Genomic DNA, 40,440 nt, shown 5'->3' on the forward strand with positions numbered 1-40,440 from the left:
TTGAGACGTCAGACACCTCGATCAACAGCACGGGGGCCTCGCTCGTTGCGCTTCACGGACCGTCACCCGATCGGTGGCCACATCGAAGAAGCTCAATGACTACAGTTACGATCCGGAGAGTATCTGGGAGGGCGCAGAGCTTCTCCTCAATCGCTGCGAGTATGTCACCGAGATCTTCGGGATCCTGTGGGCCGAGTTGTACAACGACGTCGAGGGCTGGAAGGGGCAGAGCGCTCACGCCTTCTCGGAAGCCTGTAAATCCGCCCAGGAAAAGGTGGAAGTCGTCAACGACTGGCTCATCAGCGCAGCGCGCCACCTCATGCTGATCGGCTTCGAGGTTCGTGACGACGACGATGCCATAGCCAGGATGTTCAACAAGTAGGCCACGGCGGATCCCTCACGGGTGGTCGGCGTTCGCCCGCGACAGAGCGGTTGTTCCACCATCGAGCGGGGGATCTCGACGGTGGAACAACCGCTTTTTCCGAGCCAGGGAGGTGGCCGGCTCGGGCCTCCGCGCGGAACGAGGGAATTCCGGCCGCGGGGCTCACTCAAAGGCACGGACATCTCAGGCCGACGGTTCACGGCGATACGACGAATCCGCCGCGTCCGTACGGCGGGGGTCATCGGGGCGCGGGGTGCACCCCGGACCGGTACTTGGGAATGCGAACGGTGACCTTCATGCCCGCGCCCACTCCCGTTTCGATGACCAGTCCGTGCTCGTCCCCGTACACCTGGCGGAGCCGGTCGTCGACGTTGCACAGACCGATGCCGCTCGACGGGCCTCCGTCGCCGTGAAGGATGCGGCGGAGGCGGTCGGGGTCCATGCCGATGCCGTTGTCCTCGATGACGACGCGCGCGAAGGAGCCCTCGTCCTCCGCGGTCAAGGCGATGTGGCTGCCTCTGGCAGAGCCCTCGAGACCGTGCTTGACGGCGTTCTCGACGAGTGGCTGGAGGCAGAGGAACGGCAGCGCCACGGGCAGCACTTCGGGAGCGATCTGCAGGGTCACCTCAAGACGTGTGCCGAACCTGGCGCGTTCCAGCTCCAGGTATTGCTCGATGGAGCGCAACTCTTCGGCCAGCGTGGTGAAGTCGCCGTGGCGCCGAAAGGAGTAGCGGGTGAATTCCGCGAACTCCAGCAGGAGTCCACGAGCGCGTTCCGGGTCGGTGCGGACGAAGGACGCGATCGCGGCGAGCGAGTTGTAGATGAAGTGGGGGGAGATCTGAGCCCGCAGAGCGCGGAGCTCTGCTTCGATGAGAGAGGTGCGGGCCCGGTCGAGCTCGGCGAGTTCGAGCTGTACGGAGACCCACCGGGCGACCTCTTCCGTGGCCCGGGCCAGGGCGTCGGACTTCTCGGGCCCGAAGGCGGCCAGGGTTCCGCGGAGGTCCTGGTCGACGCTGAGGGGCACGACCACGCCCGCGCGGACCGGGCAGTCCTCCTGGGCGCAGTCCACGGTGAAGACGCCGGCGCGGCCCGATCCGAGAACGTCCCGTGCGTGTTGCATGACCTCGTCGGTGTGGTGTTCGCCGGAGCCGCCCCAGGCGAGCACCCGGTCGGTGTCGGTGAGGAGCAGGGCGCTGCTGCCGAGCAGGGGTCGAAGCCTGCGCACGGCCTTGCGCGCGGTGTCGGGCGTGAGGCCCGCACGCAGCGGCGGCGCGGCGAGGGAGGCGGTGTGCAGAGTACGGAACGTGGCTTTCTCGACGCTGTCCCCGACGCCGCCCACGGCGACGCGGCGGCGGGCCAGGACCGCGCCGGCGAGGAGCCCGGCGGCGGCTCCGCACAGGACCAGCAGGACTGTGCCTGTGGGGGAGACAGCGAGGGCGAGGGTGTTCATGGGCCGGTCCTCCGTCGTCGGTGTCACGGGGCGGGCGACCCCGCGGTCGGATCCTCATCGGTGGTGAGGCGGCGCCCGCGCGCCGCGGGGCTGTGGTTCGCGGGCGGTTCCGGGAGGTGGAGGCGCGCCATGATGGCGTCGGTGTGGAGGGGCGCGCCGCGCCGGTCTGCCAGCGAAACGAGGATCATCGTGAGGAAGGCGAGTGGCACGGACCACACGGCCGGCCAGGCCGACAGGGTGCGCGGCCAGCCCGTGCCTACGCTTTCGGTCATCGTCAGGGCGACCGCGGTCAGCGCCGCTCCGCCGCCGGTGAGGAGCCCGGCGGACGCTCCGGCCGCGGTGAGTCCGCGCCACCAGATGCCGAGCACGAGCAGCGGGCAGAACGACGAGGCGGAGACCGCGAAGGCGAGGCCGACCGCTTTCGCCACCGGGATGCCGGGGACGAGCGTGTAGACGGCGAGGGGTACGGCGACGGCGATGAGGCTGGCGAGCCGGAAGTACCCGGTGCGCGGGGACGGCAGGACGTCCTGGCTGAGCACTCCCGCGACGGCCATGGTGAGTCCGGAGGCGGTGGAGAGGAAGGCGGCGCAGGCTCCGGCGGCGACGAGTGCGCCGAGCAGGTCGCCGGCCACGCCGCCGATGAGCCGCTCAGGCAGCAGGAGCACGACGGCATCGGTGTTTCCGGTGAGCAGCAGTTCGGGCGTGTAGATCCGGCCGAGGACCCCGTACAGCGGTGGGAGGAGGTAGAAGGCGCCGACGAGTCCGAGGACGACGACCGTGGTGCGTCGGGCGGCCCGGCCGTCGGGGCTCGTGTAGAAGCGCACGACGACATGCGGCAGGCCCATGGTGCCGAGGAAGGTGGCGAGGATCAGCCCGTACGTGGCGTACAGCGAGTGTCCCTTGTCCTCACGTGGGGAGGCGTCGCTCCCACGTGATCCGCGGGCGGGGGCCGTCGTGTCCTCGCTGCGTCCGGCCACGCGGGCCCGGACGGGGAAGTGCAGGGTCGTGCCGGTGTCGACGCGGTGGACGCCGGGCTGAAGGAGGAGGACGGAGGCCTGGTGGGCGCGTCCGTCGACGGTTCCATCGACGGTGACCCGCAGTTGTTCGTGAACCCTGACGCGGACGGTGTCGTCGACGCGGACCCGCGTGTGGTCGCGGAACGCCGGCGGCTCGTCGAGGGCGGTGCGGGCGCTCGGGTCACCCTGCCAGGCCAGGAGCAGGAAGAGAGCGGGCACCAGCAGCGCGGTGAGTTTGAGCCAGTACTGGAACGCCTGGACGAAGGTGATGCTGCGCATCCCGCCGGCGGCGACCGACAGGGCCACGACGATGGCGACGATCAGCGCGCCGGTCCACCCCGGCGCTCCGGTGACCAGCCCGAGGGTGAGTCCCGCGCCCTGGAGCTGCGGTACGAGGTAGAGCCAGCCGACCACCACCACGAGGATGCTCGTGATGCGGCGCACGACGGTCGACTCGAGCCGTGCCTCGGCGAAGTCGGGGAGGGTGTAGGCGCCGGAGCGGCGCAGCGGGGCGGCGACCAGGGCGAGGAGCACGAGGTAACCGGCGGTGTAGCCGACGGGTACCCAGAGCATGTCGACACCCTGGGAGAGGACCAGGCCCGCGATGCCGAGGAACGAGGCCGCGGAGAGGTACTCCCCGCTGATGGCGGCGGCATTGAGACGGGGCGGCACGCTCCGGGAGGCCACGTAGAAGTCGGAGGTGGTGCGGGATATCCGCAGTCCCAGGGCCCCGATGAGACCGGATGCCACGACCACGGAGGTGACCGCGACGACGCCGTAAGCCTGGTTCACCCGGCGGTTCCGGAGCCGTCGCGGGCGCGCGTTCCCGCGTCGTTGAATCGGCGCTCGGTGAGCTCGGCACGGCGTACGTACCAGCGGCCGAGCAGGACGAACAGCGGGTAGACGACCACGCCGAGTACGGCCCAGACCACTACTGGCCGACCGTCGCCACCGAGCTGGGGCACCGAGCGGAAGGCGAGGGGCAGGGGGCCTAGGAGGGCGGCGAGCAGTCCTACGACGGCGAGTCCTGTGCGCAGTTGGCCGTGGACGAGGGCGCGTACGGTCTCCGGGTCCCGCTCCGGCTCCCCGCCCGGCGGGATCGGCACCCGGGCGGGCCGGGCGGCAGGCCCGGGTCCGGTCGGGCGGCGCGTGACCACGGCGCGTGCGGGGGCTGGCTCCTCGGTCATCCGCGCCCCTCGCTGTGGTGACGATCGCATGTGCGAGGGAGTGTACGCACAGGGCCAGGCCCACGCCGGCCTCGATACATCATGGTACGTGCCCCCCGCTCCGTCGCGAGCCCGTGCTCTGCCCGTCCCTGGCCTGCCTGACGAGGAGATCGCGCAGTTCCCGGGCGTTGCGTCGGCTGATGGTGAGTACGTTCGCCCCCACACGAGCCGTCATGATGCCGGCGTCCAGGCGGAGTTCGTCGATGGAGGCGAGCGAGACGAGATGGCGGCGGTGGATCCGAACGAATCCCCTGGCCCGCCAGCGTTCCTCGAGCTGTGAGAGCGGAATCCGGATGAGATGGGTGGTGCCGTTGCGGGTGTGCAGACGGGCGTAGTCGCCCTGAGCCTCGGCGAAGGTGATCTCGGCGATCGGGAGGAAACGGGTGGATCCGGCGAGCTCGACGGCAACGCGGTCGGACGGGACGGGGGGACCGGTATCGGTGTCCTCCGGCGCGCTCCATCGGTCTGATGTGTCCGTGGCGGACGGGACGTGCCGGACCGCCGGAGCGGGCGGCCGGCGCTCGACCAGCTCGGTCACTCTGCGCAGGGCCTCGGCGAGCCGCTCCTTGCGCAGGGGCTTGAGGAGGTAGTCCACGGCGTGCAGTTCGAAGGCCTGTACCGCGAAGTCCTCGTGGGCCGTGACGAAGACGATGTGCGGAGGCGAGCTGAAACCCGCCAGGAGCCGGGCCACGTCCAGACCGCTCAGCCCCGGCATGCCGACATCGAGAAGGACGACGTCGATGCCCTCCTCGGACTCCGGGGCACAGTCCATGGCCTGGCCCAGGAGACGCAGCGCCTCGGTCGCCTCAAGGACGCCTGACGCGTGGCCCACCCGCGCGTCCGCGCGCAGCAGGTAGAGCAGCTCCTCCAGCGCCGGCTCCTCGTCGTCGACCGCCAGTACGCGCAGCATCGGCCAGCACCTTTCGCGATGTGGTTCACGTCGTCACCGGGGACGCCGACGGGCCCTCCCCGTCGGCCTCGCCGCCCCCGGACGGCCTCTTTCCCGCGGCGAGATCGGCCTCGTCGATCAAGGTGAGCAAGTTCGCCGCCTCCGAGAGATCGAGATAGTCGGCGGTGCACCGGTCGCAGGCCCGCAGATGCTCGGCCACCAGCCGGTCACCCTCCTCGGTCAGAGCGCCCAGCACGTAGGCCCCCAGGGACATCCGACCCATGTCTGTCCGCCACGCCTCACTTTCAGTCATCCGGATCCGGCGACCACCACTCGGGGATGAGCGGCACTCCCGACCACGGAACCGTACACGTGATGGTTCGGCCCGTTCCGCCCCGAACATCCGGACCACCTCGCGGTGTCATCACCCGTGAACCAGAACCGGCTCCTTCACGTGCCGCTCAGCACAGGGCCGGCAGACCGACACGCCGGCCGGCGAGGAGGGGACGATGAACGGAGGGCGACACGTCATGGGACCGCTCACCACGGTCGGCCGAGGCCAGGACCGACACAGCCCGGGGCGCCGCGCGCGTGGTCTCCTGCCGCCGGACGCGCGCCGGACCCATTTCTCGGGAGCCTGACCATGCCACACGAAACCGAGCACGCTGTCCCGCCGTTCCTGTCCCGGGTGGGTGTGCGCGTCCCCTGCACCCGGCACCCCTGGCTCTTCCACCCACCGGACGAGGGCTACGACGACCGGGGGCGTCGCGGCCGCCAGCGGTCCGAGGAGGCCGTGGCCCTGTGCCAGACCTGCCCGGTCATACAGGCGTGCCGTCAATGGGCGCGAGACCAGGGCGAGTACGGGATCTGGGGCGGCGAGACCGACGGGCAGCGCATGGCGGTCGGCAGCCGCTCACGGGTCCGGGGCGGCTGTCCGGAGTCCTGGGAGGCGGCGGCCCTGGACGCCGCCATGGTGGAGGAGCGGCCCGGGGGTGCGCGCAGGGTGCCCGTACGCGCGCAGAGCCCGGCCCTCACCCCGGTCGAGGAGCAGATCCTGGTGGCGCTGCACGAGGGCATCGACGCGGGCGCCCTCCACGACGAACTGGGGCGCAGCCACGCCGCCGTCACCAGGGCGCTGATGGGCCTGCAACGCAAGCTGGGTACAGGCATGGACGGACTCGTCGACGCGGCGCGGGACGCGGGACTGCTCCAGTCGCGCGTCGACGCGGCGCGGGACGAGGGATTGCTCCGGCCGCCGTACATACCGGCGGCCTGACGGTCCCGCTCTCCTCCGTATCGCGCGAAAGAACTGTGAAACCGCTGTGGTCCTTCCCTGGCTGATCCTCACGATCCTCGTCCTCGCCACCGTGACGGCGTGGCGCCTGCCGACGGTCGTCCGGCTCCGTGAGGCCCGGAGGCCCGCCCGACCGCCTGCCGTCCGCGGCTCGCGGCGGACGGGCCCCTGTTCCGCGCTGATCCTGTACGGCGAGGGGGGTGACGAGCTCGTCCACGCGCTGGCGGCCCGCGGCGTGCGGACGGTCCTGCGCTCGGCCGACCATCTCACCGTCGACATCCTGGGGAACGTCGCTTGCATCCGTGAGCAGGTCACCCAGCGCGATCTCGCCGACTTCGGGCTGGTCCACATCAGGGACCATCGCCTGCCCCCCGGCCTGCTCAGTACGATCAGCTGCTACCTGTCCGCCCATCGGCGCACTCTCGTCAATGGCGACAGCCTGGGCGGTGCGCGCTCGGGGCTCGCCGCGCCTTCGCGGCTCCATCAGTACGTGAAACTCGCCCTGTTCGGCGAGAACGTGCCCGATACGGCGCACCTGCCGGCTTCCCGGCTGAGTCCCTCGTTCGACATGCTCGCCGCCCGCTTCGGCACCCCTTTCGTACTCAAGCCCATGTACGCCTGCGCGGGCGAGCTCACCCGACTGATCGGCGAGGACGCGGAGCTGGCGGAGACCCTGCGGGACCGCCGCCACCGTGGGCTGTTGTTCCTCGCCCAGCGGTACGTTCCCAACAACGGGACGTTCCTGATCTGGGTCCTCGGCGCCGAGGTCCGCCTCGTCATCCACCGGTGCAGCACCGACGGGAGTCAGATCACCAGCCGGGCAGGGGCGTCCCACGCCACGCTGTTCGAGCCGGACGGCTTCGACGACGACGTCAAGCGGACGGCCGTGCGCTGTGCCGATCTGTTCGGTTACGACATCGCGGCCGTGACCGTCGTCCAGGACCGCGTCACACGCCTCTGGTACGTCCTGGGCGTGAACGGCAGTCCGGCCATCGGCGAGGGCCCGTTCAGCACCGAGGTCAGCCGCGTCTACGCGGACTTCGCGGCCCGCAGACTGCGGGCCGACGTGCCGTCCGTCACGCGGGAAGGCCGACAGGCATGACCGGTCCGGGCTGGGACCCGCTGCTCAGCCGGCTTCCTCTGGCCTGGTGGGAGACGGACGACGAGTTACGTGTCAAGCGGTACGGCGGAGGTGCGGCGGCACACGCGCTCGGCACGCATGAACAGGGCCCCTCGGCGCCGCCCGCACCGGAACGGCGCGAAGGCCCGCCGGCACGCGACACCGTCGCTCAGGCCCGCGCTCTCGCCGGGGAGACGGTGCGTTGGCGGGCACGCAGCGGCGGACGGCTCCTCGACGTGGTGGCCGGCCCCCGCCGGGCCCACGACGGGACACCGGACGACCCGGTGAACGGAGTACGGGCCGTCGCCGTCGACGTGTCGGCAGGCGCCGACGAGCGGGAGCGGTCCCTGGCCTTCAGCGCGTACTTCCCGGGCGCGGCGTTCATCCGGAGCGCGTCAGGTCGTTACCTCTGGGTCAACGCCGCCTATGCCCATCTGCACGGGACGGTGCCCGAAGAGCTGGTCGGGCGCACCCTGGACCAGGTGCTGCCGCCCCGGGACGTCGCCCCCGCGCGCCGCCTCGACGAGCAGGTCCTCGTGGGAGACCGCCCCATGCGGCACGTGCTGACGTTCGCCGGGGACCGCGGCGTGCCCGTGCGGGTGACGGGCCACCGCTTCCCGCTGGAGACCGCGGCCGGCCGGTGCGTCGGCGGCATCTACCTCGACGTGACCGGCCATATGCGGGCGCTGGACGAGAAGGAGGCCGCCGAAGAGGAGTTACGGGCCCTGCGCGACCGTACGGGAGCGGCCGCGGTGAGGTTCTCACCGGACGGGCGCATCGCCCGGGCGACGCCCGGCGCGGCCGAACTGCTCCACACCACGGTCGCCCGGCTGGAGGGCCGGCTCGTGCGCGAGTTCGTGAGCGCCTCCGAGGACGTGGAGCGGCTGCTGCCGAAATGGCGGGACCTGGTCAGCGGCCGCGCGCTGCGCTGCAGCGTACGTCTGGTGTGCCGTACCGGGCGGGGAGGCCGGCGGCTGGTGCGCGCCGACCTGGCCGTGCTCCGCGCGGGAGGCCGGCCGGCGGGAGTGCTGGCACTGCTGATCGCCCTGGGTGTGGAGCACATACGCACCGTCCAGTTGTCGCCCATTCAGGAGCAGGTGCTGCTGCGGCTGGCGCGGGGGCAGTCCAACACGCGTATCGCCCGGGATGTGGGGATGTCCCGGCAGGCGTTGGACTACCACCTGCGCCGGCTGCGGGACGAACTGGACGCCCCGTCGCGGCCGGCGATCGTGGCGCGCGGCTACGCCCTGGGGTTGCTCGACGGCACGGTCTGGCCGCCCGAACTCTCCTGCGAAGCAGGGTCCTTCGGCACCTGAGGCCCCCGGGTGCCCCGGCGAGCCCACGCCAGCGCGGCGGCGACGGTCGTCAGCAGGGCGCAGGTGGCGAGCGCCGCGTGGACGAGCAGGCTGTCGATGCGGCCGGCGCCGAGATAGGCACCGGTGGCCAGCGCCGCCAGGGCGCAGACACCGCGGTCGACGATGGACTCCACGGACAGCAGGGTCGCCCGGTACGGGGTGGCCGGGATGGCCCCGTTGATCAGCTGGCGCTGGACCGGGTAGCAGAATCCGGCCGCCGCGGCGAAGAGGCACAGCAGGACGGCGGTGACCGCTCCGTTCGCCCACGCGGCGGCCGCGAGGGCGCCCGCCATCACCACCGTCAGCGAGAAGACGGCCGCCGAGTCGCCCATGCGGCGCCGGACCAGGCCCGGTCGGGCGGCGGCGACCGCCTCGGCCAGGGTCATGGCCGACAGCACCAGACCGTGGTCGGCCACAGGGACGTCCTTGTCGATCAGCAGGGGCTGGAAGAGGTTGACCTGGCAGATGCGGGCGAGCGTGAAGACGGCGACGCCCTGGAGCATCAGGGGGCCGAGCGCGCGGCTGCCCGCGAAGACCCGGGCCGCGCCCCGCAGTACGGCGAACGGGCCTTCGCGGTTCACGGGATCCTTGCCACCCGGCGCCCCGGGGTGGGGCAGCGGCGGAAGAGCGAGGACGCAGACCAGGGACACGCCGGCGCTGAGCGCGGTGAGCCAGTACGGTGCGCTGGTCGCCACCGCGGAGACCAGGCCGACGAAGGGCCAGCAGACGATCTTCGCGGCGAGACCGAGCGCGCGTGCGGTGCCCTCGGCCTGCGCGTAGCGTTCCCGCGCCCCGTGGCCGTCGAGTGCCTCGTACAGGTAGGCGCTACCGGCGCCGGAGACCAGGGAACGGGCCGCGGCGAGCAGCAGGAAGTGGACCAGGAATCCCGTGTGGTCCGGGCGTACCGCCGGCAGGACGTTGGCCACGATCATGACCGCGGCGCCCAGCCGGAGGCAGCGGCGCGCCCCGACACGGTCGGCGACCAGGCCGGTGGGTACTTCCAGGAAGCAGAACGCCAGGTAGTAGAGGCTCTGGATGCGGAAGATCTCGGCGTCACCGAGTCCACTGCGGCGCTGGTAGTCGTAGAAGACCGGCATCCACCACAGCAGGTTGAAACTCAGCTGGAAGGCGTTGTTGAGTCGGATGACCCGACGCGCGGCCGGGGGCAGGAGAGACTCCGTGGACATGAGCCCTCAGACCGCGTAAGGCCGTACCTGGACGACGCGGAGACGACCCTCCGGGTCCAGCAGCCATTCGATGTCCAGAGGGGTGGCGTACTCCGGCGGCCCGCCGAAATGACCCTGCAGCAGCCTGCCCGCGAAGGCGAGCTGCGCCAGGCGCTCCCTGGCCGGCGTGGGGAGGTCCTCGGCGGCGTCGCCGAGGCTGAGGGTGCGACCGCCGCCCTCGACGGTGTTGAAGAGGTACTGGATGGGCGGCGCGGCTCCCGCCACGACGGCTTCGGCGGATCCGGCCGCGCAGTTCACGCTCACGGTGCGGAAGTCGTCCCGGCGGGTCGGGTCGCAGGTGACCATCACGCCCCCGTAGGCGGCAGTCTGACGGCGCTGCACGATGACGCCCATGTAGGTGTCCTCCAGCGGGATGCCGGCCTGGTGGCGCAGCCGCACCGCACGGGCGGTGAAGAGCGAGGCCCAGACCTGCTTGACGGCCGCGGCCAGGTGGCGTGGACCGGTGACGTGGGCGACCGATTCGTAGAGTCCGGCGGCGGAGAATCCAGGGAGATCCTCTGCGTTGGAGGACGAGCGGACGACGAGTGACCCGGCGTCGGGGACATGGCGGACGAGCTGGGCCATGACCTCGTCGAGAACGCGGTCGGGCAGCGCGGTCGCACGCACCAGGTCCTGCAGCTCGGCGCACAGGGCGTCCGTCTCGTCCTCGGAGCCGAGCTTGAGCGCCATCTTGAGCATGCCGATGCGCTGCTGGACTGCCGGGGCCGCGGCGAGGAACTCCTGCTGGACGGCGAAGGGGATGGCGATGCCCTCCGGCACCGAGAGGGTGTCGCGCAGGAACAGTGCCGCGTGTTCCGCCAGTTGACCGGCGGTGGCGTCGCGGGGCGCGTCGAGCCGCTCGGCCAGCCTGCCCAGCAGGTCGGGTCGCGGGGGACGGGGGACGGCGTAGAAGCCGCTGAGGTCGGGGGATCCACAGCGCAGGACGTGAAGCAGTTCGCCGAGATTGGCCGCCTTGGTGCCGTAGGCGTGCCTGTCGTCGGCGAGCAGACCGGACAGCGGAAGGACGGGCAGCGATTCCGTGCGCGGTGTGCCGACGGCGACGGTCCTGACGCGCCGCTCCGGGTGGGTGAGGGCGTCGAGGCCGACGGGCTTCTCGGCCGGTTCCAGGACGATGCCGTCGGCGGTCACGGCATAACGGACCCAGGTGCCGTCGAGATCGCCGTCGACGGGGGAGAGGTGGGCGGTGAGCTCGCGGACGACCGCGTTGGGGATGCCCCAACCCGCCGCCAGCACGTTGGTGTGGGACAGCGGCGTGGTCGGGCGGGTGCTGATGAGGCCGGCGACCCGGGGAATGTCGTCGGGGACGACCGGCAGGGCGAGGATGTCGTACCAGGCGATGTCGCCCCGCTCCTGGGCCAGGCGGTAGTCCTCGGCATGCACGAAATGGCGCAGCCTGCCGTGGGCCTCGCCGGGGTTGAGGGCCGTGAACTCGGCGGTGCCGTACAGCTCGTGGGCGGCGATGCACGGCAGCCGCTGCCCCTCGGGCATTTCGTCGACGGCGGCTTCCTGGATGTGGTTGGCGGGCTTGAGGAGCAGGGGAAGCCTGGGATCGAGGCGGGCGCGTACGGTGCCGTGGAACTCGGCCAGGAGCGCGGCGCCCATGGTGTCGACCTCCACGGTCTCCAGGACCATGAACGGCTGCGACGTGTCGTCGTCACCGTCCGGTTGCAGGTGGTGAAGGGACAGCACGCCGAGCAGGAAGCGGCGGTCCGGGTCCTCGTACACGCTGTGGTTGAACGTGTCGATGCCGTTGTACAGCGTCTTCCTGTCCATGCCGAGAATCCGGTCGGCGATGTAGTGGGCATGGAAGGTGTGCTCGGCGTGGTCGAGGATGTGCCAGCCGTCGAGTTCGCGGTCCACCACCACCTTGACGTAGGGCTGTCCGGCGAGGGTGCCGGCCAGTTCGGCGAACAGGTCGAGGTCCAGCAGGCCTTCGCCGTCGACGCCTTGGCGCGGTACGGGCGGCAGGGCCGCGGGCAGCGCCTTGACGATGCGCCGGCAGTCCTCGACGACGGTGCTCGCGTCCGGGCCGTTGACGAAGCAGACGGCGGCGCGGGAGAGGCCGCCTTCCCCCGAGGCGTACGGGGTGACGGGAGTGCCGTTCGCGTGCGAGAGCTCCGGCACCAGCTGTATGACGCTGTCCGGGGAGAGGAGGGACCTCCAGTCGACGCGGGTGAAGTCCCACAGCACATCACGCCGCCAGGTGTTTCCGGCCTCGTCGACAGGGAGCACGACGAAGGAGGCGGCGGCGCCTCGTCCTTCGGTGAGCATGCGCGAGGGGTACTCGACGGGCCGGCGGAGCAGCTGACGGACGAGCATGCCGATCATGTCGAGCCCGTGGGCGTCCTCCGCCTGACGGGTGATCAGCACACCCCCGAAGCGTGCGGCGGTCTCGATCGCCCACATCTGCCCGTCCGCGCCGAGCTTGATCTCCGTGTGGGTGGCGCAGGTGTCCAGACCGAGTGCGTCGACGGCGATCCGGACGACGTCCTCGATCCGGTGCTGCAGCTCCGCGGGCAGGGCGACCGGGGTGACGCTTCCCCGTTCGGTGAAGGGCGGCACGGTGGGCAGCCGCCCGCTGATGCACAGCGGGTGATGGACGCCGTCGGCGACGATGCCCTCGACGCTCACGTAGTCACCCCAGCCCGGCTCGGTGAACCAGCCCTCCGCGCTGCCCGTGACGAGCTCCTCCAGAAGGAAGTCGCCATGCGTGCCGGCGACATGGAGCTCGCCGTAGCCCTCGTTGGCCGTGGCACGCATCAGTGCGCTCGTGTCCCGCCAGGCCTGGACGGCCTCGTCGGGAGTGGTGACCGTGACCTGACCGGTGGAGCCGGCCCCCCAGGCGGACTTCAGCAGCAGCGGGGGGCGGAGGAAGCCGAAGGCCTCCTCGATGCCGTGCTCGTCGAGGACCGGCGCGAAGCCGGGCACCGGGACGCCGGCCCGCTGCCAGACGCGTCTCATCTCACGCTTGTCGCGCGCGGCCACGACGTTCGGTCCGGCCCCCGCGAGGCCCAGCGCCTCACAGGCCAGCGCCACGGCGACGACCGCGAACTCCGACAGGGTCAGCACGGCATCCGCCCCGACCTCACGTGCCCGCCGCTCGATGAGCTCGACGAGTTCCGGTCCGTCCCCGGCCGCGCCGGTGCGGGGCGACTCGACGACCGAGGCACACAGCGGCCGCCACAATCCCCGGCGCGCGCCGGGGAGCGGAGTGAGCGCGAGGACGTGTACCTCGGCATGGGCGGCCACCTTCGGCAGCGCGTACTCCAGCGGCGGACCGCCCACCCCGTGTACCAGCAGCACGCAGCTCATCGACAACTCCCATGTGTGAACAGGAAAAAGGAAAAGGAAGATGAATGCCCGAACGGGCCATGTGCCCAGCGAATCACGGCCGAGTCGCCGGTTCTCCTCTCGATGCCGGCCCTTCGTTGGGCAAACGCCAAACCGTCCGACGGAGCGCACGTCCGCTTCTGAACCTTCCTTTCCGCATCGCCGTGCCTGCCCGTGAAAACGCGGTGGGAGACCTCACGGGAGGCGAGGACGATGGCGAAGAAGCGCGGACGCCGGACACGCGGTACAGGCAAGCCGGCCACGCCGCGGCCACGCCGTCCAGCCGTCACCGACAAGCCCGCCGCGGCGCGTCCCCAGCTGCCGAGCCTCCTCGACGAGGAGGAAGGCCCGGCCGGCGGCTGGTCGCCTGCCGCGCCCGCACGGCGGGCAGTGTCACCGGCCCCCTCTCCCACGTCGGCGTTCGGCACCGAGGGCAGCACCGCCGAGCGACGGCGGCGTCGTACGGAGGACGATGTGACGGTGCTGGTCAACGAGCGGCGCCGAGTGGCGGGGCTGCCCCCGTTGCGCATCGACGAAAGACTGCGGCAGTCGTCCCGGGCGCACAGCGAGGACATGGCCGCGCGGGACTTCTTCTCGCACGAGGACCCCGCCGGAGTCAGCCCGGCGGACCGAATGAGCGCGGCGGGGTATCCGGCGCCGGCCGCCGAGAACATCGCGCGGGGACAGCCTGGTCCTGCGGCCGCGATGCGCGCCTGGATGAACAGCCCCGGTCACCGTCGCAACATCCTTCGCGTGGGCGTCACCACGATCGGTGTGGGGGTGCATTTCGGCCCGGGCGGCCCGTGGTGGACCCAGAACTTCGGCTACGAGCCCTGATCCCGGACCGCGCGGCCGGGGGCGCCGCACACGGTCGGAAGGCCCTCCGCGAGGGCGGCTGAGAACCGTGGACGCAGCGGGCCGGCCGGCGCCCTCAGCGCCGCAGCGTACGCGCGCTGGGGGCCGACCGGATGTCGCTGACCGTGGAGGTGGCTCGGCGCTGGGCCTCGCACAGTACGGGGTCAGCGCATTCGTGCGCGTCCAGCTCGAACCACACCTGTGAACCCACGCCGTCGGGGTCCCGACCCACGCCCCAGCGGGCGGCGCACATGTCGACGAGCTGGAGTCCGCGCCCTCCTTCGGCCTCCTCGTCGACTGTCCGGCGTACCGGCCCCGGGAGGTCGCCGCGCACGCCCCGGTCCAGGGCGGCGAAACGCAGCCCGCAGCGGTGGCCGCTGAGCCTGACGCGGACCGGCCCCATGGTGTGCACGAGGGCGTTGGCGACGATTTCGGTGGCGAGCAGACAGGCCGTGTCGACGAAGTCCGGTGAGCGGCGGCCGTACAGGGCCGTGCGTAAGGCCTCCCGCACGATGCGCACCATCCACAGCTGCTTGCCGAGCCGTAGATCGCATTCCCAGCTGTCCGGTTCCTCGCCACGGGGCTCGAGAATCGGCTCGCCCATGACGTCCTCCACTCCAAGAGCAGTAGTAATCTCCCCCTCTTGCACGGGGGGTGGGCGCGAGCCGTTCACCAAATACGACAAAGGCCGCTCCGGCCGACTGGGACGTCGTGTGCCGGAGCGGCCGCACCGCTGCGTCAGTCCTGCCGTCCGGATGGGGGGCAGGCGGCTCCGTGGGCGATCTCCAGCTCCACGTACGACTCCTCGGCCCTGCGGAACGCGATCTCCAGGGCGGCCGTGGCATGGGGACCCGCGAGGTGCTCGGCCGATTGGCGGACGTCGTACAGGAGGTCGGCCCACAGGCCCGCGGCACTCTTGATGTGCACCAGCAGCTCGCCCAGCTCGCGCTCGCTCTTCGGGAGGGCCCTCGGTACGTCGCTCAGCTCGCGGACCAGGTCGTCGAGGTCGGACATGGAACCCCCTTCCGAGAGCCGATGGGAACAAGCCTGCCGCCACGGTACGGCCTCGGTGCGACGCACTCCGGTGCCCGGCGGGGCGCAATCCGTGAAGGGCCGTGATCGCTCGCCGTGCGGTCCTCCCCGCACGACGAGCGGCGCGGCACCGGCCGCCTCGTCGAGTCGGACACCGTCGCCGGGAGACGAGATCGACGGACGGCGACGAGGCGGCCGGAAGAGGACTGCCCTCCGGGTGGGTGGCCCGGAGGGGTCAGCGGAACAGCTGGCCGCGCACCGCCCCGTCGGGGAACTCCGCGGTGTGGATGTTGGAGTAGTAGTCGAGAGGGTTCTGCCGGACGCGGTTGACGTCCTCGGGCTTCTGGCCCCCGAGGCGCCCGGAGACCGCGAAGATCCCGCCGGGGACCGGCTTGTCGAAGAGGTTGAAGACGACCTCGCCGTTGCTGCCGAACGGTCCCCGGTGGATGTGCCCCAGGCTGGGGCTCTGGATGTTGACCCAGGCCATCGAGAAATCGATGCTCGTGGCCTTGGGGCGCAGGAAGGTGACCGCGTAGCCGTCCGGGTCGCCGACCTTGGAGTCGTCGTTCTTGGGCACCTCCTGGGACCCGTTCGACAGGGCCCGCAGCTTGCCGCCCCGGATGATGTCCAGCGGGTTGACGGGACGCCCGAGCGGCTTCAGCTGGCCGCGTACCGCTCCACCGGGGAACTCGGCACTGTGCAGGTTCACGTAGAACCCCGTCGGCCGGGTCCGCAGACGCTCGGCGAGGACGGGGTCGACGACGGTCACCTGACCCGCCGCGGAGTCCACGGTGGACGGCATGGCGCTGCCGAAGAGCGGGACCGCGACCGGTCCGTTCTTTCCGGTGTCACCTTCGTGAATGTGACCGAGGCTCGGCACGAGCCCCTGCCAGGAAAGCGAGAACACCACGCGGTCACCCCTGACCTGGACCAGGGCGAGTGCCTTTCCGTCCGGGTCGGCCACGGCGGGCCCGCCCTGGACCGGCACCTCCTGCGCGCCGTCGAGGCGTGCGACGAGAGTCACGGCGCGCCCGGTCGAGGGCGTGGACCGAGCGAGGGGCGTGGTCACGGTTCCCGCGGCGGAACCCAGGCCGCCGTGGCCGCCGTGACTGCCGTGGCCGCTGCCCTCGGCGCTCGCGGGGACGGCAGCGCTCGTACCCAGCGCGAGCACGCATGCCGCCGTCGCGAGAAGTCGCTTCTTCATGTGAGTTGTCTCTCCTTCGGGTCCCTGCCGTCATCGGCGGTTCGTCGGAGAGAACGGATCACGACAGCGCGTGGTTCATCATCACATTTCATGAATTCCTTTGAACCACCGGACCACGGCCGCCCGTACCACCCGGTGACCGTTCATCGCCTGACCGAACGAAGGAAGAAACCCATGTCAGTCTCCAGGACGACCCTCACACTCGCGGTGCCCCTGATCTCCCTGAGCTTGTTCGCCCTGACGGCATGCGGCGGCGGAATCGGCGACGACTCGGCGGTATCGGGCCGGCCGAGCACGGCCGCCGGGCCCCCGCGAGATCCCGCACAGGCATCCTTGCCGCATTCCGTCCGCGTGGCCGATTCCACGCTCGGCCCGATCCTCGTCGACGGCACAGGGCGCACACTCTACGGCTTCACCAAGGACAGGCCCGGCGCCGGTAACTGCGACGCCGCCTGCATCGCCGTCTGGCCGGCGCTGACCGCACCTCGCGTCGAGGCCGGTACGGGCACGGACGCGCGGCTCCTCGGGAAGAACACACTCACCAGGGAAACGGCGCAGGCCACGTACGGCGACTGGCCGCTCTACTACTACGTGGGGGACACGGTGCCGGGCGACGTCACGGGCCAGGGGTTGGACGGTGAATGGTTCGTCATCGGCGCGGACGGCAAGCTGATCAAGCGGGGCGTGTGAACGACGGGCGGCGCCTGTGGCGCCGCCCGCTCTGCCGCCCCGGCCCGAAGGCTCCGGCCGGCCCGCCGGCACGCCGCCGCGGGCCGGGGCGGTGAACCCCCGGGGACGACCATCCGTAGGGATGAGCATGCCGACCTCCTCAGAACAGGGCCGAACGGCTCCCGTGACCTCCCACCCGCGCGCACCGCGGCGCCGCACGTCCCGCTCCAACCGACTTCTCGCCCTGGCCTCCTGCCTGATGGCGGCGGGTGGCCTCCTCACGCTTCCGACCGCCCCCGCCACGGCCCGGAACTCCCCCCACCGCCCGGTGGACGTGGCCGAGGCCCGCGCTCATGTCGAAGCGCTGGCGATCGGCGGCACGTCGTGGTCGGTGGACCCGGATTCCCACACGCTGGTGGTCGACGCCGACCAGAGCGTGACGGACGCCGAGTGGGCCGAACTCATCTCGGCCACCGCGAGGTACGGCGGTGCGGTCGAGGTGCAGCGGGTACGCGGCACCTTCACCAGGACGATCTCGGGCGGCAATGCCGTCTACGCCTCCTGGAAGCGCTGCTCCGTCGGCTTCAACGTGCGGAACGCGGCAGGCACCCACTACCTCCTGACCGCGGGACACTGCGCCAGGGGAACGACCAACTGGTACACGAACTCCGCCCGCTCCACCTGGATCGGTCCGGTGTCCGGCTACAGCTTCCCCGGCAACGACTACGCGCTGGTCCGCTACGCCAACACCGCGCTGTCGCACCCCGGCATGGTCGGCGCCGTCGACATCACCAGGGCGGGCAACGCGTACGTGGGCCAGTCCGTCACCAGACGAGGCAGCACCACCGGCAGCCGCAGCGGCAAGGTGACGGCCCTGAACGTCACCGTCAACTACGGTGACGGACTGGTCGTCTACGGGCTCGTCAAGACGAACATCTGCGTCGAGCCCGGAGACTCCGGTGGTCCACTCCACTCCGGCGGCACCGCGCTCGGGCTGACCTCGGGAGGCCGGGGTAACTGCACCACCGGAGGTGTGTCGTTCTTCCAGCCCGTGACCGAAGCGCTCAGCGCGTACCGCGTCAACGTGTACTAGTACTCCAGCAGCGCTTCTCCATTTTCGCTGGTCAAAGGCCTGAGTGTGGGGAGTGTAGTGCTGTGGAACCGGGTGTGGGGCGGTCTTTCGCGGACCGTCCCACCAACGGGTGGCTGCGCCGCATGTAATGACAGTGCTCCGGGCAGTGCGCCGATGTGAGCGAGCACGCATCAGAGAACGCCTGGGACAATGAATTTGCTGATCTTGTCCTGCGGATCGGAGCCAGGTTCACGCGGGTGGAACCCCGGCGGCGAGCACGCGACTATATCCGTGGGCTCCTGGGCCAAGTCGGCCGCAAGAACAGCTGGCAGCTTGCCGAACACGCGGGTCACGCCACACCGGACGGCCTTCAGTGACTGGTGTCCCGCTGCCGCTGGGACCCGGACGAGATCCGCGACGACCTGCAGGCCTACGTCGCCGAACGTCTTGGGGCCGACGGCGGTGTGCTGATCATCGACGACACCGGATTCGTCAAGAAGGGCACCACCTCCGCCGGCGTCCAGCGCCAATACTCCGGCACCGCCGGGGCTTGTATTTCAATTACTGCTCGATGGAAGGGCGTTGGCGGGACACTGAAGTGTGACTGCACGTATGGCCGCTCGGGCTTCGGTTGTGGCTTTGAGGGCGAAGTTCGATCAGTTCCTTCAGTTCCTTCCGCATCTCGATGAACGGCGCCGTCGGATCTACCTGGCCAGTGAAGCCACTGCGCTTGGCCATGGCGGGATTACGCTGGTTGCGGCTGCTTCTGGCGCCAGTGCGGCCACCATCGCTCGGGGGATCGCCGAGCTGTCTGCGTGTCCTTTGCCGGCCGGGTGGATCCGGGCTCCAGGAACCGGCCGCAAACCACTGACGGTCACCGACCCCGGTCTGCTGCCCGCGCTTGAAGCCCTGATCGAGCCGCACACCCGAGGCGATCCGGTCTCGCCGTTGCGCTGGACCACGCTCTCGCTGCGGTCCCTGGCCTCGGCGCTTACCACTCAGGGCCACCCGGTCAGCGCGACGGCCGTCGGACGCCTGCTGCACGCCCTGGGATACAGCCTGCAAGGCACCGCCAAAACCACCGAAGGCGCCAGTCATCCGGACCGATATGCCCAGTTCACGCACATTAACGCCACCGCCGCGGCCTTCCTCGAAGACAACCAGTCCGTGATCAGCGTGGACACCAAGGCCAAGGAATGGCTGGGCGACCGCGACCGCCCCGGACGCACCTGGCGGCCGGGCAAGAACCCTATCCGCGTGGACTGCCACACCTTCATCACCAGCGACCAGCCCGTGGTGATCCCTTACGGGATCTACGACATCGCCCGCAACACTGGCTGGGTCAACGTCGGGACCGACCACGACACGGGCGAATTTGCGGTGGAATCCATCCGCCGCTGGTGGCAGCAGCGCGGACGTGTCGACCACCCCGACGCCCGCAGGCTGCTAATCACCGCCGACTGCGGAGGTTCCAACGACCCCCGCCGCTGGACATGGAAGAAGCACCTCGCTGCCTTCGCGCTGGAAAGCGGACTCGAGATCACCGTCTGGAAGGGCCCGGTCCTGGTTCATTCGCCCGGCGGCCTCAGCGGTTCGTCGAGAGCGTCGGCCCCTCGAACTCTTCGTGTGGCGCCCCAACGTGCGGCTGCTTCGAGCTGGAGCAGGTTGAGCCCGGTTTCTTTGGCGAGTTGTTCCTGGCTGAGGTGAGGGTGCTGCGTCTGGGCCCGGTCGATCTTCGCGGCCCAGAGTTCTTCGTTGACGAAGGGCCGGTGCAGGTATCGCTGCTGCAGGTCGGCCAGGTGTGCGGTGCCGCAGGCCGTGATGGGACGCCGGCCGTCGTGCTCGGGGTCGGCGGGGTCGGCCCAGGAGGAGTCGCGGACGCGCCCGTAGACACCCTCGCCAGCAGGGAACGCCTGGTGGCAGAGGTCGCAGATATCAGGCAGGCCCGGGTCGTCGGCCTCCGGGCGAGGGTCCATCACCGGCCTCGCCGTTCGGCCTCGGTGATCCGGAAACGGTAGGACTCGGTGCCGGTCTGGATCAGGGTGCAGCGGAAGGTGATCCGGTCGGCGATGGCCGTGCAGAGCCTGGGGTCGCCGAAGGTCTTGTCCCACTCGGCGAACCGGGAGTTCGTCGCGACCGCGGTCGCCTTGCACTCCTCGCGCTCGGTGAAGATCTGGAACAGCAGCTTGGCGCCCTTCTTGTCTAGGTTCAGGTAACCGAACTCGTCCAACACAGCAGGTCAACCTTGCTGTAGCGGGCGATCACCGTCGAGGCCGGTGCGGCGCAGCCCGCAGGCGTGCGCGGTGACGACTGGCGCGCACCGCCTCCTCGACCCGCTGACCGAGCTTGGAGAGGGCGTCCTCGGTGAAGGGCCCTGGCGCTGGCGGGCCTTGCGCGCCAGCGCCAGGGCCCTTCAGTCGTACCAAGGTCATCTCCGGTGACTGTGGGGTAGGGCGGGCCGGACAGGCGCGTCCTGGACAGCGTTCCGATTCGTTTGTGGCGTTGTCGGTCGGCTGGGCGGGCGATCGTTGTGGAACTTCGCGTAATTCCCCAGGTTGAATTTCACGCCATGGGCCGTGGGGAAGGCGGAGTTGTTCCGGGCTGACCAGGAGGACGGCACTCTCCCCGGGCCGCCCGGCAACCAGCCGATCCTTCAGGTCCGCGCCGGGCGGTCAAGGATGAGCGCAGCTCATCGCGGTAGCGACGCCGTAGGCGTCCTTGACGGCTCGGCTCGGACCGGACACTTCAGAGCCGGGCGGCCCGTCTTCCCCGTCCTCATCTGGATCGCACGAACGAGCGGGGACGACGGAGCCGGGCTGGGGAATTACGCGAACGCCGACAATCGTCGGGTCAGGCCGGCTCTGAGAGGGCCGGGTAGCAGAAGCCCAGCGGCGGCGCTTCCATGCTGACCCTGCCGTCGGAGAAGGCGGGGAGGGGTGTGTCTGCCGGCATCTTCCAGTCGGCGGCGTGGGAGTTCTCGCTCAGTACGGTGTTCAGCCACGCCACGTACTGGGCGAAGGTGGGCTGGGTCAAGGTTTGCCTCCTGTGCTGGGGGCGGGTGTGGGGACGTCGGGGCGCTGCTTGTTGCTGGGTTGTGTCGGGGTGGGCGTTGGTACTTCGTGGGCTATCGGTGAGCGGGCTGCCACTGTGCCAAAGCCGCCGGGTGCTGGTGAGGCTGCAGCGGCCCGGAAGGTGCAGCGGGAGTGCTGCGGTCCGTGTCCGTCAGCCCTGGTCAGGGGACCTGCCGGGTGTGGTGAGGGCTGCCTGGCCGATGAGGTCGGTCAGTGCGTCGCGTACAGGTGGCGGGACGATTCCGCCCGCTGCCAGGAGCTTACTCCTCGGCATCCTGACGGGCATCACCACCGTTCTGACCGTCCTGGCCAGCGGAACCTGGCGAGCGGATTGCTCGCTGGCGGCGGAGGCGGCCCGGGTGAGGCGGAAGCCGGCGTCTCGCAGGCGGCTGATCTCAGGGTGGCGGTCGGGCAGTCTCAGCTGGTTGCGGTTGTCCAGGGCAGGGGGAGGCCGAGGTACTGCATGGCTGGCAGCGTCAGGTCGAGGAGGTGGTCTGCGCCGGTATCGACCCATGTCTGGTCGGCGAAGTGCGCGATGAGGCCTTCGTCCTCCCGGTCGATGACGGCAAGCGGTCCGCGCGGGAACGAGGGTACAACGGTGTGTCGCGTGAGGTCACTGGTGCGGGAGCGGGGGCGGCGATGCGCTGCTGGTGGGGTTGTTTGGTGATGGTCTGCAGGCCGCCGAGGAGGCGAGCCTAACTTAGCTAGGGAGCGTATTCGGTTGTGATCAAGGGGCCGCTCGTGTGAGGTCCTTGATCCAGATCATGGAGGCACGGAGGTGGAGACCGGCGAGGTAGCTCCCCGGGGTCTTGTCGTAGCGGGTGGCGATGCCTCGCCATGTCTTCAGCCTGTTGATCGCCCGCTCGACGGTGTTCCGTTCCTTGTAGAGCTCGGTGTCGTGACTGACGGGCCGGCCGCCCCCACTGCCCTTCTTCTTCCGGTTGGCGGCCTGGTCCTTCTTCTCCGGGATGACCGCCTTGATACGACGTTTGCACAGGTGGCCACGGTTGTCGCGAGACGAGTAGGCCTTGTCTCCTGCGACTGCGTCCGGCCTGGTGCGGGCGCGGCCGACGGGCCCGCGCACCCGCACCGTCTTCAGGACGGGGATGAACTGCGGGCTGTCCGCTGCCTGGCCCGCAGTCAGGATGAACGCCAGCGGGCGGCACTTGCGGTCGGCGGCGAGGTGGACCTTGCTGCTCTGCCCGCCCCTGGAGCGTCCGAGGAGGGCGGCCTTCAGCCGGAGTTTCCGCCGACGCCGAACGCGTCGTCGTTTTTCCCGCGCGGGATCGCTTTCGGTCTCCTGCCCTCTTTGTTCTTCGAGCCCGCCCCCTTTGACCCGGCCTTCTCCTCCTCGACGGCGGCTTTCTCCAGGGCGGTGACGACGTCCTCGTCAAGGTGCATCCCGGCCGCGTCGTGGTGGGCACGGGCGGTGGTGGAGTCGATGCTGACCAGGGACAGGTTCACCTCACCGCGCTTCGCGGCTTCCGCGATCAGGCCCTCCAGCAAGGCCTCGAAGACCCCGGCGTTACGCCACTGCCGGAAGCGGTTGTGGACGGTCGACCATGCACCGAACTCTGTCGGCATCTCCCGCCACTGTCCGCCCGTCTTGAACCGCCAGATCACGCCCTCGAACTGCTGCCGCAGCCGCTCGGGGTACGGGCCGTACTCGCCGATCGGCAGGTACGGCTCGATGAACTCCCACTCCGGGTCGGTCAGTTGCACTCGCGTCGCGCAAGACGGTTTACCGGACCAGACCGTGCCACGAAGGCGCATCCCGCAGATTGATCACGACTCGATACGCTCCCTAGCGCCACTCGGTTCGACGGGGGCTCCGCCGGCGGAGCCCGCGCGGGCGGTTCCATGCCAGAAGGCCGTCGACACCCCTTGTTCCGGCACGTGGGTCTCCCCAGAATGGAAACCGACCACGGGGTACGGGAACAAGAAGCGGGGGGCAGATGACCATGCCACCAACTGGGGGCAGCTCCCATGTGCGCATGCTGTTGGGGGCCTATGTTCTCGGCGCGCTAAGCGCCGAGGAGGATCGTTCGGTCGCGGAACACCTCTGGCACTGCGAAGAGTGCGGTGCCGAGTATTTGGAGATGACGGAGACCCAGAGCCTGCTCTCGTTGTTCAGCGAGGCTGACCTCCTCGATGGCCTGGACGAGGAAGCGCGCCCGGAACGGAGGAAGACCGGCCTCGACGACGCCGATCTGAGCGACTGAACCCCCACCCCGCTGACCTCGTGCCCTTTCACGAGGCAGTCGACATACCGACAGTCGCCCCGGCCGGTTGGCGTCACGGGACAGGCGATTTCGGCGTACTGCCGTCCTCGTCCTGCTCCTGGAGGTCCGGCATGCCGAAACACGCCTGGAAGAAGACAGCCATGCTGGCGGCGGGCTTCGGTGCTTCGCTCCTATGGGTCACCAGCATGGCGACCGCGCACGACCCCCACACCGCCCCGACCACTGTTGACATGTTCGCCATGAACAGCGCCAGGTCCCCGGCCGCGGCTGTACGGACCCAGGCCGCCGCGCAGCAGAGGGCCGCGGAGGTCGCAGCGGCCAGACGGCAGGCGATCCAGGCCGCCGCACGACGCGCGGAGAAGAAGGCCGCGGCGGAGCGGGCGGCGCGTGACGGGAGGGCAAGCGAGCTGCGGGAGGCATCCTGGGTGACGCCCGTGCGGGGATACGTCCTCGGCGCACCGTACGGTGCCGGGGGCCGTCTGTGGGCGCGTCGACACAGTGGCCAGGACTTCGTCGTGTCCACAGGGACCCCCGTCCACGCCGCCCACGGCGGCACGGTCGTCGCGGCCGGCTGGGGTGGTGCGTACGGGTACAACATCGTCATCCGGCACGACGCGCACACCTACACCCAGTACGGGCATCTCTCTCGGATCGACGTGTGGGTGGGCCGGCGCGTCACCACGGACCAGCTGATCGGCAGGTCGGGCAGCACCGGCAACTCCACGGGCCCGCACCTTCACTTCGAGGTGCGCACGCAGCCGGTGTACGGCTACGCGATCGCACCGCTCACCTTCTTGCGTTCGCACGGCGTCCGGGTGTGACGCGCGACGGCTCAGCCCGCGCGACGCGGCTCGCGCGCCGGGAGCCGCCACAGCCGTTCGCACTCCTGGAGGTCGTGCTCGCTCTCCGAGGACCGCTGTCCGTCCCGTGAGCCCAGTACCGCGACGGTGCTTGCCGTGACTGGTGTCGCGGGCGGAGGGAGCCGGTCACACGGGCCCGGACCGCATCCACCGGATGCCCGGCGTCTGTATCCGCCCGCCTCCCGACCTCACATCGTGCGCGGATACTTCGGCGGCCGGCACTCCGCTACGTCATCGACGAGTGAACCCCATGAGTTTCGCTCAACACGGAAGTAGCCGGAAGAGAATCACACTTACGTCCCGTTCGAGCCGGCCGCCCTGCAGGGGGAGTTATACACGAGCGAGAGAAGTGATCGGTTCAAAGGTGCAGGAAGAATTGAGGCGAAGTGGCAATAATGAATCCGCTCTATTGACAGGGCGTCCGACGGACCCCCATCATCGGCGAAAGTCCTGAAATCTCCTTGCGTACCGCGTGATGGTTCAGACCAGGAGGATAAGTGGATTCAGAATCCATGGAGTCACTCATCATTCGACACATTCAGGCGGAGCTGGACGGCGACCTCGAGGCGGCTGTTTCCGTGTACACCCATGACATTGAGCATGATTTCGTCGGGAGTCCCTCCCCTTCGGTCGGCCGCGATGCCGCGAAGCGTGCCTACGAGCGTCTCGATGCGGCACTGAGAACCGAGGAAATGACGCTGACCCGGATTTACCACGGGGCCGCCCACTGTGTTACCGAGCATGAGTTCACCGCCTCTGTGAAGGGCGCATTTCCAGGCGTACCGGAAGGCGCGGCTCGAATCCACGGCCGGCTGCTACACCTTTTCGAGTTCCGCGACGGACTGATCAGTCGAGAAAATGTCTGGGCAGGCCCCTTCACGCCGATCGACTGACGACGAAACGAACAAAGCCGGCAGAGGAGGGCACCGTTGCCCGATGCGCATATCGTTGACGTGGTCAAGTTCATGCCCGGCAGGATTGTCGCGGCGTCACCGGTGGGCGAGGGGGACTCGCTGGCCGGAAGCGACTTCTTCCACGGCGTCGCACAGCGAAGGTTCGCCTCGCCCGAGTACTCCTCGGCGGAGCTCGGAATACATGCTCTCAGCAAGCTGCTGCGGCGGAACGGTATCGCTGCGGACAACGTCGATCTGATCCTCTATTCCTGTGTCTTCAATGACACGTTCTGGCCCGGCATCGGGCCGGCCGTGCAGGCCGGCGTCGGCGCACGGAACGCGATGGTCATGCAGGTCGACACCAGCTGCTGCTCCTGGCTGTCTGCACTGCGCGTCGCGGAAGCGTTCATCGGGACCGGGCAGTGCCGGAATGTCGTGGTCCTCACGGTCACCAATTTCATATCGCGTCTTCCGGAGTTCCAACGCTCCAGCGGATCCCGCGTACTCGGTGACGGCGCGTCAGCGGCGCTACTGGCTCCGGGAGAACGAAGCATCCTCGCGTCTTTCGAGCGTTCGCACGGTGAGCACAGTGGATTGCTGAACTTCGATCCCGACCTGGTCGATGGTGTGTTTCACGACTTCTGGGAGCGCGGCTGCGGGCCGATCTCGGTACGCTTCACCGAGGAGAGCGTGCGCGCGATCCGCGAGAATGCGACCGCCCTGGTACCCGAGGCAGTTGAGATCAGTCTGAAACGCGCCGGAATGATCCCGGACGACGTCTCCCTGTTGATCACACACCAGCCGAACTCGAAACTGCTTGACGATTGGCGTCAGGCCTGCGGGATCACCGGGACGCGGACGCACGACACGCTTGCGAAGTACGGAAACCTCTTCCACGGATCGATTCCCGTCACCCTTGCCGATGCATTGGAAGAAGGCCGCATCAGGACGGGTGATGTCCTGGCTCTCGGTACTTTCGCCAATGGTGGTGACATGGTGAGCGCCATGACGCTGCGGTGGACCGCGCCCGTGCGGGCTCCCGCCATCACCCAACGGGTTGACGGGGCATCCGACGCCGAACACTACGAAAGGCTGCACGCCGTGACCAAGCCGACAGGGACGGCGCCCTTTCTGAAGCCGGGCACCACAATGAGGCCTTCGAGCGTCTCTACGCCGCCAAGCCGGGGCGACCTCGCAGCGATCAGCGGGCTGATACGCCGGGAGAACACCAGCCAGGAGGAATGCCTGGCGCTCATGCAGAAGCTGACCAAGCCGGTGTACCAGCACGCGGAGATCTTCGACGAGTACTGCTCGCTGGGCCAGTACATCGACGTTCCCTTCGACGTCCTGGTCGACTACGCGGCAGACGTGCACTCCCTGGAGGAGTGGACCTACAGCGTGCGGGACTTGCGGCACGTCGGCGGCGGACTGTACCGGGGGCAGGAGGCCATCCAGCCCGATACGAAGATCTTCATCCGGGCGGACGTCCAGCGTGGCCCCGATCTGGCGACCGTGGTCTACCCATGCGCCTGGGACCAGGGCCACGACCTCTGGATGCGTTACTACTTCACCTTCATCGACGCACTGCGGACACTGCGCCGGCCAGGGACCGTGGCGTTGTGGACGAACTGCAAGCACCCGTACTACGACCGCGACGTCACCGATGTTCCTCAGTACATCACCGAGGGCCGATCCCGCACCGACCGCTACTGGGTGGGCGACATCTGGCCCAATTTCGATGCCATCCACCGTATTGAGATCCGCAACATGAAGCGGATCGCCGAGGCCCGGTTCATCTCCGGCACCGAGTACTCCTGCCGAGAACCCCATGCAACTCGTTGACGCGCTCGTCGATGCCCTGCGTGACTGGAACACGCGTTACGTCTTCGGTGTCAGCGGAGCCAATATCGAGCACTTCCACGACGCGATACACCGCCGCGGGGGGCACCGACTGATGTCAGTGCTGTCCCGGCGGGAGGACGGCGCGGCGTTCATGGCCGACTGCCGGGCCCGGGTGCACCGCACGCTCGGGGTCTGCTGCTCGACGTCCGGCGGCGCGATGATGAACCTGGCTGTGGGGCTGGCCGAGTCGTACGCCGACTCCGTTCCTGTGCTTGCCGTCATCGGTCAGCCCGCACTGGCGATGGACTCGCACGGGGCTTTCCAGGAATCGTCCGGGATCGGAAGGACAGTCGACGCGATCGGCTTGCTCTCGGCGATCACCAAGAGCACGTTGCGCATCACAGACCCGGCTGAGTTCTGGTCTGCGCTCCGCTCCGCGGCCACGACCGCGCTGACCGGTCGGCCGGGGCCGGTCGCCCTGTTGCTGCCGCGGGATCTCAACACCGCGGACGTCGGCGACCGGCCGGCGGACTGGCCGTCGGACCTCGGCGCGCTGGCGAGCGGCGGCGGCGTGGACGAGCATGACGTGGAACTGCTCCTCAACGCGATTCGCCAGGCCGAGCGACCGGTGCTGCTGCTGGGCCATGGCGTGCGGCGCAGCCGCGATCCGGACGCCGTGATCCGGTTCGCCCAGCGCGCGGCGATCCCGGTCGCGACCACGATGTCAGCCCGCGCGGAGTTTCCCAACCGGGACCCCTTGTATCTAGGGGTCGTGGGGATGACGGGGCATCCGTCGGCCCATGAGTTCATCGCTGAACACGCCGACCTCGTGATAGCGGTGGGGACAGGTCTGAGCGTGATGACCCGGGCGCCCCTGGGCCGTCTGGAGCCCGGGCGGGTGGTCGTGGTCAACCCCGATCCGGAGACCGTCCATCTGCAGGGCGTACCACGGGTAGCCGTCGCCGCCGACGCAGGCGAGGTTTTTCAACGGCTGCTGGAGCTCCACGAGGGCGGCCCGGCCAGAGCCCCCCACTCCCATGGGTACCGTCTGCGCCGGTTCGTTCCTCGGCTCGCCACCGGTGTTCCCAACGCCACACCGGATCCGCGCGCGGCCGGGGACGACTTGCTGCGGAGTACGGCCTTGGCGCTCATCGAGGAGCACCTGCCGTCCGGCGGTCATATCGTCCTTGACGCCGGCAACTGCGCGTCGGCGGCGATCCATCTGACCGGCGTTCCGCCACAGGCGACCTCAACCATCGCGCTGGGCGCCGGTGGGATGGGCTACAGCATCGCCGCGGCGGTTGGAGCGCAGCTCGGCTCGGCTCCAGGCACCCGAACCACGGTGATCTGCGGTGACGGTGCGCTGCTGATGAACGGCCTGGAGATCCATACCGCCGTGGACCTGCAGCTGCCCATCCTGTTCCTCGTCTTCAACAACCAGATGCACGGCATGTGCGTGACACGCCAGCAGCTCTTCTTCGACTCGAGAATCGAGTCCGCGCAGTATCCGCAGGTCGATGTCGCCACGTTGGCCCAGGGCCTGGGGCCCGTCGACCGCCTCTGGACGGGTAGCGCCGGCAGTCCCGCCGAACTGCGGCGACAACTGGAGGACTACCGAACCACTGCGGCAGGCCGACTCCCCGGCGTCCTCGAACTTCGGCTGTGGCACGAGGAGATACCTCCGTTCGGAGCCTTCCTTCCGGCGGCGGAGCCGACCTATTCCGTTCCGGCAGTCCTGAGTCCCGCAAGATGAGGAGAGCCCGTGATCAGCGCCAAGACGCTCACACTCCACGACGGCACCCCTGTCCCACTGACCTGCGTCGGCAGTGGCCCGACCGTTGTCGTGGTGCATGGCGTGATGTCCACCGGCGAGAATTGGCTCGACGTGGCACACCACCTCGCCCCGATCCACCAGTGCGTCCTCCTGAATCGCCGAGGGCGCACGCCCGGGGCGGCCCTCGGGGCCGACTACGGACTCCACACAGAAGTCGGTGATCTGCGCGACCTCTTGAACGACCTAGGACCTGACGTGACCCTGGTGGGGCACAGCTACGGTGGGACGATTGCGCTCCTGGCCGCCCTGGAGCACCCTGGCCTTCGTTCGCTTGTCCTCTACGAACCCGCATGGCCGCTCGTCGGCCCCATCGGCGGCTCTGCCGTGCGGCTGATCGCCGAAACGGTGGCACGGGGGGACCTGGACACCGCGCTGGCCGCGATCTTGACGCAGATCATGAACATGCCTGCCGAAGCCGTGGATCAACTCCGCGACGCACCGCAATGGCAGGACCAACGTGTTCTCGTCCCCTCCACCGTCGCAGAGCTGCGGGCACTCGACGCCCTGCCGCCGACCATCGGACGCTTTGCCCGACTCGCTACGCCCACGCGCATTCTGTTGGGGGAGGCCACTCCCGCCGAGTCGCCGTTCAGCCACACCGCCCGGGCGCTCGTGGACGTGATGCCCGACGCCGTACTGGAAAGGGTTCCCGGCCAGGGGCACCTGGCCCATGTCTTCGCGCCGGCGCGACTTGCCGCGGCCATCGCGGCTGCGGGACTCGCCTGAGGAGGGAGACCTGCGTGAACCGAGAACGACAAGGAGGGGAACAGGCGTGCACGAACAGACGATCAGCGATACCCACCGCAGGTCTGGAAGACCGCTTCCGCCGCGCTGACCAGACGATCACTGTCGGGGCCGCCGTGATCTCCGTCGAGTTGTCGATCCTGGCGGGCCGTGCACCGCAGACCAAGCGGGAGCTGAGCAGCACCGTGCCGGACCTGGTCTGTCAGCACCACCCCGGCTGCGGGTCTCGACGTCCACACCGTCGTCAACGGTACCGATGCCGACTGCGCGTGGTGCCGCAGCCACACGGCAGCCACACGGAATTCCCAGGATGAAGGGCAGGTGCTGATCACCGTGCGACAGAGCCAGGCCGACCGGCCCCCGAATGAACCGTTCACCGACGAGTACTTCCAGAATCCCTACTTGACCTACGCGTGGCTGCGGGCACGACACCCGGTCTACCGGACCCCCCTCCCGTTGGGAGACGGTCACGTCTGGCTGCTGAGCAGGTACGAGGACGTGCGAAGCGCGCTAGCGGATCCACGGTTCAGCTCCAGCGTGGAACGAGCAGGTGAGGGAATCCGGAACTCCGGGCTGGCGTACGGTGCCGGTGGAGCACTGGAGCGCTCACTCTCGAAGACCGATCCGCCCGACCACACCAGACTCCGCACTCTGGCGACCAAAGCCCTGACCGTGCGGCGGATGGAGGCATGGCGGAAGCCGGTCCAACGGATCGCGGACCGGCTACTGGACGAACTGGACCCGAACAGTCCGCTGGATGTCCTGTCCGACTTCGGATCACCCTTCGCGATGACGGTCCTGTGCGAGGTGCTCGGTATCCCACTCGCGGATCACAGCATGGTCCGACGCTGGGCCGAGGTCATGTCCTCCGCGGATCCGGCCGAGCGGAAGCAGATACCGGAAGCGATGGATGAGCTGGAGAGACGCGCCACCGAGCTCATCGCCATGAAACGCGCCCACCAGACCGAAGACCTGCTGTCCGATCTCGTCTTCGCCCGTGACGCCGGAAACCAGCTGAGTGAGATCGAACTCCTCGCCATGTTGGAGGGACTGATCGTTGCCGGCCACAAGACCTCGGTCGACCTGATCGGAAACGGGCTGCTCGCGCTGTTCGACCACCCCGCCCAGAAGGAGCTGCTGCAAAGTCGCCCCCAGCTGATCGAGCCGGCAGTCGAGGAATTCCTCCGCTACGACGGTCCCACCGCCAACTCACTGTGGCGTTTCACCACCGAGACGGTACGAGTCGACGGCGTCGATATACCACCCGGTGAGACCGTTTTGCTCCTCCTCGCCTCGGCGAATCGCGATCCCAGAAAATTCTCCGACCCGGATTCGCTTGATATCGGACGAATCAATCCCTCACATCTCGGGTTCGGGCACGGCGCCCACCGCTGCCTTGGTGCTGCACTCGGCCGCTTGAACGGACGCGTCGCCCTGTCAACCCTGCTGGACCGGTTCCCGACCATCCAACTGGCTGTTCCGCGCAGCTCGATCCGCTACCGGAAATCGATCCTCTTGCGCAGCCTGGAGGAGTTGCCGGTACGCCTGCAGGCGTAGTGCTTCGCCGGCTCCCGGTGGGTGTCACTGGGCGCCACGCAGTGTGAGGTCGAGGATGGCTGGTGAACCCCCTGGACCAGGCGCGCGATGGTGTCCGCAAGCGGCGCCATCCTTCAGAGAAGGACACGCCGGCCAGGCCTGCTGCGGCGCCCGCGCTCGGGCGCGTGAGGCAGCCTGTTGCAGCCCGCCGAAAACGATCGTGGCGTGGCGGGCATCCGACAGACGAAAGGTTGACGAGATGGGAATACAAATTGGCCTCGGCCTGCCCTCAGGCGGTCGATGGGGGACCGCCGAAAACATCTATGCCCTCGCCGAGCTGGCCGAGGAACTCGGTTACGCCTCAGTTTGGACCTTTCACCACCTGCTGCACCCTCTGCATCCCCTCGATCCCTTCCCCCCTCGGCCGGATGAGCCGAGGCCTGCGGCGGGCCGCGACGCGGTGGACCCGTTCGTCGCACTCGCGGCAGTCGCCGCCCGGACTTCGCGCATCCGTCTCGGCGTCGGGGGGATCGTCGCGCCCTACTACGCGTCGCCCCTGATGCTCGCAAAGCAGGCAGCCACTTTGGACATGCTCTCGGGCGGCAGATTGGACCTCGGCCTCGTGGCCGGCTGGTCACGCGACGAGTTCGCCGGTGCAGGCACATCGCATGACGAACGGGCCGCGCGAATGGACGAGATCCTGGCCGCCCTGCCGACGATTCTGGAGTCCGAGGTCGTCTCAACGAAAGGCAGGGGCTTTCTGATCAACGAGGCGATTGTCGGGCCGAGGCCCGTGCAGTCGCCGATCCCACTGATCATCGGTGGGTACAGCGAGGCGACTGTCCGCAGGATAGTTCAGTTCGGACACGGCTATGTAGCCGGACACATGGCGTTCGATCAGTGGCCGCGCTGGATCGATCGAGTCTCCCGACGCATGGAGGATGCCGGGCGGGATCCGGCGACACTCCGCTATGTGTGCCGAGCCACGGTCGACCTTCGGGAAACAGCGCTCCTGGAGCGTCGACCACTGCAGGGCGACCCCGACCAGATCCGCGCCGACCTCGCGTGCTACGAGGAGTTCGGCGTGACCGACCTGTTCATCGACCTCAACTTCGACCCCTACGTCTCCGAGGGTGCCGCGTCCCCGAAGGAGGCGTACCGGAGAGCCGAGCACGTGGCCCGCGCATTGGCGCCAGTTCAGTAAGGACCACGGGTGTCCGTCTGGGAGCGGTCAGGAGCCCGACCGCCGGGCATCGGCAACACGGATCAGCTGGTTCGCCATCCGGCCCACTGGGCTCGCGACGAGGCCGGCACCCCAGTACGAGGCCGGGGTGCCGGGGGCTTCGGGCCGCCGTCAGACGTCGATGGCGACCAGCTGCCTGCCGTCGCGCGTGATCACCTCGAAACGGTCGAGTTCGGAGCGGGACATCGACGATCCGCCGTGGACCATGAGGGAGTCGGGCGCGCCCGGAACGCCGTAGCCGGGCTCGGGAACCTTCCAGCCGGTCACCGTATGGCGCAAACCATCCGTCGAGACGGCCACCAACCTGCATTCGAGCGGCCCGGCCACACCCCGTAGCTCAAGGGCGATGTGTGTCCCCCATTTCTTGTCCTCCAGGCCGATCTGCGCCGTGATCCCCGCGGCCGGGTTCTCACCCCGGTGCTGCTCGCCGACCATGAGCAGGTGCGCGGCCCACGGGGGGTTCTGGTGGGACTCGTCCGAACCGTCGCGGAGTACGCCCCCCAAGGCGAGCCCGCTCGCGAACATGGCCACGGAGGCGGCGAGCATGAGGAACTGCCGCCGCCGCCGCCGGAGCCGGACCATCCTCGTGAGGGGAGCGGGCGCGGCCCCGGCCCCGGCCGTCTCCGGTGTCCCGGCCAGCTCGTCCAGGTCCGGCCCGGTCGCGGCGAACTCGGCAAGCAGTGACGCGACCTCGGACAACGACCGCGTCTCCTCGGCGCACATCGTGCACGACCGCATGTGGGACTCGAGCTCCGTCGCTTCATCAGCATCGAGAGCCCCCAGCACGTAGGCGCCGACCTCCCTACGCGGCTCCAGGTGTGACGGCGTCACATGGTCCTCCTTCATTCCCCGTTGAGAGCCTTTCGTCGCTAGTCACGTACGAGCGGGGTGTCGGGATCAAAGTGTTCGACGGCAAGATGCGCTAGGGATATGCCGAGGTGCCATGCGGGGATCCACGGGGACCTCCTCCGGCGATCCTGGTCCGAGCCGAACGGGGGCGGTTCCGGACCCAGCAGCGGCGGCAGGAGCTCGGTGTCGCGCAGCCATGACCATGCTGTCCGGGCTATCGCCACGTCGGGGTCTCCGCGTCCCAGGGCCCGGTCCCGGGCCGCCGTACGCTCCAGTCGCGCCTCCGCCCAGGTCCGCCAGTCGTCGGCGTGCGCGGTCAGCGTCAGCCAACGCTCTCGCTGGTACGCGGCGAACAGATCGGAGACCTCGATGTCCGGGCAGGACAAGTAGAGAGTCAGCGTGAGTGCTCTGCGCCCCGCCCCGTACTCCGTGGAACCGGGCGCCATCAGATCACCGAGGAGCATGAGCCGGTCGGCCAGGAAGTCGGAGCACATCCAGGCCATGGGTACGGCAGGCTCTCGGCCACCGGGCTCATCCACGCTCTCGCTCAGCATCCGTACCACCTCCTGCCGGTCCTCGCGCGGAGGCCGTGAGTGAAGTCGTCACTCCCGGAGAACGGACGGGCAGGCGCGTCGGCTCAATCCGACTCCGCGCGATGAACCGGGCGGCTACGGCTCCCGTTGAGAGGGAGAACGCATTCTCCCTCGAAGGGACGACACGCATGTCTGTGGAACCCGTTCACCACCACGACACGACCGAAGGCGAGTCCGGCCGGGCCGCCGGGCAGATCGACACCCCTGAGGCCCAGGCGAAATTCGACAAGGCCTATGCGGAGCTCCTCCAGGAGGTCAGGGTGGCGCAGACCGGAGTGCAGTTCCTGCTCGGCTTTCTGATGACCTTGGCCTTCTCCCCGCGATTCCCCGAGATCAGCACCGCTCAGGCCTACCAGTATGTGTTCACGCTCGTCATGGCGTTCGCCGCGGCGACGCTCCTGACGGCCCCGGCGCCCTTTCACCGGGTCGTCTTCCGGCACGGCCTCAAGCACCGGCTGCTCAGCCTCTCCCATGGCTTCGCGCTCGGGGGACTGGTGCTGCTCATGCTGTCCATGAGCAGTGCCCTGCTGCTCACGGTCGCCGTCGTCCTCGGGCCGAATCAGTCCGCTCTCATCGCGGCGGTCATCTTCAGCGGAATGGCCTGGCTGTGGTTCGGGCTGCCCATGTGGCAGCGACTCCGCCACGGCCGGCTCTCCAAGCGCCGCTGAAGCTCTCTCTTTCCAGAAGGTTTGAACGCAAGGCAGCCAGGTTGAGTGCTGGTCGACACAGGAACAACGACAGATGAACGAGGGAGTTCGTGTGTACTGGCGTCGCGGAGCAGCAGCAACTGCCGTGTGTGGAACCGTTGTCATCCTCTCGTCCGTCGCGCCGGTCGCGCCGGCCCACGCGCATGGCGCACCGTGGAATCCGATCAGCCGCGCCGCCGCGTGCGCCCCTGACAACGAGCGCTACTCGGACTCCCCGGCCTGCGTGGCCGCGCAGAACGCCAGTCCGGGTGGAGCACTGGACGCGTGGGACAACCTGCGGCGCAAGGGCGTCGACGGCAATCACCGCTCCGTGGTCCCCGACGGGGAACTGTGCGGTGCCGGTCTCGACGCGTACCGGGGACTGAACCTTCCGCGGAGTGACTGGCCCGCGACGCTCGTCCACGAAGGCGCGGACCACACCTTCAAGTTCCTGGCGACCGTTCCGCACAAGGGCCGTTTCACGGTCTACATCACCAAGGACGGTTACGATCCCTCCCAGCCGCTGCGCTGGTCCGACCTGGAGGCCGAGCCGTTCGTCGACGTGACCGACCCCGAGCTGATCGAGTCCTCGTACCAGTTCACGGGCCGGCTTCCGGCGGGAAAGAAGGGCCGGCACGTCATCTTCACCATCTGGGAGAACACCACCCTCCCCGACACCTACTACTTCTGCTCGGACGTCCTGTTCTGGGGAGGCCGGGCCAATCCCTCCAAGAGCCCTGCACCGACCTCCGGGACGAAGACGAAGGAGATCGAGGTCGGTCTCCCCGGTCGTCCCGTGCCGACCCGTTCCACGCCGAAGGCGACGAGGACGGTACCCGCCGTCGTGCCGAGCGGGAGCTCCGAGAAGGTCCTTTCCCCGGTGGCCAAGGCCGCGGGGCTCGTACCGGGCACGGAGCAGGGCGGCCTGGCCCTGGTGCTGGCCTGCACGATCGCCGTCCTGGCGGCCAGTGTCGTCATCGTCCTCAGCTTCTTCATCCGGCGGCAGGGCCGAAGGAGTTCCTAGCCGCGTCGACCCTCGGAAGGCTGCCATGTCCCCAAGCCCCCGGCTCCCGGCCCCCTCGTTCTCCGCACCCTTCCAAGGGCCTCCGCGCCGCTCCCGGGAACCGGCGCTCTTCCCCCCGCCGGCCCCTCCGTCGCGAGCGGGCCGTCAGCCGTTCCCGCACGGATCGGCGTCCTGAGCCATGGAGGAGCCCGTGCCGCCGCATCCCCGTCGTTTCCTCGTCGCGGCGCTGTGCGCGCTGTCCGTCGTCGCGGCTTCCGCCTTCGTCCTGGGGCGGCTGTCCGCCGGGCCCGCTCCGCTGCGTACGAGTGCCGCCACGCCGACCGTCCGGGCCGAGCCGACAGTTCCCGACTCCGTCTCCACCACCCTTCCGAGCCCGCCGGCGCGGAGTCCGCTCGACCGGGCGTACCCGCTTCCCGGCGTCGGAGCCGGCACGGCGGACCGTGCCGGCTTCTCTCCGTACGTCGACACCTCACTGGTCGACTCGCGCCCGCTGGCCGAGACGGCGCGCGAGAAGGGAATCAGGGAATTCACCCTGGCCTTCGTCGTGGCGGACGAATCCGGCGACGGCTGTGCGCCCAGCTGGGGAGGAAGCGGCCTGCGGGAGAATCCTGTGGCTGCGCAGATCGGTGACGTCCGCGCCACAGGTGCTGATGTACGTGTCTCCTTCGGCGGCGCCGACGGCGTGGAACTGGCCTCGGCGTGCGCCGACGAGAGCGGTCTGGCCGACGCCTACCGCGAGGTGGTGGACACGTACCGGCTGACCAAGGTGGATTTCGACATCGAGGGCAGCGAACTGGGTGAAACGGCCGCCAACGACCGTCGGGCGCGCGTCATCGCGCGACTGCAGCGCGAGGCCGCGGAGGCGGGCCGCACGCTGGATGTGAGCCTCACCCTGCCGGTGATGCCGGAGGGGCTCACGGAGGAAGGGGCGCGGCTGCTGGAGGGTGCCGTGGCCGCGGGTGTCCGGATTTCCGGCGTCAACATCATGACGATGAATTACGGGCCCGAATACCGGGGTGACATGGCCGAGTACGCGGGGCAGGCGGCCGAAGCCGTCCATGCGCGGCTCACCGGGCTGCTCGCCCTCACCGACGCCGACGCGTGGCGAGTCCTGGGGCTGACCCCCATGATCGGGGTCAACGACGTCACCGCCGAAGTCTTCGACGTGGGCGACGCCGAGGAGCTGTTGGAGTTCGCCCGGGCCAAGGGGATCGGCCGGATTTCGATGTGGTCCGTGGTCCGTGACGGCCCGTGCCCGGACGGGCGACAGCCGCGTGCCGTCGCGACCTGCAGCTCCATCGACCAGGAGGAGGGTGACTTCCTTCGCGTGTTCGCGGCGTACGAAGGGCCTCGGAAGCCTCTCGCGGACTGACCGCCCCGGCTCGCCGCCCGGCCGCACGAGGGTCCGGGCGGCGAGCCGGGTTCTCAGGCCCGCGCGGCGGCCGGTGCGGTGTTCTTCTCCAATGTCACTGTGAGGAACGGCAGTTCCGCCACCAGCGTGTCGAGGAACCGTCGGCGGTCCGCCGTGCGCAGCACGGGACGCCAGTCGCCCGGCGGTGAGACGTCGCAAGGCCAGAGGCAGAAGCGGCCCCGGCCGTCCACGAGGATCCGTAGTGGCTCGTCGGCTGTGTCCACAGCGATCTGCATCGTCGTCTTCCTGTCCTCGGTCGTCGGCCGTCCCGTCGGGGACAGCCCTCACCACCGCCCACGGAACAGACGGACAGCCCGTTCACTCGGGCCGGGAGACAGGTGCGGGGAAGGGCAGCCGGCGCGAGGCCACGCGACATGTGACGTATGTCGCCCCGTCGGCCGGGACTGAACCCGCCCGCGCCCGCCGCCCGTGATGGCGGTCGACGGAGCCGACTCGGCCGTGACCTTCCGGCAGCCGGCTCGCGCTGAACCCCCCTCTTGTTCCCGCGCCACGAAAGGCCGCTCGAATGAACAAGCGTATATTTGGTACCTCTGTCGCGTCCGTCGCATCCGTCACGGCCCTCGCCCTGATCTGCACGGCGGCAGCCCCCTCGCGTGGAGACGTGGCGTCCGTCCCGCGGACCAGCACGGTCGCGGCCTTCGCCCCACTCGCGGCGAACGGCTCGACGCGAGGCCATCCCAGCGGCGCGATACGCGAGGAAGATCCCCGTCACGAGCTCGCTGTCGCTCGGGCCCTGACGCTCGCCCGCGACCGCGCCGCGCTCCCGGAGCACAACTCCCGCATGGCGGTGAAACCCCGGCGTACCCTGCTGCCCGGCCCACCTGCAGAGGTGCCCCCCGGCGTCCGCAGCACGCGGGCACCGAGGCTCTCCGAGGCGGATGTCGCCGTTCGCGTGGCCCTGGCGCAGCGGGGCAAGCCCTATGTGTGGGGCGCCACCGGCCCGAACGCGTTCGACTGCTCGGGCCTCGTCGGTTACGCGTACCGCGCGGCCGGCATCCGGCTCCCGCGGACCACCTGGGACCAGATCGACACAGGCCGTCGGATCCCCACGTCCGCGCTGCGGCCGGGCGACCTCGTCTTCTATCGCGAGGCCGCCCACGTCGGCATGTACATAGGGGGAGGCCGGATCGTGCACGCTCCGCGGCCCGGAACCTCCGTCAAGGTCGCCGACCTCCACATCATGGGGGTCTACGCGGCAGTGAGGCCGTACTGAGCCACGCGCACGGCGCGGAAACGGTCCCGGCCGTCGCGGCCGGGACCCTCGCTGTCCGCAGGCACAGGCAAGGGCCGTTCCGCTCCACGGGGGGACAGCGAGCGGAACGGCCCTGCGACCCGGATGGGGAGACCCGGGTAGGCCGCGGCAGAGGCGTGATGGCGGTGCCTGCGGCTCAACCGGTTCCACGGGCCGCCGACGGAGCCGGTTCACCCTCCCGAGAATTCCCCGTCTCTGAACCACCGGGCGGCCGGGGCCGTTCAGTCATGCATCGAGTGAGCACCCGCCCCCGAGATCCGGAGGGATCATGCCCCAGAACGGTCACGGCCGGCCTGCCGAGAGCTGGTTCCAGGCCGAGGCGCTGGTGGAGGAACTGCTGTGCGCCGGAGGTCTGTACAACGGAGGATCCCTGGAGTCCCGGGCGACCCGTGAGGTCCTGACGCTCACCGCGATGTTCTGTGAAGAGGGCATGTGGGTGTGCGGCGAGGTGAGGAACCCGGTGAAGATCGACAGGTCCCTCACCAGACTCCGGTACGCGATCCGCAGCGATGCCCTCTGGCACGCCTGGTGCTCCGGGCGGCTCCTCACCGTCCAGGGCGCGAACGGTGTCGACGCGGCCTACGCGCGGCGGTCCTGGCGCTGGCTCACCCGTGACCGAACGGTGCCGGTGGACGACGTGCCGGTGCGCTGGGCACACGAGGACGGACTGGCGGAGGGCGGAGCACGCGACGCGACGATGCGGGGATACCCGTCCCTCGACCGGCTGACGGTCTGGGAACTCGGCCTGGTGCGTGCCCGGATGGCCTTGGACAACCTCCTGCTCGCCCAGGTGGGCGTACTCGATGTGATCGGCAGCGTGGTCCTCGTCGGCAAGGGGGCGCCCACGGTCCCCGAAGGAGAGCCGGGCTTCGTCCTCGAAGCGGTCTGGGCCCCGGACGAACTCCTGACGGGCACCGCGCGCCGCGTCACGTCCCTGCGCGTGGCCCTCGCCGACGGCAGCACGGCCCGCGTCTCCCCCCAGCAGCTGATCAGCCTGGGCGAGTTGCCCGCCGCCGGCTGAGCGGACGGTCGGATCGTCGACCCCGACCGCCGGGGGACCCCGCGAGGACACGTTGAGGCCGTTCAGACCTGTCCCGTAGACCTTACTGCCCTCCTGGTAGCAGGCCGGCACGCTCACCGGCGCAACCGGCACGCACGCCCTCCCCAGCTCCTGCCCCTGCTCGACGTGATTCCGCCGGTCCGGGGCCTACGGGGCGGCCTCGTCGCGGGCCCCGCTTGTGTACGCCGGCCGGGCTACGACTTCGGCAAGCACCGCCGCCTGCTGGGAGACCCGGCAGCACACCCGTGATCGCGCGACGCGTCGTCGCCCCCGGCTCCGGCCCCGGCCAGGCCCGCGGGTGGTCGCGCGCGCCTTCGTCTGGCTGCACCGCTGCGAAGGACTCCGTCCCCGCCACGACGGCCTTGCTCCGGTGGGCGGCAGGACCGTGTCCGGCACCGTGTCCGGCTGCCGATTCCACCTCCTCGCGCGGGTATCAATGCCGCGGATGTCCTGTTGCTATGCCGGTTGTCTGGTCACAGGCCGAGTTCGTGGAGCATGGCCTGGATTTCGGTGTGTGGGTCGCTGTGGGGGTGGTGGGAGGCGTGGAGGACGCGGTGGAGGCGTAGGTCGAGGAGCATCCCGAGTGTGACGTCGGTGTGGGAGATGTCGAGGGGGAGGGCCAGGGGGGCGGCGTGGCGGGTGAGCAGGTCGTGGGCTTGGGCTCGGGTGTCGGGGTGGTGCAGGGCGGCGTTGTCGAGGGTGGCGTGGTAGGCGTTGGCCGCGTCGGCCCAGACGTGTGCGGTGGAGGGGTGGATGTGGTGGTCGGTGAGGTACTGGTGGAGTTGGGGCAGGTAGCGGTTGAAGTTGTTCTGGGCCAGGAGGGTGAGGCCCTCTTGGAAGTGGCGGCGGTAGGTGGGGTCCTGCTGGACGAGGAGCCAGTGGACGGTGGCCGCGGGCAGGGGTCCTCGGGTGGGCAGGAGGGTGGCGCCGATGTCGTGCAGTGAGGCGTGCCGCAGGTAGAGCTGGTGGTGGGCGGTGTCGCCCAGCGTGGTCAGGCCCGGGCCGGGGATGTGGTCCTGGTCGTGAGGCGGGGCGCTGGGGTCTTCCCGTCTGCGGCGCTTGGTGGGGTGGTGCGGGTCGGGTGTGGTGGGTGGTGTCTCGTGGGTGTGTTTGCGGGGTGGCTGCTGTGGGGGGGTG

At 69.5% G+C, this 40,440-nt stretch carries 34 protein-coding genes and 5 pseudogenes; 22 read left to right on the forward strand and 17 right to left on the reverse strand.

What is annotated here, in order from left to right; translation table 11 throughout:
* The first annotated feature begins 73 nt into the window (after window positions 1–73).
* Window positions 74–382 carry a WXG100 family type VII secretion target gene (locus tag OO54_RS35495; RefSeq protein ID WP_033210962.1) on the forward strand — a complete coding sequence of 103 codons (309 nt, stop codon included), beginning with the start codon at window positions 74–76 and terminating at the stop codon, window positions 380–382.
* A 238-nt stretch (window positions 383–620) separates the two neighbouring features.
* Here OO54_RS35495 and OO54_RS35500 read toward each other — a convergent pair whose 3' ends face one another.
* The 5 genes from OO54_RS35500 to OO54_RS35520 all read right to left on the reverse strand — a co-directional run bounded on the left by OO54_RS35500 (window position 621) and on the right by OO54_RS35520 (window position 5,237).
* The gene (locus OO54_RS35500; protein WP_033210965.1) at window positions 621–1,832 is read right to left on the reverse strand and encodes a sensor histidine kinase; all 1,212 of its coding nucleotides are present in this window, start codon (window positions 1,830–1,832) and stop codon (window positions 621–623) included.
* Window positions 1,833–1,855: 23 nt separating this feature from the next.
* Window positions 1,856–3,640, reverse strand: coding sequence for a sodium/solute symporter (locus OO54_RS35505; RefSeq protein WP_078905517.1), 1,785 nt, complete (start codon window positions 3,638–3,640; stop codon window positions 1,856–1,858).
* On the reverse strand, window positions 3,637–4,035 hold the full coding sequence (locus OO54_RS35510; RefSeq protein WP_033210969.1) for a hypothetical protein: 399 nt from the start codon (window positions 4,033–4,035) through the stop codon (window positions 3,637–3,639). Before OO54_RS35510 ends, OO54_RS35505 begins: the two co-directional genes overlap by 4 nt.
* Window positions 4,036–4,114: 79 nt before the next feature.
* Window positions 4,115–4,984, reverse strand: coding sequence for a LytR/AlgR family response regulator transcription factor (locus OO54_RS35515; RefSeq protein WP_033210971.1), 870 nt, complete (start codon window positions 4,982–4,984; stop codon window positions 4,115–4,117).
* 25 nt (window positions 4,985–5,009) lie between these two features.
* Window positions 5,010–5,237, reverse strand: coding sequence for a zf-HC2 domain-containing protein (locus tag OO54_RS35520; protein ID WP_078905525.1), 228 nt, complete (start codon window positions 5,235–5,237; stop codon window positions 5,010–5,012).
* Between the two features lie 369 nt (window positions 5,238–5,606).
* Between OO54_RS35520 and OO54_RS42715 the strand changes: the two genes are divergently transcribed.
* Genes OO54_RS42715 through OO54_RS42720 form a run of 3 tightly spaced genes read left to right on the forward strand, consistent with a single transcriptional unit; the run spans window position 5,607 to window position 8,693 of the window.
* Window positions 5,607–6,239, forward strand: a complete 633-nt coding sequence (locus OO54_RS42715) for a WhiB family transcriptional regulator (RefSeq protein ID WP_051787582.1) — start codon at window positions 5,607–5,609, stop codon at window positions 6,237–6,239.
* A gap of 46 nt (window positions 6,240–6,285) precedes the next feature.
* Entirely contained in the window at window positions 6,286–7,359 is a 1,074-nt protein-coding gene (locus tag OO54_RS35530; RefSeq protein WP_033210976.1) for an ATP-grasp domain-containing protein, read from the forward strand.
* Window positions 7,356–8,693 (forward strand): PAS domain-containing protein, encoded by a 1,338-nt coding sequence (locus OO54_RS42720; RefSeq protein WP_051787585.1) that lies wholly within the window; start codon window positions 7,356–7,358, stop codon window positions 8,691–8,693. The genes OO54_RS35530 and OO54_RS42720 overlap by 4 nt, the downstream gene beginning before the upstream one ends.
* Here the strand turns inward: OO54_RS42720 and OO54_RS35540 are convergent.
* Both OO54_RS35540 and OO54_RS44325 read right to left on the reverse strand, forming a co-directional pair.
* On the reverse strand, window positions 8,618–9,919 hold the full coding sequence (locus OO54_RS35540) for an MFS transporter (protein ID WP_033210979.1): 1,302 nt from the start codon (window positions 9,917–9,919) through the stop codon (window positions 8,618–8,620). The genes OO54_RS42720 and OO54_RS35540 overlap by 76 nt on opposite strands.
* A gap of 6 nt (window positions 9,920–9,925) precedes the next feature.
* A complete protein-coding gene (locus tag OO54_RS44325; protein WP_234439601.1) occupies window positions 9,926–13,282 on the reverse strand; it encodes a PEP/pyruvate-binding domain-containing protein in 3,357 nt (1,118 codons plus the stop codon).
* A gap of 240 nt (window positions 13,283–13,522) precedes the next feature.
* On the opposite strand from OO54_RS44325, the gene OO54_RS35550 reads away from it, so the two are divergent.
* Complete coding sequence (locus tag OO54_RS35550) at window positions 13,523–14,146, forward strand: CAP domain-containing protein (protein ID WP_078905519.1); 624 nt, start codon at window positions 13,523–13,525, stop codon at window positions 14,144–14,146.
* A gap of 94 nt (window positions 14,147–14,240) precedes the next feature.
* Here OO54_RS35550 and OO54_RS42725 read toward each other — a convergent pair whose 3' ends face one another.
* The 3 genes from OO54_RS42725 to OO54_RS35565 form a co-directional block, all read right to left on the reverse strand.
* On the reverse strand, window positions 14,241–14,768 hold the full coding sequence (locus OO54_RS42725; RefSeq protein WP_157856563.1) for an ATP-binding protein: 528 nt from the start codon (window positions 14,766–14,768) through the stop codon (window positions 14,241–14,243).
* A gap of 134 nt (window positions 14,769–14,902) precedes the next feature.
* Entirely contained in the window at window positions 14,903–15,178 is a 276-nt protein-coding gene (locus tag OO54_RS35560; RefSeq protein ID WP_033210986.1) for a hypothetical protein, read from the reverse strand.
* A 253-nt stretch (window positions 15,179–15,431) separates the two neighbouring features.
* A complete protein-coding gene (locus OO54_RS35565; RefSeq protein ID WP_033210991.1) occupies window positions 15,432–16,400 on the reverse strand; it encodes a CHRD domain-containing protein in 969 nt (322 codons plus the stop codon).
* Between the two features lie 351 nt (window positions 16,401–16,751).
* Here OO54_RS35565 and OO54_RS46550 point away from each other — a divergent pair, with 351 nt between their 5' ends.
* The 4 genes and pseudogenes from OO54_RS46550 to OO54_RS35585 form a co-directional block, all read left to right on the forward strand.
* A complete protein-coding gene (locus OO54_RS46550; RefSeq protein WP_159391650.1) occupies window positions 16,752–17,090 on the forward strand; it encodes a COG4315 family predicted lipoprotein in 339 nt (112 codons plus the stop codon).
* 127 nt (window positions 17,091–17,217) lie between these two features.
* Window positions 17,218–18,162: a S1 family peptidase gene (locus tag OO54_RS35575; protein ID WP_051787611.1), complete on the forward strand. Its 945-nt coding sequence runs from the start codon at window positions 17,218–17,220 to the stop codon at window positions 18,160–18,162.
* Window positions 18,163–18,371: 209 nt separating this feature from the next.
* A pseudogene (locus OO54_RS44330) lies at window positions 18,372–18,689 on the forward strand (transposase); the annotation flags it as partial.
* A 64-nt stretch (window positions 18,690–18,753) separates the two neighbouring features.
* Window positions 18,754–19,731 (forward strand): annotated as a pseudogene (locus OO54_RS35585) (ISAzo13 family transposase); the annotation flags it as partial.
* A 385-nt stretch (window positions 19,732–20,116) separates the two neighbouring features.
* Here OO54_RS35585 and OO54_RS47840 read toward each other — a convergent pair.
* The 3 genes and pseudogenes from OO54_RS47840 to OO54_RS44335 form a co-directional block, all read right to left on the reverse strand.
* A pseudogene (locus tag OO54_RS47840) lies at window positions 20,117–20,403 on the reverse strand (ATP-binding protein); the annotation flags it as partial.
* A 588-nt stretch (window positions 20,404–20,991) separates the two neighbouring features.
* A complete protein-coding gene (locus tag OO54_RS35595) occupies window positions 20,992–21,174 on the reverse strand; it encodes a hypothetical protein (RefSeq protein WP_033211004.1) in 183 nt (60 codons plus the stop codon).
* A gap of 765 nt (window positions 21,175–21,939) precedes the next feature.
* Window positions 21,940–22,985: pseudogene (locus OO54_RS44335) on the reverse strand (IS5 family transposase).
* A gap of 221 nt (window positions 22,986–23,206) precedes the next feature.
* Here OO54_RS44335 and OO54_RS48645 point away from each other — a divergent pair.
* From OO54_RS48645 to OO54_RS35650, 8 genes are all read left to right on the forward strand, one after another.
* Window positions 23,207–23,434 carry a zf-HC2 domain-containing protein gene (locus OO54_RS48645; protein ID WP_051787591.1) on the forward strand — a complete coding sequence of 76 codons (228 nt, stop codon included), beginning with the start codon at window positions 23,207–23,209 and terminating at the stop codon, window positions 23,432–23,434.
* A gap of 131 nt (window positions 23,435–23,565) precedes the next feature.
* Entirely contained in the window at window positions 23,566–24,276 is a 711-nt protein-coding gene (locus OO54_RS35615; RefSeq protein WP_033211011.1) for a M23 family metallopeptidase, read from the forward strand.
* 551 nt (window positions 24,277–24,827) lie between these two features.
* A complete protein-coding gene (locus OO54_RS35620) occupies window positions 24,828–25,208 on the forward strand; it encodes a nuclear transport factor 2 family protein (RefSeq protein ID WP_033211013.1) in 381 nt (126 codons plus the stop codon).
* Window positions 25,209–25,244: 36 nt separating this feature from the next.
* Complete coding sequence (locus OO54_RS47845) at window positions 25,245–27,050, forward strand: 3-oxoacyl-ACP synthase III family protein (RefSeq protein WP_234439602.1); 1,806 nt, start codon at window positions 25,245–25,247, stop codon at window positions 27,048–27,050.
* The gene (locus tag OO54_RS35635; RefSeq protein ID WP_051787593.1) at window positions 27,037–28,803 is read left to right on the forward strand and encodes a thiamine pyrophosphate-binding protein; all 1,767 of its coding nucleotides are present in this window, start codon (window positions 27,037–27,039) and stop codon (window positions 28,801–28,803) included. The genes OO54_RS47845 and OO54_RS35635 overlap by 14 nt, the downstream gene beginning before the upstream one ends.
* Before the next feature lie 9 nt (window positions 28,804–28,812).
* A complete protein-coding gene (locus OO54_RS35640) occupies window positions 28,813–29,610 on the forward strand; it encodes an alpha/beta fold hydrolase (RefSeq protein ID WP_051787595.1) in 798 nt (265 codons plus the stop codon).
* A 339-nt stretch (window positions 29,611–29,949) separates the two neighbouring features.
* Window positions 29,950–31,185 carry a cytochrome P450 family protein gene (locus OO54_RS35645; protein ID WP_078905521.1) on the forward strand — a complete coding sequence of 412 codons (1,236 nt, stop codon included), beginning with the start codon at window positions 29,950–29,952 and terminating at the stop codon, window positions 31,183–31,185.
* A 238-nt stretch (window positions 31,186–31,423) separates the two neighbouring features.
* Window positions 31,424–32,368 (forward strand): TIGR03619 family F420-dependent LLM class oxidoreductase, encoded by a 945-nt coding sequence (locus tag OO54_RS35650; protein WP_051787597.1) that lies wholly within the window; start codon window positions 31,424–31,426, stop codon window positions 32,366–32,368.
* A gap of 150 nt (window positions 32,369–32,518) precedes the next feature.
* On the opposite strand, the gene OO54_RS35655 is transcribed toward OO54_RS35650, so the two are convergent.
* Window positions 32,519–33,106: a hypothetical protein gene (locus tag OO54_RS35655; RefSeq protein ID WP_157856565.1), complete on the reverse strand. Its 588-nt coding sequence runs from the start codon at window positions 33,104–33,106 to the stop codon at window positions 32,519–32,521.
* 170 nt (window positions 33,107–33,276) lie between these two features.
* Window positions 33,277–33,759, reverse strand: a complete 483-nt coding sequence (locus OO54_RS35660; protein ID WP_157856566.1) for a hypothetical protein — start codon at window positions 33,757–33,759, stop codon at window positions 33,277–33,279.
* A gap of 218 nt (window positions 33,760–33,977) precedes the next feature.
* Between OO54_RS35660 and OO54_RS35665 the strand changes: the two genes are divergently transcribed.
* The 3 genes from OO54_RS35665 to OO54_RS46110 all read left to right on the forward strand — a co-directional run bounded on the left by OO54_RS35665 (window position 33,978) and on the right by OO54_RS46110 (window position 36,931).
* Window positions 33,978–34,517, forward strand: a complete 540-nt coding sequence (locus OO54_RS35665) for a DUF6328 family protein (protein ID WP_051787601.1) — start codon at window positions 33,978–33,980, stop codon at window positions 34,515–34,517.
* A 124-nt stretch (window positions 34,518–34,641) separates the two neighbouring features.
* Window positions 34,642–35,559 carry a lytic polysaccharide monooxygenase auxiliary activity family 9 protein gene (locus OO54_RS42730; protein WP_157856567.1) on the forward strand — a complete coding sequence of 306 codons (918 nt, stop codon included), beginning with the start codon at window positions 34,642–34,644 and terminating at the stop codon, window positions 35,557–35,559.
* 610 nt (window positions 35,560–36,169) lie between these two features.
* Entirely contained in the window at window positions 36,170–36,931 is a 762-nt protein-coding gene (locus OO54_RS46110; RefSeq protein ID WP_157856568.1) for a chitinase, read from the forward strand.
* Window positions 36,932–36,984: 53 nt separating this feature from the next.
* On the opposite strand, the gene OO54_RS35680 is transcribed toward OO54_RS46110, so the two are convergent.
* Window positions 36,985–37,206 (reverse strand): MbtH family NRPS accessory protein, encoded by a 222-nt coding sequence (locus OO54_RS35680; RefSeq protein ID WP_033211017.1) that lies wholly within the window; start codon window positions 37,204–37,206, stop codon window positions 36,985–36,987.
* 386 nt (window positions 37,207–37,592) lie between these two features.
* Between OO54_RS35680 and OO54_RS35685 the strand changes: the two genes are divergently transcribed.
* Both OO54_RS35685 and OO54_RS35690 read left to right on the forward strand, forming a co-directional pair.
* On the forward strand, window positions 37,593–38,204 hold the full coding sequence (locus OO54_RS35685; RefSeq protein WP_051787607.1) for a C40 family peptidase: 612 nt from the start codon (window positions 37,593–37,595) through the stop codon (window positions 38,202–38,204).
* A 307-nt stretch (window positions 38,205–38,511) separates the two neighbouring features.
* Window positions 38,512–39,264 (forward strand): hypothetical protein, encoded by a 753-nt coding sequence (locus OO54_RS35690; protein WP_033211019.1) that lies wholly within the window; start codon window positions 38,512–38,514, stop codon window positions 39,262–39,264.
* Between the two features lie 512 nt (window positions 39,265–39,776).
* Here OO54_RS35690 and OO54_RS35695 read toward each other — a convergent pair.
* Window positions 39,777–40,440 (reverse strand): annotated as a pseudogene (locus tag OO54_RS35695) (hypothetical protein); the annotation flags it as partial.

It is taken from the genome of Streptomyces wedmorensis (assembly GCF_000716445.1).
GTDB lineage: Bacteria > Actinomycetota > Actinomycetes > Streptomycetales > Streptomycetaceae > Streptomyces > Streptomyces wedmorensis.

What these genes read in the sequence shown, in the direction of transcription:
- OO54_RS35500 (WP_033210965.1), bottom strand. Translation starts at nt 1,832, where the DNA reads ATGAACACCCTCGCCCTCGCTGTCTCCCCCACAGGCACAGTCCTGCTG.
- OO54_RS35510 (WP_033210969.1), bottom strand. Translation starts at nt 4,035, where the DNA reads ATGACCGAGGAGCCAGCCCCCGCACGCGCCGTGGTCACGCGCCGCCCG.
- OO54_RS35515 (WP_033210971.1), bottom strand. Translation starts at nt 4,984, where the DNA reads ATGCTGCGCGTACTGGCGGTCGACGACGAGGAGCCGGCGCTGGAGGAG.
- OO54_RS35520 (WP_078905525.1), bottom strand. Translation starts at nt 5,237, where the DNA reads ATGTCCCTGGGGGCCTACGTGCTGGGCGCTCTGACCGAGGAGGGTGAC.
- OO54_RS42715 (WP_051787582.1), top strand. Translation starts at nt 5,607, where the DNA reads ATGCCACACGAAACCGAGCACGCTGTCCCGCCGTTCCTGTCCCGGGTG.
- OO54_RS42720 (WP_051787585.1), top strand. Translation starts at nt 7,356, where the DNA reads ATGACCGGTCCGGGCTGGGACCCGCTGCTCAGCCGGCTTCCTCTGGCC.
- OO54_RS35540 (WP_033210979.1), bottom strand. Translation starts at nt 9,919, where the DNA reads ATGTCCACGGAGTCTCTCCTGCCCCCGGCCGCGCGTCGGGTCATCCGA.
- OO54_RS35550 (WP_078905519.1), top strand. Translation starts at nt 13,523, where the DNA reads ATGGCGAAGAAGCGCGGACGCCGGACACGCGGTACAGGCAAGCCGGCC.
- OO54_RS42725 (WP_157856563.1), bottom strand. Translation starts at nt 14,768, where the DNA reads ATGGGCGAGCCGATTCTCGAGCCCCGTGGCGAGGAACCGGACAGCTGG.
- OO54_RS35560 (WP_033210986.1), bottom strand. Translation starts at nt 15,178, where the DNA reads ATGTCCGACCTCGACGACCTGGTCCGCGAGCTGAGCGACGTACCGAGG.
- OO54_RS35565 (WP_033210991.1), bottom strand. Translation starts at nt 16,400, where the DNA reads ATGAAGAAGCGACTTCTCGCGACGGCGGCATGCGTGCTCGCGCTGGGT.
- OO54_RS35575 (WP_051787611.1), top strand. Translation starts at nt 17,218, where the DNA reads ATGCCGACCTCCTCAGAACAGGGCCGAACGGCTCCCGTGACCTCCCAC.
- OO54_RS48645 (WP_051787591.1), top strand. Translation starts at nt 23,207, where the DNA reads ATGCTGTTGGGGGCCTATGTTCTCGGCGCGCTAAGCGCCGAGGAGGAT.
- OO54_RS35615 (WP_033211011.1), top strand. Translation starts at nt 23,566, where the DNA reads ATGCCGAAACACGCCTGGAAGAAGACAGCCATGCTGGCGGCGGGCTTC.
- OO54_RS35620 (WP_033211013.1), top strand. Translation starts at nt 24,828, where the DNA reads ATGGAGTCACTCATCATTCGACACATTCAGGCGGAGCTGGACGGCGAC.
- OO54_RS35635 (WP_051787593.1), top strand. Translation starts at nt 27,037, where the DNA reads ATGCAACTCGTTGACGCGCTCGTCGATGCCCTGCGTGACTGGAACACG.
- OO54_RS35650 (WP_051787597.1), top strand. Translation starts at nt 31,424, where the DNA reads ATGGGAATACAAATTGGCCTCGGCCTGCCCTCAGGCGGTCGATGGGGG.
- OO54_RS35660 (WP_157856566.1), bottom strand. Translation starts at nt 33,759, where the DNA reads ATGGCCTGGATGTGCTCCGACTTCCTGGCCGACCGGCTCATGCTCCTC.
- OO54_RS35665 (WP_051787601.1), top strand. Translation starts at nt 33,978, where the DNA reads ATGTCTGTGGAACCCGTTCACCACCACGACACGACCGAAGGCGAGTCC.
- OO54_RS35680 (WP_033211017.1), bottom strand. Translation starts at nt 37,206, where the DNA reads ATGCAGATCGCTGTGGACACAGCCGACGAGCCACTACGGATCCTCGTG.
- OO54_RS35690 (WP_033211019.1), top strand. Translation starts at nt 38,512, where the DNA reads ATGCCCCAGAACGGTCACGGCCGGCCTGCCGAGAGCTGGTTCCAGGCC.